At 34.3% G+C, this 57,671-nt stretch carries 63 protein-coding genes and 1 tRNA gene (1 of these 64 running past the window's edge); 12 read left to right on the top strand and 52 right to left on the bottom strand.

What is annotated here, in order from left to right; all coding sequences use genetic code 11:
• Positions 1 to 78: 78 nt before the first annotated feature.
• From KAOT1_RS03780 to KAOT1_RS23305, 21 genes are all read right to left on the bottom strand, one after another.
• On the bottom strand, positions 79 to 603 hold the full coding sequence (locus KAOT1_RS03780; protein ID WP_007093378.1) for a D-Ala-D-Ala carboxypeptidase family metallohydrolase: 525 nt from the start codon (positions 601 to 603) through the stop codon (positions 79 to 81).
• A gap of 150 nt (positions 604 to 753) precedes the next feature.
• Positions 754 to 1,128 carry a hypothetical protein gene (locus KAOT1_RS03775; RefSeq protein WP_007093376.1) on the bottom strand — a complete coding sequence of 125 codons (375 nt, stop codon included), beginning with the start codon at positions 1,126 to 1,128 and terminating at the stop codon, positions 754 to 756.
• A 6-nt stretch (positions 1,129 to 1,134) separates the two neighbouring features.
• A complete protein-coding gene (locus KAOT1_RS22700; protein ID WP_157560027.1) occupies positions 1,135 to 1,278 on the bottom strand; it encodes a hypothetical protein in 144 nt (47 codons plus the stop codon).
• A 181-nt stretch (positions 1,279 to 1,459) separates the two neighbouring features.
• Positions 1,460 to 1,819 carry a hypothetical protein gene (locus KAOT1_RS03765; protein WP_007093374.1) on the bottom strand — a complete coding sequence of 120 codons (360 nt, stop codon included), beginning with the start codon at positions 1,817 to 1,819 and terminating at the stop codon, positions 1,460 to 1,462.
• On the bottom strand, positions 1,809 to 2,150 hold the full coding sequence (locus tag KAOT1_RS03760) for a hypothetical protein (RefSeq protein WP_007093373.1): 342 nt from the start codon (positions 2,148 to 2,150) through the stop codon (positions 1,809 to 1,811). Before KAOT1_RS03760 ends, KAOT1_RS03765 begins: the two co-directional genes overlap by 11 nt.
• Before the next feature lie 5 nt (positions 2,151 to 2,155).
• Positions 2,156 to 2,401 (bottom strand): hypothetical protein, encoded by a 246-nt coding sequence (locus tag KAOT1_RS03755; protein WP_007093372.1) that lies wholly within the window; start codon positions 2,399 to 2,401, stop codon positions 2,156 to 2,158.
• Positions 2,379 to 3,089 carry a hypothetical protein gene (locus KAOT1_RS03750; protein WP_007093371.1) on the bottom strand — a complete coding sequence of 237 codons (711 nt, stop codon included), beginning with the start codon at positions 3,087 to 3,089 and terminating at the stop codon, positions 2,379 to 2,381. Before KAOT1_RS03750 ends, KAOT1_RS03755 begins: the two co-directional genes overlap by 23 nt.
• Positions 3,089 to 3,574 carry a peptidoglycan-binding domain-containing protein gene (locus KAOT1_RS03745; RefSeq protein WP_007093370.1) on the bottom strand — a complete coding sequence of 162 codons (486 nt, stop codon included), beginning with the start codon at positions 3,572 to 3,574 and terminating at the stop codon, positions 3,089 to 3,091. Before KAOT1_RS03745 ends, KAOT1_RS03750 begins: the two co-directional genes overlap by 1 nt.
• Positions 3,575 to 3,588: 14 nt before the next feature.
• Positions 3,589 to 4,113 (bottom strand): hypothetical protein, encoded by a 525-nt coding sequence (locus tag KAOT1_RS03740; RefSeq protein ID WP_238528681.1) that lies wholly within the window; start codon positions 4,111 to 4,113, stop codon positions 3,589 to 3,591.
• Between the two features lie 9 nt (positions 4,114 to 4,122).
• A complete protein-coding gene (locus KAOT1_RS03735) occupies positions 4,123 to 4,614 on the bottom strand; it encodes a hypothetical protein (protein ID WP_007093368.1) in 492 nt (163 codons plus the stop codon).
• The gene (locus KAOT1_RS03730) at positions 4,611 to 5,057 is read right to left on the bottom strand and encodes a hypothetical protein (RefSeq protein WP_007093367.1); all 447 of its coding nucleotides are present in this window, start codon (positions 5,055 to 5,057) and stop codon (positions 4,611 to 4,613) included. The genes KAOT1_RS03735 and KAOT1_RS03730 overlap by 4 nt, the downstream gene beginning before the upstream one ends.
• Before the next feature lie 185 nt (positions 5,058 to 5,242).
• Positions 5,243 to 5,749 carry a hypothetical protein gene (locus tag KAOT1_RS03725; RefSeq protein WP_007093366.1) on the bottom strand — a complete coding sequence of 169 codons (507 nt, stop codon included), beginning with the start codon at positions 5,747 to 5,749 and terminating at the stop codon, positions 5,243 to 5,245.
• A gap of 16 nt (positions 5,750 to 5,765) precedes the next feature.
• Positions 5,766 to 6,197 (bottom strand): TIGR02594 family protein, encoded by a 432-nt coding sequence (locus KAOT1_RS03720; RefSeq protein ID WP_007093365.1) that lies wholly within the window; start codon positions 6,195 to 6,197, stop codon positions 5,766 to 5,768.
• Positions 6,198 to 6,210: 13 nt separating this feature from the next.
• Positions 6,211 to 7,713, bottom strand: a complete 1,503-nt coding sequence (locus KAOT1_RS03715) for a YncE family protein (protein ID WP_007093364.1) — start codon at positions 7,711 to 7,713, stop codon at positions 6,211 to 6,213.
• Positions 7,694 to 8,464, bottom strand: coding sequence for a hypothetical protein (locus KAOT1_RS03710; RefSeq protein WP_040559304.1), 771 nt, complete (start codon positions 8,462 to 8,464; stop codon positions 7,694 to 7,696). The genes KAOT1_RS03715 and KAOT1_RS03710 overlap by 20 nt, the downstream gene beginning before the upstream one ends.
• On the bottom strand, positions 8,461 to 8,949 hold the full coding sequence (locus KAOT1_RS03705; protein ID WP_007093362.1) for a hypothetical protein: 489 nt from the start codon (positions 8,947 to 8,949) through the stop codon (positions 8,461 to 8,463). The genes KAOT1_RS03710 and KAOT1_RS03705 overlap by 4 nt, the downstream gene beginning before the upstream one ends.
• A complete protein-coding gene (locus tag KAOT1_RS03700) occupies positions 8,950 to 9,516 on the bottom strand; it encodes a hypothetical protein (RefSeq protein WP_007093361.1) in 567 nt (188 codons plus the stop codon).
• Between the two features lie 145 nt (positions 9,517 to 9,661).
• Complete coding sequence (locus KAOT1_RS03695) at positions 9,662 to 10,312, bottom strand: hypothetical protein (RefSeq protein ID WP_007093360.1); 651 nt, start codon at positions 10,310 to 10,312, stop codon at positions 9,662 to 9,664.
• On the bottom strand, positions 10,312 to 10,944 hold the full coding sequence (locus KAOT1_RS03690) for a hypothetical protein (protein WP_007093359.1): 633 nt from the start codon (positions 10,942 to 10,944) through the stop codon (positions 10,312 to 10,314). Before KAOT1_RS03690 ends, KAOT1_RS03695 begins: the two co-directional genes overlap by 1 nt.
• A 94-nt stretch (positions 10,945 to 11,038) precedes the next feature.
• Positions 11,039 to 11,932, bottom strand: coding sequence for a hypothetical protein (locus KAOT1_RS03685; protein ID WP_007093358.1), 894 nt, complete (start codon positions 11,930 to 11,932; stop codon positions 11,039 to 11,041).
• Between the two features lie 85 nt (positions 11,933 to 12,017).
• A complete protein-coding gene (locus KAOT1_RS23305) occupies positions 12,018 to 12,179 on the bottom strand; it encodes a hypothetical protein (protein WP_007093357.1) in 162 nt (53 codons plus the stop codon).
• A gap of 461 nt (positions 12,180 to 12,640) precedes the next feature.
• Here KAOT1_RS23305 and KAOT1_RS03680 point away from each other — a divergent pair, with 461 nt between their 5' ends.
• From KAOT1_RS03680 to KAOT1_RS03670, 3 genes are all read left to right on the top strand, one after another.
• Positions 12,641 to 14,434, top strand: coding sequence for a HEPN domain-containing protein (locus KAOT1_RS03680; protein ID WP_007093356.1), 1,794 nt, complete (start codon positions 12,641 to 12,643; stop codon positions 14,432 to 14,434).
• An 8-nt stretch (positions 14,435 to 14,442) separates the two neighbouring features.
• Complete coding sequence (locus KAOT1_RS03675) at positions 14,443 to 15,564, top strand: PIN domain-containing protein (protein WP_007093355.1); 1,122 nt, start codon at positions 14,443 to 14,445, stop codon at positions 15,562 to 15,564.
• 383 nt (positions 15,565 to 15,947) lie between these two features.
• Positions 15,948 to 17,015, top strand: a complete 1,068-nt coding sequence (locus tag KAOT1_RS03670) for a hypothetical protein (RefSeq protein WP_007093354.1) — start codon at positions 15,948 to 15,950, stop codon at positions 17,013 to 17,015.
• Positions 17,016 to 17,099: 84 nt separating this feature from the next.
• Here KAOT1_RS03670 and KAOT1_RS03665 read toward each other — a convergent pair whose 3' ends face one another.
• From KAOT1_RS03665 to KAOT1_RS03580, 19 genes are all read right to left on the bottom strand, one after another.
• Positions 17,100 to 17,630, bottom strand: coding sequence for a hypothetical protein (locus KAOT1_RS03665; protein WP_007093353.1), 531 nt, complete (start codon positions 17,628 to 17,630; stop codon positions 17,100 to 17,102).
• A gap of 291 nt (positions 17,631 to 17,921) precedes the next feature.
• Positions 17,922 to 18,797 carry a zonular occludens toxin domain-containing protein gene (locus KAOT1_RS03660; RefSeq protein ID WP_007093352.1) on the bottom strand — a complete coding sequence of 292 codons (876 nt, stop codon included), beginning with the start codon at positions 18,795 to 18,797 and terminating at the stop codon, positions 17,922 to 17,924.
• Positions 18,798 to 18,810: 13 nt separating this feature from the next.
• Positions 18,811 to 19,746, bottom strand: a complete 936-nt coding sequence (locus tag KAOT1_RS03655; protein ID WP_007093351.1) for a hypothetical protein — start codon at positions 19,744 to 19,746, stop codon at positions 18,811 to 18,813.
• Positions 19,747 to 19,752: 6 nt separating this feature from the next.
• Positions 19,753 to 20,124, bottom strand: a complete 372-nt coding sequence (locus KAOT1_RS03650; protein ID WP_238528727.1) for a hypothetical protein — start codon at positions 20,122 to 20,124, stop codon at positions 19,753 to 19,755.
• A 226-nt stretch (positions 20,125 to 20,350) separates the two neighbouring features.
• The gene (locus KAOT1_RS03645) at positions 20,351 to 20,833 is read right to left on the bottom strand and encodes a hypothetical protein (RefSeq protein ID WP_007093349.1); all 483 of its coding nucleotides are present in this window, start codon (positions 20,831 to 20,833) and stop codon (positions 20,351 to 20,353) included.
• 5 nt (positions 20,834 to 20,838) lie between these two features.
• Entirely contained in the window at positions 20,839 to 21,084 is a 246-nt protein-coding gene (locus tag KAOT1_RS03640) for a hypothetical protein (RefSeq protein ID WP_007093348.1), read from the bottom strand.
• A complete protein-coding gene (locus KAOT1_RS03635) occupies positions 21,077 to 21,691 on the bottom strand; it encodes a hypothetical protein (RefSeq protein WP_007093347.1) in 615 nt (204 codons plus the stop codon). The genes KAOT1_RS03640 and KAOT1_RS03635 overlap by 8 nt, the downstream gene beginning before the upstream one ends.
• Before the next feature lie 5 nt (positions 21,692 to 21,696).
• The gene (locus KAOT1_RS03630; protein ID WP_007093346.1) at positions 21,697 to 22,023 is read right to left on the bottom strand and encodes a hypothetical protein; all 327 of its coding nucleotides are present in this window, start codon (positions 22,021 to 22,023) and stop codon (positions 21,697 to 21,699) included.
• 3 nt (positions 22,024 to 22,026) lie between these two features.
• On the bottom strand, positions 22,027 to 22,311 hold the full coding sequence (locus KAOT1_RS03625; RefSeq protein WP_238528680.1) for a hypothetical protein: 285 nt from the start codon (positions 22,309 to 22,311) through the stop codon (positions 22,027 to 22,029).
• Positions 22,312 to 22,345: 34 nt separating this feature from the next.
• On the bottom strand, positions 22,346 to 23,212 hold the full coding sequence (locus tag KAOT1_RS03620; protein WP_238528679.1) for a DUF7192 family protein: 867 nt from the start codon (positions 23,210 to 23,212) through the stop codon (positions 22,346 to 22,348).
• Positions 23,213 to 23,411: 199 nt separating this feature from the next.
• A complete protein-coding gene (locus tag KAOT1_RS03615) occupies positions 23,412 to 24,359 on the bottom strand; it encodes an AAA family ATPase (RefSeq protein WP_007093343.1) in 948 nt (315 codons plus the stop codon).
• The gene (locus tag KAOT1_RS03610) at positions 24,356 to 28,624 is read right to left on the bottom strand and encodes a strawberry notch C-terminal domain-containing protein (protein ID WP_007093342.1); all 4,269 of its coding nucleotides are present in this window, start codon (positions 28,622 to 28,624) and stop codon (positions 24,356 to 24,358) included. Before KAOT1_RS03610 ends, KAOT1_RS03615 begins: the two co-directional genes overlap by 4 nt.
• Positions 28,614 to 29,015, bottom strand: a complete 402-nt coding sequence (locus tag KAOT1_RS03605; protein ID WP_238528678.1) for a hypothetical protein — start codon at positions 29,013 to 29,015, stop codon at positions 28,614 to 28,616. The genes KAOT1_RS03610 and KAOT1_RS03605 overlap by 11 nt, the downstream gene beginning before the upstream one ends.
• A 20-nt stretch (positions 29,016 to 29,035) precedes the next feature.
• Positions 29,036 to 32,710 carry an Eco57I restriction-modification methylase domain-containing protein gene (locus tag KAOT1_RS03600; protein ID WP_007093340.1) on the bottom strand — a complete coding sequence of 1,225 codons (3,675 nt, stop codon included), beginning with the start codon at positions 32,708 to 32,710 and terminating at the stop codon, positions 29,036 to 29,038.
• Positions 32,711 to 33,381: 671 nt separating this feature from the next.
• The gene (locus KAOT1_RS03595; RefSeq protein ID WP_162014334.1) at positions 33,382 to 33,885 is read right to left on the bottom strand and encodes a hypothetical protein; all 504 of its coding nucleotides are present in this window, start codon (positions 33,883 to 33,885) and stop codon (positions 33,382 to 33,384) included.
• An 11-nt stretch (positions 33,886 to 33,896) separates the two neighbouring features.
• A complete protein-coding gene (locus tag KAOT1_RS03590; RefSeq protein ID WP_007093338.1) occupies positions 33,897 to 34,409 on the bottom strand; it encodes a hypothetical protein in 513 nt (170 codons plus the stop codon).
• 21 nt (positions 34,410 to 34,430) lie between these two features.
• A complete protein-coding gene (locus KAOT1_RS03585) occupies positions 34,431 to 36,632 on the bottom strand; it encodes a prolyl oligopeptidase family serine peptidase (RefSeq protein ID WP_007093337.1) in 2,202 nt (733 codons plus the stop codon).
• 90 nt (positions 36,633 to 36,722) lie between these two features.
• Positions 36,723 to 36,875: a hypothetical protein gene (locus KAOT1_RS22695; RefSeq protein ID WP_007093336.1), complete on the bottom strand. Its 153-nt coding sequence runs from the start codon at positions 36,873 to 36,875 to the stop codon at positions 36,723 to 36,725.
• A gap of 105 nt (positions 36,876 to 36,980) precedes the next feature.
• On the bottom strand, positions 36,981 to 38,621 hold the full coding sequence (locus tag KAOT1_RS03580) for an AraC family transcriptional regulator (RefSeq protein WP_040559303.1): 1,641 nt from the start codon (positions 38,619 to 38,621) through the stop codon (positions 36,981 to 36,983).
• 470 nt (positions 38,622 to 39,091) lie between these two features.
• Between KAOT1_RS03580 and KAOT1_RS03575 the strand changes: the two genes are divergently transcribed.
• The 5 genes from KAOT1_RS03575 (at position 39,092) to KAOT1_RS03565 (ending at position 45,470) form a co-directional block, all read left to right on the top strand.
• A complete protein-coding gene (locus tag KAOT1_RS03575; RefSeq protein WP_157560023.1) occupies positions 39,092 to 40,495 on the top strand; it encodes a hypothetical protein in 1,404 nt (467 codons plus the stop codon).
• A 17-nt stretch (positions 40,496 to 40,512) separates the two neighbouring features.
• Positions 40,513 to 41,010 carry a hypothetical protein gene (locus KAOT1_RS03570; RefSeq protein ID WP_007093333.1) on the top strand — a complete coding sequence of 166 codons (498 nt, stop codon included), beginning with the start codon at positions 40,513 to 40,515 and terminating at the stop codon, positions 41,008 to 41,010.
• 3 nt (positions 41,011 to 41,013) lie between these two features.
• Positions 41,014 to 41,211: a hypothetical protein gene (locus KAOT1_RS22690; RefSeq protein WP_007093332.1), complete on the top strand. Its 198-nt coding sequence runs from the start codon at positions 41,014 to 41,016 to the stop codon at positions 41,209 to 41,211.
• A 181-nt stretch (positions 41,212 to 41,392) separates the two neighbouring features.
• On the top strand, positions 41,393 to 41,569 hold the full coding sequence (locus KAOT1_RS22685; RefSeq protein WP_007093331.1) for a hypothetical protein: 177 nt from the start codon (positions 41,393 to 41,395) through the stop codon (positions 41,567 to 41,569).
• A 994-nt stretch (positions 41,570 to 42,563) separates the two neighbouring features.
• Positions 42,564 to 45,470, top strand: a complete 2,907-nt coding sequence (locus KAOT1_RS03565; RefSeq protein ID WP_007093330.1) for a T9SS type A sorting domain-containing protein — start codon at positions 42,564 to 42,566, stop codon at positions 45,468 to 45,470.
• A 179-nt stretch (positions 45,471 to 45,649) separates the two neighbouring features.
• On the opposite strand, the gene KAOT1_RS03560 is transcribed toward KAOT1_RS03565, so the two are convergent.
• The 5 genes from KAOT1_RS03560 to KAOT1_RS03540 all read right to left on the bottom strand — a co-directional run bounded on the left by KAOT1_RS03560 (position 45,650) and on the right by KAOT1_RS03540 (position 49,305).
• Positions 45,650 to 46,807: a glycosyltransferase gene (locus tag KAOT1_RS03560; RefSeq protein ID WP_007093329.1), complete on the bottom strand. Its 1,158-nt coding sequence runs from the start codon at positions 46,805 to 46,807 to the stop codon at positions 45,650 to 45,652.
• Positions 46,807 to 47,085, bottom strand: coding sequence for a hypothetical protein (locus tag KAOT1_RS03555; RefSeq protein ID WP_007093328.1), 279 nt, complete (start codon positions 47,083 to 47,085; stop codon positions 46,807 to 46,809). The genes KAOT1_RS03560 and KAOT1_RS03555 overlap by 1 nt, the downstream gene beginning before the upstream one ends.
• Positions 47,085 to 47,561, bottom strand: a complete 477-nt coding sequence (locus KAOT1_RS03550; protein WP_007093327.1) for a hypothetical protein — start codon at positions 47,559 to 47,561, stop codon at positions 47,085 to 47,087. Before KAOT1_RS03550 ends, KAOT1_RS03555 begins: the two co-directional genes overlap by 1 nt.
• Positions 47,555 to 48,880 carry a hypothetical protein gene (locus KAOT1_RS03545; protein WP_007093326.1) on the bottom strand — a complete coding sequence of 442 codons (1,326 nt, stop codon included), beginning with the start codon at positions 48,878 to 48,880 and terminating at the stop codon, positions 47,555 to 47,557. Before KAOT1_RS03545 ends, KAOT1_RS03550 begins: the two co-directional genes overlap by 7 nt.
• Before the next feature lie 152 nt (positions 48,881 to 49,032).
• Entirely contained in the window at positions 49,033 to 49,305 is a 273-nt protein-coding gene (locus tag KAOT1_RS03540; protein WP_007093324.1) for a hypothetical protein, read from the bottom strand.
• A 288-nt stretch (positions 49,306 to 49,593) separates the two neighbouring features.
• Between KAOT1_RS03540 and KAOT1_RS03535 the strand changes: the two genes are divergently transcribed.
• From KAOT1_RS03535 to KAOT1_RS03520, 4 genes are all read left to right on the top strand, one after another.
• Positions 49,594 to 50,244: a hypothetical protein gene (locus KAOT1_RS03535; protein WP_007093323.1), complete on the top strand. Its 651-nt coding sequence runs from the start codon at positions 49,594 to 49,596 to the stop codon at positions 50,242 to 50,244.
• Positions 50,245 to 50,380: 136 nt separating this feature from the next.
• Positions 50,381 to 51,145: a MerR family transcriptional regulator gene (locus tag KAOT1_RS03530; protein ID WP_007093322.1), complete on the top strand. Its 765-nt coding sequence runs from the start codon at positions 50,381 to 50,383 to the stop codon at positions 51,143 to 51,145.
• An 87-nt stretch (positions 51,146 to 51,232) separates the two neighbouring features.
• Positions 51,233 to 51,592, top strand: a complete 360-nt coding sequence (locus KAOT1_RS03525; RefSeq protein WP_007093321.1) for a hypothetical protein — start codon at positions 51,233 to 51,235, stop codon at positions 51,590 to 51,592.
• Between the two features lie 3 nt (positions 51,593 to 51,595).
• On the top strand, positions 51,596 to 52,939 hold the full coding sequence (locus KAOT1_RS03520; RefSeq protein ID WP_007093320.1) for a tyrosine-type recombinase/integrase: 1,344 nt from the start codon (positions 51,596 to 51,598) through the stop codon (positions 52,937 to 52,939).
• A 117-nt stretch (positions 52,940 to 53,056) separates the two neighbouring features.
• Here the strand turns inward: KAOT1_RS03520 and KAOT1_RS03515 are convergent.
• From KAOT1_RS03515 to KAOT1_RS03485, 7 genes are all read right to left on the bottom strand, one after another.
• Positions 53,057 to 53,132: transfer RNA gene (locus tag KAOT1_RS03515), tRNA-His, on the bottom strand.
• Between the two features lie 128 nt (positions 53,133 to 53,260).
• Positions 53,261 to 53,467, bottom strand: a complete 207-nt coding sequence (locus KAOT1_RS03510) for a hypothetical protein (protein WP_157560021.1) — start codon at positions 53,465 to 53,467, stop codon at positions 53,261 to 53,263.
• A gap of 12 nt (positions 53,468 to 53,479) precedes the next feature.
• Positions 53,480 to 53,749, bottom strand: coding sequence for a hypothetical protein (locus tag KAOT1_RS03505; RefSeq protein ID WP_007093318.1), 270 nt, complete (start codon positions 53,747 to 53,749; stop codon positions 53,480 to 53,482).
• Between the two features lies 1 nt (position 53,750).
• Entirely contained in the window at positions 53,751 to 54,467 is a 717-nt protein-coding gene (bshB1, locus tag KAOT1_RS03500; RefSeq protein WP_040559864.1) for a bacillithiol biosynthesis deacetylase BshB1, read from the bottom strand.
• Between the two features lie 43 nt (positions 54,468 to 54,510).
• Positions 54,511 to 55,062: an HAD family hydrolase gene (locus KAOT1_RS03495; protein ID WP_007093316.1), complete on the bottom strand. Its 552-nt coding sequence runs from the start codon at positions 55,060 to 55,062 to the stop codon at positions 54,511 to 54,513.
• Positions 55,063 to 55,710, bottom strand: a complete 648-nt coding sequence (locus tag KAOT1_RS03490) for a hypothetical protein (protein ID WP_007093315.1) — start codon at positions 55,708 to 55,710, stop codon at positions 55,063 to 55,065.
• 67 nt (positions 55,711 to 55,777) lie between these two features.
• On the bottom strand, positions 55,778 to 57,671 hold the 3' portion of the coding sequence (locus KAOT1_RS03485) for a S41 family peptidase (RefSeq protein WP_007093314.1). Its footprint extends 323 nt past the window's final position; the window shows 1,894 of its 2,217 coding nt (coding positions 324-2,217); its start codon lies off the right edge, out of view; the stop codon is at positions 55,778 to 55,780.

Genomic DNA, 57,671 nt, shown 5'->3' with positions numbered 1-57,671 from the left:
ATTTTTTATGATAGACTTAATTTTAATATAAAGATTTGAAATTTTTTAATAACAAGATTAAGGTAAAACAATTATTTCTTACACAAACGGATTCACATCTGGAGATGTTCCTGATGGATACCCCCATGCTACATATTGACTTTTATTCTCATCTGTATCAAGATGTACGAAGGTTTTACCAACACCGATCCTTTTAAATCCTATATTACGTGCTTCATATACTAATTGATCTCTAATGTGTGTTGAAGGCACACCAATATCAACTGCTTTACACGTGGGGATCTTGTGAGAAGAACTAGAAACACCACCGACCTTACGATTGTGAGATTCACTTCTTGCCCCTGAATTTATCCAATCAAATATCGGATAGCCTGTTCGCATTTCTAGCTGTTGTAACTTCATCAATAAACCGCTGTCCATACAATTTCCTGAGCCTGGCATGTCAGGACTGTCAAAAGCTGATAGATCGATTGTGCGTGTTGCTATTCGATTCGAATTCTTTGTAGATTTGAATTTTCTATAAACAAAATAGGCACTTAATGCAGTCAGCGCAAAAGTGCCTATTGCTAGATAGATCAATTTATTATTGTTACTTTCCTCCACAACCACAACCTTTTTTTTCTGAAGCCAAAGCTTTGCCTTTTTTGTGACGTATGTATAGATCTGAACCAAGCTTTATGCTACTGATCAATAAGAATGCTCCAAATAGTATGTTTAATGTGCGACCGCCTTTATTTATGTTCATGATCTTTTTTAGTTTTTATATTTTTGAATTTCGTTTTCAAGTTCATTGATCCGTTCACGTTGCAGGGTAATGATTCGATTCATTTCTGCATTTTTGTTCTCCAGCTTCAAAATTGTTTGACTCATTTGCGCATTGTTATTTTCTAGTCTTCCAATACGCTCACGTTGCAAAGAGTTTTTATTTTCAAGTTCTTTGATGCGTCTATCCATATTTTCAGTCCATAGCTTGTAATTTTCAACAACCAAACTATTTGCCTGTGCATTGAGATTGTTGATCTCTGCATTTTTAAAACGCTTGTTCATCCTAAGTTGGAATAACATTTCAACGACTTTCCAAAAACCCGTAGCACCAAATACAATAGCGCAAATTTTTAGTACTGTCATCATCCTTTATTTTAAAATTAGTACTGAAGAAACTATTGCCAAACCAGCAGTTAAGATCCATTTGACAAACTTTCCTTGTCTGATTTGTTTGTTCTTTTTTTTGATCGTTCTATTGAGCGCATCTATGTGAAGCTGGTCATTTGTTTGCATACTATTAAGATTGGTGATCTTGGTTTGTAAACTAAAAATGATTAGATCCTTTTCGTTTAATAAGCGATTGTATCTTGTAATATCAATTTCAAATAAACTGATCAAGGTGTCCTGATAGATACTATATTCAAACTTCTTAGCAATGAACCTTGATTGCTCAATGGTGAAACAAAAATAGGATTCACTCCCTATGGTTTTTCTGATCGGTGCTAATGTTTGAGAAATACAGGTAAAGCTCCATATTAGACATACGATCGATAGCATTGATTTTTTCTTTGATCTCATAATGTAGATTTTGAATGATTTGCTGATTTTCATTGATCTGATCTTGTAAACTATCGTTTGTCCTTTGCCGTTTGAGTATGAGTGAATCTAGCTCTGCATTCTCATGCTCAAGCCTTAGATTTTCTCTCTCAAGTTCAATGATCGTTTGATTGTGATCTTCACTCCCACTCAAATTGAAATAGTGAAGTAAACCGATAGTGACAGCTACAATAGTTACAATAGTTACAATAGAAATAATGAATGTTCTAATTTTCATACTTTGTAGGCTTTGGTTGTTTTATCTGAAAAAAGTAGCGAATCACTTTTTGAATAAGAAGCTTGTGGAATACAAGGGCGAATACAAAGGATTGCAATAAAACTTCAACATCGCCAATTGAATAATCTCTGATAAAGTAGACCGTAATACCATAGAGGACTCCAATGAGTAGCACACGATACCGTGTGGCAATTTTGAACCTGAAAATTTTGTAAAACAATCCTGTTATATATTCAGAATTGCATCCGTAACAGATTAAGATAAACGTAAATATGTATGCCCAATCAAGGCTATTTATATAATCAGATAATTGTGTGATGATCTCTCTCATGTGTTCTATGTTTTTATTTTTAAATGTGATCGGATCGTTTGTATTTCTGCTTTTATAGCGGTTAATTGATGATCAGGAACAACGTTTTTTACTAAGTTGGCTATCACAATTATGGCAATTCCACTAAGTAACAAGGCGATGATCACTTTCAGCAATGTTTGATTTGTTAGTGTAATGGTCACTTCTGTTTTCAAGCCATCCTTGTCAACAAGTCCATCGATCAGATCTTTAATACTTCTTTTTTGTGGCATTTCTTTTCTTTTTTGGTTTGCCTTCCATATTTAATTGTGTGTAGAGCTGCTTTGTAACAGTATCAACTTTTAAATAGCGCTTTACATGTTCTACGGTTAAGGCATCATACTGATCCGTTACAATACCGCTAGCACCATGATTTTTTAGCATGTACACCTTTAAGTTCCATACACGTTTTCCTTTACTTCCTAGTTGTAAGGGAAAGTCATCATTTGCCGCTTTTTCTTGTGTTTTTGTTATTACTTCAATAGGCTGTTCCACCTCAATATCATGGACAGGTGATAGCACTTTCGGTTCTGATTCTACTTTGAGTTCTTTTTTAATTGAATTCTCAATTTTAAGTGGCTTCGAGCAAATGAGCTTTGCATTATCCTCTATTTTAACATCTTGACCCTGTGTTTTTGAAACAGTCTTTTTCATTGGTCTATTTTTTATAACACTAAGGGGTGTAGTAGCTTTTTCCGCTTTAGAATCGGTAGCCTTTTTTAAAGGTGTCCCCTTACTTTGATCTTTTTTAAGATCTTCTACCCTATCATTCTCTACAATGACAATAAAGTCAGCGTCTTGGGTTTCTTCTTGTTGCTTGAGTTCTTCTTCTCTATTTCTTAGTATACAATAGGCGATGTATCCACATACCAAAATTCCGCCTGCCACTAAAAGTCGTTTTCCTAAACTGATCGATTCCATTATTTTCCTAGTGTTTTTAATGCTTTTTTCATTTTTTCGATATCTGTGGTAGTGAAAACCGTTTTACCTAATTTTCTCTTTGCCGCTTTTGCAGTCTTTGGGCCGAATGCTCCATCAACCCCATCACGCTTTGCTCCTGTCTTTCCTAAGTCTTCATGTAACATCTTTAAGTAGCGTTGTAAGATCCTTACTAAACTACCTCGACTACCATATTTGACTACGATTTTACTTGAACTTGCCTGTACAGGGATTGTCGTTTTTGTGCCTGAAGAAGTAAATGGTGGGGTGTATCTCGATGGAGAAACAGCAATGTTTGCTGTTGACTGAGCTATTCCTGATTTTTCTTGGCTTTGCTTTTTCTTCTTTTTGCTCATCACATAGTAGGTAATTCCTATACCTGCAACGACAAAGACGATACTCCCGATAATCAATGGGGTTTTATGCTTTGCCAAGAATGAAGGTGCTATTTGCATTTGTTTTTTCATGTGCTTGTCTGTTTTTACGTTAATTTATAATTAGGTAATCGGTTTATGTATTGCCACACGTACTGTTTCATTTCTGAATGACTTAAAAAACTATTTAGATGTTGCCATAGATCTTTATGGTTATGGTTCTCATAATACGCTTTGGATAGGCTTGCTACATCGGTTTTGCTTTGTAATTTCTTGAATACATCACGCACAGCATATTCATCATCATTGAAAGTTCCCCTAGCATTGTGAAGTGTTTTTACAAGGTGTGTTGCCGTTGATCTATTTAAAACAGCAATCTTTTTGGGATATACCCATTTTTTAACATCTTCCAAATAGTTCATGTTAAAGGGTTTGTTCCAATTCGGTTCTTGTTTTAGCGAAGCTGTGGCAACTGTATTTACTTTAATACCACTTCCTATGTTTGATCGGGTAGGATCGATCGAGTAGCCTAACGCACTCTGTTTTCCTTTATTTTTGAAATAGATGATTCCGCCAATACCTCCTAAAAGAAGTGTCCCACCACCGATCATCCACCATGTTCTTTGTGTCATTTTCATACCTTATGCAGTTCTGTAATTTGGTTTTGTATTCACTATATCTAATACGGTCTTGATCTCCTCTTTCCCAAAACGATCTTTCAGTACATCAATTAAATTTTTTGAATACTCCTCTTGATACGCTTTGACCACTTGTGATACTTGTACTTTGTCTTTGAGTTGCCTAAACACACCATATACTTTCTGCTCATCATCCCCACCCTGATACCAAGCTTTAAAAGAACTTTTTATTTGATTCGCATAATGAGTTGCCGTACTTTCCTTTAAAGCTAGGATACGCCCGCCTACTACTTGACTAACCTTATCCAAATAATGAATGTCAAAAGCATTCTGACCGCCGATACCACTTTTTATTGGTTCGATCCTAGCACTTAGTGCTGAAAGTAATTTGCTAGTGAGTCGTTCTCGTTTTTTAGTGCGTCTACCTATGATCACACTCCCTATAAGTAACACCACCACTCCAGCTCCCGATATGATCAAGATGTTCTTTTTCATTTGCCTAGTAATTTTGCCGCCTGTCCTGCGGGAGTTAACATCGCTAGATCTTTTATAGTGGCATTCTTTGTAGAGTTTCTAAGCATGATGACAATCCCTATCAGCACTACAATTAAGAGTATTGGAATCCCTAGGGATAAGATCTTTGTCATGTTCTTTCCAAATCCTAATATGCTTCCACCAATTCCCGATAGGTCTGCAATGGTTCGTGTTGCCATATTAGATACATTTAAGTCATTTGTTTTAAGCCATTTGTTAAAGGTTGGACTTGTACTGCAAAAAGTTGATCCGTTCGACTTCCATGTCACTAGCCAGATCATTTTGGCATTGTGTTTTCCTAGCTTTTTTTTGAGTTGCCTGTAATAACTTGTCCAAAAATCACAGGTGTCCTCTGCTTCAGGAATAAGAAATACTTGATCTTCTACTTGAATTTGAATTGCCATAAACTATATATTGAAAATTGATCGGGTGTGTGATACTACCTCTGATTCTTTAAAGCCTTGTTTTTTTAAAAAGGTTTCCAAACGACGCTTTTGCCTTGATTGAGTCTTTAGAAATGATCGTCTATGATACTGCGATGATAGTTCTCTAGCGATCCAAAATCCAACAGCAAGCGTCAATAGTGTTCTCATACTTTTGACCTTGGTTTGTTATATATGTTTTTTTCAGGAATTCCAATTGAGTCAAGCCAATCCCCTACACTAAAGGCGGGACTATCCTCTGTAATTTTTGTTGGCACTTCATTAAAGCCTAGAACTAAAATGTTTGGAAAACGCAATACATAGAATTTTACAAGGGTTTCAAGTGTATTTTTTTGCGCATCGGTACGGGTATCTTTTTCCCATGCTTCTTTAAGGGTTCTCCCCCCTACATAAGCAATATGTTTTGCAATGCCTGTCAAGTTTTGAATTCCATTAGAGATCCCCCAAATATCCGTTTGGGTTGGGTTGTCCTCTCCTATGATCACTTGTAAACTTCCGTTAAATGGTATTAGATAGTCAAACCCTGGTCGATTAAGACCTAAACCACCATTGCGCTTTTCTTCGGTGTGCTTTTTTATGATCACATCTTTGCCAAAGTCCAATGCTTCGGAAGTATTTGTACTGTGAATGATCAAATAATCTATTTCTTTCATCTGTTTATTTTTTTATTTAAGCGTTTGCTAATTCTCTAAAACCAAGTAATCTGTATGCGGGATATTGCTGAATATTCACTTGGTTATTTTGATTCCCTCCAAGCACATAGATCTGTTTTTGATCTTCTGAATACCCTATGAATACCCCCACATGACCTTTCCAACTATGCTTTCGCTCTCGCCATAGTACCACCACATCACCTTGTTGTGGGGTGGTTACTTGTCTGCCTACTAAAAGCCATGAACGTGCATTTAATTTTCCGCTTTTTTGTTTTCCTGCCTTGAGTGCTACCCAGTTCATAAAGGCACTACACCAAGCCGTTTCGTCCGTTGTAACCCACCTGTGTCCAATCTCTTTGAAGTAATTGACAATAATAGGATTGTGCAGTTTTCCTTTTTTTTCTCTAACGCCATATTGGCTTAATGCTATTTCTAATACTGTTTTCATACTGCTCTTTGTTTTAATGTTCCTTTTTCCAAGCTTTTGGAATTCCTTTACTTTGCGCTACACCTGTGGAAACGCTCGACTTCTCAGGTAAGAAATTGTACATCTCTAATTGCTTGTAGTAGATCAAAAATGTGACTTGTTGATCGGGATTGATCTTAAAGCGCCAACAAACACGTCCATCCACGATCTGTCCTTCCATTTCAAATACTTCAGATACGTTTCCAAATCCCTGCGGAGAGTGATAGCCCCCTAGTGATATAGGTTCGCATAGCTGCTTGCCTGAGATAGAGGTTTCTATGATCTGTAAGGTATTGATACGCTGATTAGTTGAAGCCACTACTTTCATGTGCGTGATGATCATAGGATTGTATTTGAAATCCTGTCGAATTTGTTCATAATCCTGATTGACCTTTACTAATAATTTTGAAACACGGGTGTAGATAAAGAGCTGTTGTAGGGTTGAATTGTTGAGCGCAATTGCGCCATTTTTGGAACTGATCGCAAAGCTTCGGTCAAAAGCTACGATCGCTAGGGTATCAACCACTTGAAGATCTTCATCAATTCGTGTAAAGTCTTGATCTGTTTGATTAGCCACATAGATATAGGTATCTTGTGGATTGTAGTGAATATCAATAGGGGAACTCCCTGTGTTGAGCGTTGTTTGAACCGCTAGGGTTTGTCCATCTGCCACCAAGACTGAATTAAGGGTATCATAACCAATGTACATGTACTTACTTATAGGGTGGTAATAAAACGAAACATGATTTTCATTAGTGGTGACCCTTTCAAACCACCCTCTTTTATTTCCTGCTGTATTGTAGACTTCCACATCATTATTGACCACGTTATGCACATAGAGATCACCATTATCAGTATTGATACCAATATTTCGCAACCCCTCAATAGTTAAATGCTCAATGATCTGATCATCTAAGGTGGTGATCTTTAGGATCAGATTCCTAAATGGTTCGGATATATAGTAGCAATCTAAAACAGGATCATATCCTAGATCGTATGGCTCATTTACAAGTTGTATGCGACGCAAGACTGTAAAGGTCAGATCCACGACAATGAACTCTTTTCCACTTGTTCCCACAATGGCTACACAACCATATTCAGCACTATTGGGATTGGTATTTACCACCATACTTATAGGGTTGACCGTTAGGATCACATCAGTATGTAAGGCAATGGTTTGTACAACTTGTGCCTGATCATCAACTACTGTAATGGTATCATCCCTATAATTGATCACATAGAATAGGTCATTTACAGGGTTGTAGATCACCTCATAAGAATCCCGATCAACATCTGCTTCCAATTTTACTTGTTCACTACCATATAAAGGATCAGCTATGGGAGCGCATTTGTTTGCTCCCCATAAGGTGATCTCTCGTTGTTGTGCGCTGCAATTGGTAACTGTGATCTGAGCAACCTGATTTTCTTCCAACAATTCCTTGTAGAATGATCGTAAACGCTCATTCCTGTCATACCAATTATATAGTTGCTTGCTCATTTGCTTTATAATTTTCAATGAAATTAATAACCTGTTTTGTTCTACTTATTTGTGACCTACCCACCATTTCAGGGGTATTACCAAATACCTTCGTTACCGCATATACCGCTTCAATAGTTGGAAAACCATAATCCAAGTATTGCTTTATACCGCATAGATCTGCCGTGGTCTGACTTCGTGTATTTAAAAACCAATGGCATCCCTCATGTGCAAGAATGGCAACACGGATCGGTATGGTATATCCAAGAAATAATTTCCGAGATATTTGAACACGTGGCATTTTCCGATGTGTTCTAGCGGGGGTGATCAGTTCATTTCCAAAAGCATCCGTGATCGTGGGTAAGTATTGAAATAAAAATTCACCATCACTACTCTGATAAAACCCTGGAGAAACGTATCCCGCTTTTTCCGAAAAGTTAACCGCAAATTCAAAAAATTGATATTGCTGATCGGTTGCCCACATTTTGATCTCAGGCATTTTTTCTACACGAACCGCTTGAATTTCAAAACTCTTATCATTGGAACTATTCTTGTCATAGATCTCCATTTCTAAACTTTTTGGAGATACAGGCATAGAAACGATAAATTCACGCACTACACCTGATTCTTTAAAGAATGCTTTGCGCCTGAAATAGTACGAGTTGGGGTACAATGGGTTGTACAACCTGATCCCTAAATGAAATGGTCTTTTCGATAGAATGGTCAGGCGAATTCTAAAACGCTCATGATTTGAGGGAATCGTTGTGATCATGGATTAAATGTTTGTACTTGTTTTGCTTTGTTGTTTTGCACGATCAACAGTCCGACCACCCCAACTAAAACGATCCCACCTATGACATAGATAAATGTTGGAATTCCCTTTTTTTGCTCCTGCTTTTCTTGTGCTGCTTGGTCATCAGTACTGCCAACTGAAAACTGATAATCAGAACCTTCCTCATTAGATATGTCCGCAGTTTGTGTATCTTTGGGTAGTACTATGGCGTCAATAACACCACCTATGGCAGTTGCACCACCTATGTCTTTGTAGATCTGTCCTACATCTTTGAAAAATTTACTCCGCTTTTGTTTTCGCTCTTGAACTTTGGCGGAAGAATTTCGTTTTAAACGTCTTGCCAGTCGTTTGGCTTTTCGTTTAGCTTTTCGCTCGGCACGCTTTTTTTTGCTTCCAAAAAAATCGTCGTAATCATCTCGTAGAAGATGATCTTCAACAAGATTTAGTGTTTCCCCTGAGATCATTTATGCTGATTTTTTTAGTCCTATTTTTATTTTTTTGCGGTATTGAACATACTTGTATATTCCAAAACTTGCCAGTCCAATGATCGCTATACCCGTGACAATCTTGACGATCTTTCCAACCCTAGTATCTGATTGTTTCCCTTTATCTAAAGCTTCTTTACTTTGCTTGTTTGTAGCGGGAACTTGTGTTTTATCCGTGGAAACTTGTGGCGATGCTTGTTTTACTGCACCCGTTTGTTTCATAAGTTTCGCAATCCCTATTTTTCTTGTAGGATTTGATGCTTTTTTATTGTTTATAGAAGCATTTCTAACCAATATACTAGGTTTTACAACTCCTGTATTGTTGCTTTTTTTAAAGCCTGTTAGTGGCGGCAATTTAGTAGGACGACCTTTGACAATTTTAGGTTGCCTTTTGCTCGGTATTTTTACTGCAATCGGAAAACCATTAGGATCAGAGCGAACAGGCGGTCTTCTTCTGCCAAATCTTCGTTTTTTTATGCCACGAAATTGCTTTCTGTTATACTCATCATACTCTTCTATCTGTGTGCTTGCTAGTGGATCTATCATAGTGCGTAGCTAAAATTTGATTGTACATTTACCCAATTACTGATTTGAAACCTATATCAACTTTTGTAAAAAGGCGTATCATTCTCGTTATTTTATACTGAATTAAAACCTTGTATGCTCTAATTTCAGTTTAGTGTCGTATCTATTATTGTGGCATTTGCACGCTACTGACCTGTGGCATTGGTGGATACTGCCTGTAAGGAGGTGCTTGCGTTTTAGGTTTAAGTGCAATTACTAGGATCACGCCAATAACGACCACTCCAGCACCGATACCCATGATCATGTTCATCTTCTTTTTCTCGGCTTCAGCTCTTTCTCTAGCTTCTTTGGCTTCCCTGACTCTACGTGCTTCCGCTTCTCTTGCACGCCTTTCTGCTTCTCTACGTTCACGCTCTTGTTGTGCTTGCATTTCTCTAAGGCGACGCTCCATATCTCTTTTTGCAGCATTGGCTTGTGCCGCAGCATTAGCCGAACTAGCTCCTGATGAGCTACGCCTTTTTTTCTTGCCGAGTAATCCACCTACGATTCCAAGCGCACCTTTGGCGATCGCTCCCCAAAATTGATCGTTTTCCTGCTTAGAAAATCGAATCATTAGCTTTTCAAGGGAACTTATAAATTGCTTGTTTCCTAACTTGATCTGCTCTACCACTTCGTTAATAAGTTGCTCTTTTGAGGGATTCCCTTTGAAAAAAACGTGATGATAGGCTAACAACTCCTGAACAGGTTTTGAGTAATTCAATACCAAATAGGTCAAGTTGTCAATGGCTCTATTGTATAAAATCTGCTGTTTATTCATTATTTTGATGTAAAATTTAATCCGTTACCAATGATGATTCCTGCAATAAATACCACCCCTACAATGATTAGATCTTCTTTGGTAGGGGCAAATCGGAGTTCCCCCGACACAGGCGTAGATACAGTTTGTTTTTTGGCAATGGCTTTTCTTGTTCGCAGTTCATTCCAAACAAGTTGCACCTCTTGTGCTAATTTTTTCTCATTTGGATTCTTATTGGACTCCTTTAGGATGCGATCGTAATAATTTTGCAATTCAGCAATGGTGTAATTCTCGAATTGATCTAAGAAATTATACTGATCCTCTGAGTCATTGTTTTTTGAATACCCACAAGATTCGCATGTGTTTTGAGCATCATTATATGCGTCATTTTCACAGGATTCACATACGCTTTTAACGGGTATGCTATTGAGCTTTAAAATTGTTTCCTTATCAGGATGCAATCTGATGAGTTGTTTTATTACTTTGCGACCTCGCTTGCGTACCAGCTCACGTATGGCTTCTGCTAGATGTTTTGGATTTTCAGGAACAACAAAACCATAACTATCCAATAATTCTGAAACCTTATCAATATTGTGATACACAATATAGTCGATACGATTCTGTGCTAATTTTGAAAGTGTTTGTGTGTTCATATTTTTTATGTAAAATGATAGCCAGAGAAAGGCTAACTTATACCTTGACTCTGGCTATCTTTAAAGACTAACTAACAAGGTGCTCTTGTTGTGTTTATCGCTTTTTACGTCTAACCAACTTGGTCGTGGGTTTTCTTGCTGGCTTTGGACGTACATAGCGAACTCTTGGAGGGGCAACACGTGGACGATAGCGTCTTACACGTCTACGTCTAGGACGCATACCGTACGCCGTTGGTCTTTTTCTTCGGATCAAATCCAATTGGGGTAAACCTGTGGTTCTTGGAGCGCTGGACAACTCTGCCACATTGCTTCCTTTTAACAGGTTGCCTAAGTTTGCTCTTGCTTTGATTGTGAAGGTAAAGACAGCCGTTACTCCATCCCCAATAACAACGTTGAGAGAGTCTTGTCCTGTAACGTCCATTTCAAAGTTGTCATCGTCGATAAGTGTTTGGGTAAAGTTCTGCGGAGAAGTCGCATTTCTTGGTTGGTACACACGGGTAGTCTTTGATCCCGAAGCGGTTCTACGATCAATTCGTAAAACATTATCGAATTGTAAGGCATTACTAACCGAGTATTTCATTCCCGCAATTTTAAAAGGATTGCTCTTGCTTTCCTCTCGTACTTCCTTGTGTGAGGATTCCTCGATATCTACCGTAACACCTGCGGGTTGTGCTTTTTCTGCATTACCGCCAAAGATTACGGCTTCTGCCGATGCTCCTGAAGTATTTTTAACAACAACGGTTAAGGTTCTGTCGTTTGGATCAATTTTTCCTAGGCTTGAACGAGAGTAGTCGTCAAATTCTTCCTCATCTTCATAGAGATCAAATTCTTCTTCATACTCATCGTCATAACCAACATAGTCATCGTCCATGCCTTCAAATCCTGTATCGAAGTCATCTTCCTCGTCATAGATCTCATCGCTATCATAATCATCGTACTGATCTTCAGCCGCTTCTTGATAACGCATAAGTTCATCTTCGTAACTCATAATATTTTGTTTTTAAAATGACTGTTTCTACAAAACAGTACGTTAATTGATTTTTTTAAATTGCTAAGGGTAGTATCTCTAAATACTATTTTTTAGCGGGCGTGGGTGTTTTACTTGCTGCTAGCTTTTTTGCTTTTCGCTTTTGAAGCATCGGTGCTACGATTAGCGTTCCTATTAGAATTCCTGCAACGCCTGTTCCCACCATATACATGATTGGCTTCCATGCGATATCTGAATTGTTTGCCATGTCCTTTTTTGTTTTAAATTTTGATTATTGGCGAAGGTTCTCTAAAACCTTTTTACTTTGTTCTCTACGAAGATTACATTTAAAGCTGGAAAAACATTTGTAAAATTTTGTGTACTACACAAAACGCCCAAAACGCCTATAAACACTCATAAGGATAACGTCTAAGTCATCAAAAAATGAGGGTAAGATTTCAAATTCTAATAATTGATCTTTAAACAGAAATAACTCTAGTCATAAGTAAAACAAGTTTTTTACATAGAAATCTTGCTTATATAGAATATCAATTGACCAATAAATAAGGGGAAGAATTTTTCTATGATTGAAAGAAAGTATAAATTTATGTGCGAATTTTATTTCGCATTAAAAAAGTGATTACATGATTAATTACCCATTAGAGAACTTTTATTAATAATCTCCAATTTTACAAAGGAAATTCTTAACGATGATAACTGAATAAAAAAATGAATGAAGTAAAAAAATGGATCAACATTGCTAAAAGTGATATTGAATCTTCAAAAATTTTATTAGAGAATGGTTTTTACAGTCAATCATATTTTCATTTTCAACAAGCTTCTGAAAAAGCAAATAAAGCATACTGGTTATTTGATGGATCTCTACAAGAAAATCAACTAAAAAAAATCAGTCATAATCAATTTAAGCCGCTAAGAAAAAATATAGTTTCGGAAAAAAATAAAATTGATTTTTTAAAAGATTTTGAACACAAGACAAACATGCTATTTAATAGTTCTTTATTAGATAAGAAGAATATTGAGGAATATGAAAATAACTTGAACAAAGCATTAAAATTTATTGATGGATTTAAAAAAACAAATTCCTTTGAATTTGAAGAAGATCAACTTACTCAAATGCTTGAAGTTTTAGAACAATTCAGAGAAATAAAAATTGAAATTCCTCATAACTTTCCTGATCTTGTTAAGCAAAATCTCAAAGATCAAATTGTATTTCTTAAAAAATTTAGAACTGAAAATGCTAATAAACAAGCTGATATTTTGATAGATACCTTAAATGATAAAGATAAGTTTAATGATTATCAAGATTCAGTTACTAATTTGAATAGAAAAGTTATAAAACTGCTATATGTTTCTAGTACTTTTAAGTATTGTTCGATTTTGACAGTTCAACATAGTAATACCACTAGGTATCCTGAAGGCTTGAATGGACAAAGTCCTATTGATGTTTACAATGAAAATTTACCTATTGTAAAAAATCAATTAAGTTTTTTGAAACATCTTAATAATTCATTAGATCGGTTAACCTTGTTGAGTGAAAATTATGAGTCCATAAAAAACGAGGAAATAACTGAGTCAATCGAAAATATTAAGCCTTTTAAAAATCCTGATTCAAGATGGGATTTTTTCGGAGCAAAAAATGAAGCAGATTTTCATAATTTGTTTGTCGTTTTAAAAAATACTCACAAGGACGTTCCAGAAAATATAGAAAATGAACTTATTAATTTTGAAAAACTTCAACAACTTAGCTATTATCACTATCCCGCCTATGGTGATGCTTTTTCAAGATTGACACGCATTTTTGAAATGGCTGTAAAAGCTAAGGCAAGAATTTTAAATATAGATTTAAAAAATTCAAATGATAGGGAAAAAACCTTGAATACACTTATTCAAGAAATTAGTGTTGGTTATAACAACTCATTTAGAGAAAATTTGAATTGGGGAAGAAAAATGAGAAATATGAATGCTCATCCCGATTTTAGTATAGTCTATGGAAATATGATTACAGTTCCACTAATCCGATTAGTAAATATTATTAATGACATTTTTAGAACGAAGGAGTTTTTTGAAGGTGAAATTAGACTTTTACGCAAGATAAATACTGATTATAAGTCGTTTAAGAGTGGACTTTGGAAATTAGAACACTATCTAATTCATTCTGTAGAAATAGCAGCGGTGAGAAATGGTTATTCGCTGTGGGTATTTTATCCTGTTATGCAAAATTACCCTTATTATGAAAATGGTAATTTATATAAACTTGATCCATTATTTTCAATTATAAAAAATCATAATATTATTGATAACTCTCTAATTTTAATCACCTACGATGACTTAAAAATAGAATTAATACCTACCTATAAATCTGAAAATATTGAAAAATTAAAACATTATCAAAATCAAATAGATTCGACCACCGATAATGTTAACAAAAAAATGGAAGCTTATAAAGAAGAAAGTTTGGGATATCAGACTGAACTTTTCAAACACCTAATCTCAATTTACTAATTTATAAAATGAAAGTTGTACTCGACTCAAATATTATTATCGCAGATTTTTGGATGAGATCGCCTAATTTTAAAATGCTTTTTGAAAGCGCAAAAAAAGAAGAAGTTATTATTTACCTTCCTAAAGTTGTAATTGATGAAGTTATCAATAAGTATCAAAAGCAGATCGAGAGTTCATTTGTAAAAGTCAATTCTGAAATAAAAACATTCTGTAAACTAACAAATTTTGAAATTGATAATCCACTTGATAATGAAATTTTAAAAGCATCGATATCTAAATATTCAGAGTATATAAATTACATAATTAAAGAAAATAAAATCTTAATTATTGAATATCCGAAAACAGATCATCAGTTTATAGCAAACAAAGCCATTAAAAAATTAAAACCTTTTAATGAGAATGAAAAAGGATACCGAGATTGTTTGATATGGGAAAATATAAAGACACTTCTTACAGATTATGATAGCGCAGTAAGTGAATTAGAGTTGGTATTTGTCACAGGTAACCATAGAGATTTTGCATCTAAAGATTTAAGATTACATTCCGATTTAAGATTACATTCCGATTTAATATCAGAACTTGAAGACGATCTTTTTGCCCCTAACTCTGTTATTATCTACCAAAGCTTAAACGATTTTAATAAAAAAATGGGAAAATTATTCTTTGAACAATCATTTAGTTTTGAAAAGAAACTTAAAAACAATGAGCCTTTAGAATTTGATATAAATTCTCAGGTAATTGATTTTTTATATGAGAATTATGTCGGTTCTGAATTATTTAAGTATGATGTACTGTTTGACTATGAAAATAGTGAGCCAACTATAAGTGGCATTTACGAAGATTTTGATATTGAAATAATTTCTGTTAAAAAATTAAATGCTTCAGAATATGTAGTAGATATTTCATTTGAAGTAAATTCAGAGATTGATTTCTTTTTAGAAAAAAGCAATTATTGGTATGCACTTGAAGATCGTAACAATGTAACTATTGTTAATGCTGATTGGAATAAATGGGTAATGTTAGCTAGTACTCAATTTTTAGTTCCTTTAACGATGACAATGATTATTAATAGTGAATTAGAGGTAAAAAGTTGTCAGATTAATTCAATTAATGAAAATTACCTTCCTTGATAATGTACTGACAATACTTATCTTATAACTATTACAGCAGCAAAAGAAGGCATCAAAGAACCGAAAATCAAAAATAAACAAGGAGCTTGATATATTTATTAACTTAACTTAGCATAATATCTGTCCTCTAAATGGGGGAATGATCATAGTTTTCATTCCCGATCATTTCTTTTTTTTACAAAAAAAACAGCACACACATGTAGCTTTTTTCATATTTTTATAAAAAAATAAAAAGGCTCTGTTTAGAATAAAAGCTCTTGTTATTCACTGAATTTAGCACAATAACAACAATATCTTTTGTACATACCTTGCCTTGAGGGTCATAAAAAAAGTACAAGCTTCTTACATATCCTAAATCAAATAATAACTTTAAATAGTTTCAAATGTCTAATAATTCAAATTTTATTCAATCCATTAAAAATAAATATGAATCTGTCAAAATTTGGTTTTGGGCATTGCCTGTTTGGAAAAGAGTTATATTATCTTCTCTGATCGGTGCTGTGGCAGGTGGTTCTACCATTAGATTCTTAAACACTTATGCTTTATACTATCATGCCATAAGGCAAGGTTTTAGAGTTCCTATTGAAGGGGTAGAATACATCAATTTGGCGATTGGTTTGGTTTCCTTTGGAATTATAATTGTTTCATTACTCTGTACAGTAATCTTATACTTATTATTCAAGTTACTTGCATATTTGTTTAATAAGTGGTTTAGATCAAATGAAAAGAAAATTTTATGGGTTCAATTGTATCTAGTATCATTATTGATTCTCACATTAATTGTTATATCGGCTAATAGTTATGAGAAGATCAATAAAGAAAAGTATGTAGTTCTAAACACTATCAATGATAGCTTACAGAAGATCAAGTTAGAACACAATGAGAAAATTTCTAAATACCTAAAAAAGCAACATCAAAAAAATCCAAACAGTTTTTTACAGTTTAGTGATACACTCGTGATTGTAAACAAACAAGGAGAAACTTATAAGATCATTGATAGACTACAAATAAACTTAGAAGATAACATAGCATATACTAATTTTACTCAGAAGAAAAAACTAGCTGAGCTTGAAGCTAAAAGAAAAATATCAGACTTGAATGTTAGGATTATTTTATTGATCCTTTTCCTAATTACTTATTTTCTCTTAAATTATGTAATCAATTCTGAGAAAAAAATAAAAGTTTTTACGCTGATCATAACTTTAGTTTTTACCTCTACACTTACTATTTCTTTTTTCAATCAATCCGTATACAAAAATTTTCTAAGGATCATTGGATATGGAGGTGAAATTCCAATAAAAATTGAGTATCGAAAAGCCGATAACAAACAAGCGGTAACCGAAGGCTTACTTCTAATTAGAAGTAAGCAAAGTATAATTTTAAAGAATCTAAAAACTGATTATAAAGAAGAAATACCCAAGGAAAGAATTTCAAAAATAACCTTTCTTTAATTAGAATATGATTTTTAAAATAGGCAATAAAAAAGTGGCTTCAAATAAATTTGAAGCCACTTTTTTATATTCCTATCTACTGCTTTATTGATCTTTGAGTTCTGGTACTTTACTACTAACTCTCATTATACAACCTGAATTACTTCCATCTTCACACCTACAATGGAAATTAAACTGCTTTGTTGCTGGATCATATGTTCCTCCTGGTGCACAACAGCTATTTCCCATACATGAGATAAAGACATCATCATTCTCATTGGTCTTACTAATATCATCTGTGAATTGACCAAATTTTAAGATTGCATCTGTTGGAAATCTAAAATTCTCGATACCACTAGCTAATACAATTTTAAAATCTTGATTATTGATATTGTAGTCTATTATAGCTACAACAGAATTTTTGTCTGTTTCTATATAAGAAACGTCCAATATTTTTCCTTTCCCCTTGGTAATTTTAAGATTTAGATCATTTTCAGATTTAGCGATTCTAACATTGTTAGGAGAAATTAAGGAATACTTTAGATTATCTTCTTCTATGGAAGAAATATCATCATTACAACTTGTTATGCCAACAAATAATAACAACAATAAGATTAATACGTTACTTTTTTTCATGATTTTTGGTTATTTGATGTAGCAATGTAATTATAATTTTTGTAAGTTTTTTACATCATATTGTAAAAATTATTGAAACTTTAAAAAATCGAGGGTTTTCCCGTATTTTTCATAAGTGTAATCCCCCTAATTATTCTAATTTCAATAAATATACTAGGCAGATAACACCACTATTTTTGTTAAAAAATGTAATTCATCGGTAAATTAAGTCTTTTAAACCGAAAAACAAAGCCTTTTGTAAGAAAAGAAATATAAAGATATTAAACAATGAAATGATCTTATTTTAGGTATTTAATTATCATGATAGCGAAGTTTATCAGTTATCAATTTGATGATCGCTTCGTTTTTGGTTTTATAGATCTTGTTGTTTTTAAAATCTTCTTCACCCAACATCATCCGTATTTTTTTGCTTTCCTCTTGGTCAATGAATTTTTTACAAGCGCGAATAAAGGCACTTCTACTGCATCCCTTAATACGTTGCTCACGCATGTTGACATACACAAAAAAGCTTTTTTGTACTTTGTATTGCTGCTCTGTAATCACTCCTCTAGCAAAGGCAGATGAGGACAATTCATACTGCTCATCTACGATAAGCTGTGCAATACGAACCATTTCATATTTGGGAATACGGTCACGATATCGGGTCACATCATCCACCTGATGATGCAACCTAAGCCATGTACAATTTTGCCACTCAGAAGTTGTGATCTTCGCTACGGATTGATGTGTTAAAAGAATATCAATACCCTTATGACGAACCGTACACAATGCGCCGATCATAGCCTGCCCTTTAGCTCCTGACATATAATGGTCAATATCATCCAATACCACCAAGCCATTTTTAAAGGACTTCATAATTTTAGTGATGACCTCTTTTTTATCATTGTTATCCATAGGAGAGCTGTCAGGATTAAACGGACGAATGCGCCGCGGCGATACTTTGGTAAGCTTATGCAAATGATTAGGACTGACCGTAACAAAATTAGGATAATCATCATCATTGGTATCAAAAGCAAGTACTTTACGCCCCTTTTTACCTGCAATGAGATTATCCATCATATAACGTTTTATTTCCTGTTTATTTCGGTAGGTTTTCCCAACGCCTGTTTCTCCGCACACAAGCATGATCATTGGTTGGCGCTCTGATGCTTTTTTGATTGCTTTCATATTCTAAACTAGCCTATTTATCCTCTGTTGGTTCTGCATATTCCATGATACTGTTTTCAGCTACTTTACTCTCTGTAACAATCTTATGCTTGTTATCATCTTTATCTAATTCCTGCTCCGATACTTCCTGTACGATCTCTGATGCTTCAGGTGCATTAAAATCCTCTTGGTAATCATTGGAAGCCTTGTTTTGTTCAGATGCTTGTTTTTGCTCTTTGATAATTGTTAACAAACGATTTTCTAAATTTTTATTCTCACTACGGATCTCCATGATCGTTTGTCCTTTTTTGATCATGATCGAAGCTACTGCGCCCATGAGTTGTTGTTCAGGGGTAAGTTGTTTGGCTTTTTTACGAATTACCTGTGAAAGCAATGGACGTAGTAATTCTTTGTCTTCGCTGTCTAATAGAATTCGCTCAACATTCTTTTCATTTTGAGTGTCGATGACCTCGACAATTTCACCAAATTCATAAAATTCTTCGTGCTTTTTAACTTTTACAAAGAAACTTCCACCCGCCCTTAGCACATTGTTGGTGATTCCAAGCAAGGCATCTGCGGTTTGATTTGCCTGTGAGAGTGGTATTTCAAAAGCGGTATCGTTTGCTTGTTCTTCTTGCTCTGAGCCTAAATATTCTTCATTGATCTCTTGAGTAGGTGCATCTAGTGGCTCGTTTTGTTTTTCCCTTTCGATCTGATCTTCTACCTGCTTTCTGTAATCCACCTGATCATCCAGCTCTGATACTGTTTCCTCTTTCTCAGGCTTCCATATGTTCCAATTATCGCCTGTCGATCGAGCCTCTGCCAAAGACTCTCCTCCTATATCTTTTTCGATCACAGGTGAATTAAGTGGACTGGTATGCTCATCTTGAATGGTTTCAAGCTGAATCTGATCTGTACCTGTGGAAAGAGCTTGTTGTACTTCTTCTTTAATGTGATTGTCTTCTGCCATGAGTTTTTAATTAAGTGTTGAAATGTATTTGATAATATGATCTTCTATTGCTCTGTGTCTTTGTAGGTAAGTAGGGTAAAAACTTGGAATGGAAAGCATTTCTTTGCATTTTTGCTCAAAGTACTCTACCGAACGCCTTTTTACGTTGAAAACTTCTGCGATCTTGCCCAAACTGATCTGCGTGTATTTATTGATGATATAGTAGCATGCCATTCGTGCATCCTTATATTCACTTAAATTGCTCTTGTAAAATGTAGCTTTTTTAAGATTGAAGACTTCAATGCTTTTTGATATGGTAAGCTTAATTAACTGCTTGACACGCTCATCCTCGCTCGATGCGATATCGGTATGGTCTATGATACTACCCAAGAATTTCACCGAATTTTGCAACCCGAACTTACCGATCATCACTTCGATATGATCTTGCAGATCTCGATAATTGAATTCCTCTGGTTTCATCCCTAATAAAGCTATTGTTTTTTGTTTCCACCAAACTACAAAAAGTACCTTTTGGGTACTTTTTGTTCTTTTTTAGATAGTCTTTGGGAAAGATTTCGCTTTTGTTTGGTGCTTTTTTTGGCAAAGTTTGCTGATGTTTTTACGCCTAGGCTACTTCGCCACGGATCAAAATATTGTAACGATATTTAAAAACACTGATCCTTTTGATAAGATATTTTCCAATGATCGTATTCCATTCAAGGGGTGTTTTTAGTCCTAGATCCATAAGCGTGGAACGTCCTATATCTTCTGTCTGACCAAGCTCCACCAATTGATCTATGATGAATTCATCCGAATTGACCTTTGCTTTAGCCACAACTTTTTTTGGCTTTTCGTTTTTTGCTTTGAAGTCTTCGCTTAGTTCATTGTTTGAAATGGCATCGCCATATACATTGTAGATATCCTTCATGATCTCTTCATCGTACTTTTCAAGCTGTCCGATCAAACTCCCCTTCCCGCAAGGTGTAATGCGCTCTAACAAGTCATACATTTTGTCAAAGATCTTTATCTTGTCCTGAATGGCTGTAAGCAGTAACTTCTTGTCAGTTTTGTTTTTCTTTAAAAATGCTCTGTGTTCTATCTGTTCCATACTATTTAACTGATTGCTGGTGTTAATGGCTGATCTTTACCTACCCAACTCTCAATGATGTTTGAAAGTGCCGCAGTAGCAAGAGAGGTGGCAATGATTATTCCTGATGTTTTTAGAAGTTCCATTCCTTGTGGCAATTGGAATTTGAATTCTTCATTTTTCTCATTTTTACCTAAGTTGTAATAAATGATCGCTTCGGCAAAACCTATGAGCAATCCTGCTCCTGTAATAATTAATACTTTTTTATTCATCGTTGTCTTTTTTTATTTTCTGTTCTTTTTGATCGTATTTTTCTTTGATCTCCTCTTGCACCTCTTTGATTTGCAATTCATCCATGCGATAGAGTTTCATGATCTCTCGTCCTGTTTTGGAAAGGATCTTTTCAGATGCTTCCAAAATATCAAGATTGTCTTTTAAATTCTCTGGTACTAGATTTCCAATCGCCATAAGGTGCTTTTCAATTTTTTCATGGCGTTTGGGCGTTGGCTTTTTTGGTTGTCCTTCCCGTTTTTTGGCATTGTATGCCTTTATTGCTGTTCGGCAATGCTTGATCTCTTCTTCAAAAGCATCCAATTCCTTTTTAGTTAGCTTTTTCTTTTTTTTGGGTGTATGACCAGCCTTGTCTTGATCCTTATCCGACGATTCCTGTTCACTTTCATTCCCTGGGATCGCTTCAGGGGAATTTAATTGGATCATTTTGTAGACAGCTTCAATGCTCTCTTTTGCTTGTAGGGCGGCTTCCTCCTTATTTTTATCATCCTCATCGGCATAGTCTTGCAGTATTTCCTGCGCATACTCCTTAATTGTTGGGTAGGCTATTTTTTCTAAGTCTACCGCTTGTAGTGCTTCTATGGTCATAATTTTTACTTTTTTAGAGTGTTTGACATTTCTAATTCTAGTGCTAGAATTTTTATTTTACGAAGCCGTTCTCGCTCTCTGATCCTAATTCTAGCTTGGTCTTTGGTTTCTGTGACCGATGTGCCTTTTTCGGGTTGTACAAGTTCGTATAGGAGTGTATCCGCCTGAATCGCTTCAGTCACTTTTTTTGTGAAATTGTTAGACACCCGTTTTACTTCTTCCCATGCGGTTACTAAACTGAGTTTACTCCCTAAAAGTCGAAGGATCTCTCGTTGATTGTTTATTTTAACCGCCTTTAGGGCATCTAGGGTTATATCTGCTGTTTTATACATAGTTTATAGGGTATGATCTATTGCAAATTTTTGATGATACAACATTTGTAGACTTGTGATAAAGTCATTCGCCTGATCTTGATCGGTGTAATAAACGGAACAAAATTCAGGTGTACCATCCATTTTGAAACATTCGTAATGATAGTATTGGATCGGGTTATCTTCATTGGATATATCAATGGTTCTCCAGCGTAAGATCAACGTGTCTGCTCGCATGGGAGAGGTCATAATTCTAAAATCCCTACAAGACTCTTTACATGATTGATTGATCTCAATAGCACGATCCATAATTTTATGGATCACCTGCCGATCTATTGTTTGACTATTTTTTTTCATCTAATCGTTTTTTATATGTTGTGATAATGGTAGCTACTTCTCTAACGGCTTTGTCCATTGCATAGCTTTGCTCAAAGACAAAACCACGCTGGTTGATCGCACTGACAAAATTGTTTCCCAAACTGCTTGTCAATCTACCTAGTCCTTCAGGCATCTTATATCCGAAATGATCTGCCATTGTAATAAGTGCTTTGAATCCTCTATACCTAAAGTATCTTGGATCGCTTGAGATCAGTAGCAATTGGTTGGTATCTAGTTTATCTTGAAAGCGTTTGACCCTTATTTGACCCAGCGTAGTTTGACCTCTAAAATGACTCCCGATCAGTACATTTACCTCTACCGATATACCACGCTCTTCCATAAAGGTGACAAGCAATGCGCACGAGAGTCCAACAAATAAGAGGTTGTTTCCTTTTACTGTTGAATTTGCTCCCGCCATGATATAGAGCTCAAGCGAGGGATAGGAATTTTGTTTGTCTTTGAAATAAGCATACACGCTTTTTACCGAAGTTTGTATTTGCTTTCTACCTAATTCTATATTGAGCTTGCTGATGTTCTCCTCAATAGGGGTTGATCTATTGATGGTGTGAATCTTAAACATTCCCATAGCAGCTCTGTCAAAAGAGAATACACCCAAACCACGATCATTGTAAGCTATTTTTGGCTTGGGTAATTCCGATTGTGCTAGATACTCCAAGTATGCGGATAATTTATCTTGGATCTTTGGTTGTATTTCTTTTAATAGGTGCATTCCCAAAAAAGAAGTATGTGATTCTAGTTCTGCAAGACTTTTTGGAATCGGCGATCCAAACCAATCTTTTTTCTCTAAGATCCTATTGGATGCGTTATCCATTACATCCTTCCATATGCTTTGATTGTGATCACTCAGGTAGCTTGCCTTATGATCTACAAATTCATTGAAAGTAAATACACTATCAAATTGCAGATAGTTGTACTTCTGCTCATTATGGATAAGAGTATGCTTTTTGGGAATTTTCATGTGTGATCTTTGTAAAAACGGTTTGTATGATATGCTACCTACTATCGCAATATTAGATTCTGCGTTTGTATTCTTCTCTGAAAGCTTGTTTTTTAATGCTCCCCTTGTAAGAGTTTAAAAAGGACTCCAAATTGATCTCCTCTTTGATCGTATGGGCTTTTTCAGCACCCATTGCCAAAAAGTAACTCTCAATGGCATCTTTGAGGGTCTTGCCACCTGCAAGCTTTTTATAGGGTTTTCCACGCAGATCAGACAATCCCAATTCTCGTTTCATCTCCAGCACATAGGCACGCTGAAAGTTGAGCATCGTACGAAGGGTCATGATATCTTCGGTATCATCGTCATTTGCGCCTTTTCCCTCATAGCGCAGTATCTCGGCTCGTATTTTCAAACAGATATCCACAAGGTCGGGGTAGATCAGTTCACGCTCTAGGGTTTCATTAAAACCAATACGATAGATACAACCACTAAATCGATCTAATAGGGAAGCATCCTGTTTGTTGTTGCCTACATAGTTTCCGCTTGCTCCTTTTCCTATGACGTTTCCTGTGGCAATACAACCAAAGTTGGTATGCTTTACAATAGGTTCATTGTTTCCATTGAAAATGATCGCTCCTTCTTTAGCACTCTTGGCAAGGGCATCATTTAAGAGTCCTGCGGTATTGGCATCCAATTTTGGCATTTCATCCAAGATCAAGATTTTCCCATCACGCCAAGCTTCAATCAGTGCGCCCTCTTTGTAGCCTGTGATCGTTTGACCGCCCTTGATATCAATGGGCGATGTCCATTGATTGCAATTGACAATGGTAAAGGGCAATTCTCCTCCATCGTTTTCATTTCGTCCATTGATCGCATAGGCAACCTTCTCCCCTATGGTGGTTTTTCCTGTGCCTGCACTACCTACTAAATACGGATTGTTGCCAACGCTCAAATCATCTAAAATTTTAGCAAATTGTGGAATTTGTTCAACCTCTGGAATGTCATATTTGATTATTCTCATTTCTCTAATGCTATTTGTAATTGACTGATCAATTCTTCGATATCTGATATTTCTGCAATCATATCTTCATAGAAAATACGTCCTAGTTTTGTAATGGTATAGTCCCCTAAAACAAATTCAGGGTTGCCCTGTTCGTGTAAATTCTCGATAATGAAGTTGCCTAAAAGCGTAATGGCTTCATGCAGTTTCTTTTTTCTAGCCTTGTTAACAATGTCATTGAAAAGCTTTTTGGATGCGTTTTGCACAATGAAGTCTTTCCATATCCTGTAAGGCTCATGCAAACTCTTATATATTGGCTTTAATGAATAGTTGTAACGCTCCTTATCAAGCAATGCTCTGTTATAGACCACAACGCCAAAAGGATATGTCGAACTAGGCTCGATGTAGTTTGTAAATCCAACACTAGGATTTGTTCCTTGACCATAGCTACGACCTAAAGCATAGGGGTATTCACCTGTGTCATCTTGACTTCTGGACTCCCAATCTTGTTCATTTTCAATCTCCCAATCCTCTAATTGTTTGGCTTCTCCTAAGAATCGAAGCTTGTAATGATCCAATCGCTTTAAAAATGCTTCTAAATTATCATGGTGCAGTCTTGCGGTCATTTCACCCGCATTTTGAACAAACTCTGGAAGCGAATCACGATCATCGTTAGCTTCTCGATGCAGTAATACCCGCAACTGTTCATCAACCGATGCTTTCCATAATCCTTTTTTTGAGATATAGACCTCAAAGAGGGTATCACTAATGCGCTTAAAGCGGATCAGTACTTTATGATCTTCAAAAATGGATTCTTTTTCTAAACCGCTAAGGATGATATAGGCATGGGAGATCGGATATAAAGCGCCATTTGCTTCTCCTTCTTTTCCAAATTCACGGTTCATTAAGATGCCACTTTTGATCTGATGATCTTTGGTGTTGTACTTTATCAGTTTGTTTTTTGTTCCTATTTGATAGGAAACCTTGACAATGTTCTCGGTCAGGATCTGTCTACGCTCCCGCTTTTTGGATGCTTTTTTTATCAGCTCATTCCATTCTAATTTTACCATTTCTCTCTCTGCATCCGTAATTTTTTGGCTCTCTGTAAAAATTTGACTGATATAGGCTTGTTCTGCGGGTTGCAAGTTATAGGTGACTTGCCTTCTGGAATCGGTCACTAAAAATTGCAAGCTGATATTACTAAGGGTATATGGATTTGATCGGTTACCTCCCATAGAAACTCCTAGATACACTCCCCATGAGGATTCTAAGGAAGATCCCACAAAAGGAACTTTGACTACATCGCCAATATCCCACATCGAAATATAATCAAGTATCTTTTTTTGTGTAGCTTCAAACCCCGCAATATCTAGTGCTAGATCTGATGTTTTGGTAGCAATTAGTTTTTCAATTTTTTCAAGGTCACTTTTTATTTTTTCATTGGCTTGCTCATCAGCACCACTCCCTAATTTTGGAAGCGTATCACGATCTTCTTTTAATTTTGCGATCGTTTTCAATCGTTTTTCTTTTCTACTAGCAACGATCTTAGGGTACGTCGCTAGTAGTTTCTTTTCATAGGTTTTACGAACCTCGATAGGCTTTTCCCCTTCTAATAGCTCATATATACGCTTGTCTAGTTCCTGACGTGTAAAAGGGCGGCGTAAATTATTGATAATGGTTTCATCACGTACACAGTCCCTACCAAAAGGGGTCACACCGCCAGAACCTTTGGCATATAAAAAGCGTTTTTTAACATCTGCATCCAAACGTAAGAACTCTGCTTCCAGATCGTACGTCCCATTTTGCTTTTCTAACTTGATCTGATTTTCATAACGCTCCAATAGGTCTGTATAGAGCTTCTCTTGATCTTCTACTTGCAGAAGTCCTGCGCGTCCTGTAAGTTGACGCATTGCACCCTCTTTGCTATCTTTTCGTTCGCGGACCTTTTCCCCACGAACCCTTACATAGTGATAGGTAGGATAGCCTAGAACTTCCATCTTCTCTGTATGTTCATTGATCCATTGCCAAGCCACTTTATCGCCATATTTATTGAAAAAGTCGGGACTCTCTAAGGTGTCATCATTGGTGTTTTGTGAACCTGTGGTGTTGGCATCCAAGGACTTCATTTTACCTTTGAGCATCGCCATGAGTCGTTTCTCTGTTGGAATATCACTTGTGATGTAGAGGTATTCAGGTAAATTCACCTGTCCTGTTCTATTGATTCGTCCTCGTTTTTGTACCTCTATGTTGATATTGAGTTCTACCTGATGAATGATCATAGCACGTTGACGCTGATCTAAAAAGTCTTTGCTTGAATGTGCCGATGCGCCCGTACTACCACTTTGATTGATCAGTAACACATCTATTTTTCCACTATTGAATTCCCGAAAGGCTTTTTCTGTGTTTTTGCGTTGCGCCGCAATAACGCCATATTCTTCATTGGACAAGTCGATACGCTGTGATCTTCCTGTAACTTCTGCAATGGTAAAATGTGAGTTCTTATGACCCCCTAAGTGTTTTGGCTTTTTCTGTTTTTCTATCATATAAATGAGCTTATCAATAGGCGAAATGGAAAGTCCTGTACTCTCTAAGCGCATTTTTTTACGGATATTCTTGTAGGTTTGAATGCCGTTATAAGGCAGATCTTCTAACTCAATGCGCTCTCTAGTTTTCTCATTTGAAAGCGTGGTATAGTTGTAGTAAAAAACAGAATCCAATCCTTTGACAAGGGTACGGGTAAAATCAAGGGTTTGTAGCGGAAGGATATCACCGCTGACCATTTTAAGGTCTTTTAAAAAACTACCCATAGTGGACTTGAAAGCGATCACCACTTTTTTATCCTCTAGTAATAGATCGAGGGTTTCTTTAGCCACTTGCTCTACTTTCAGGGCAAACAACATTTGATCCACCACGTTAAATACTCTTGAAAAATAAGGAGCTTGTTTTACTCCTAAACCCCGTGGTGGGGATTTGATCGACCCTGCTTCTTCTCTTGCTTTCTCGTGAATTTCTTCCAATATAGGGACGATGTAATCTTGTTCAAATTGCACCACTTCATTCATAAGGGAAATAATGCGGTTGACACTTGCCCTGTTTTTACTTCTTTCTGGCTCTTTGTCTAATACTTTGTAGTCGATCTTAATTCCCTTACTTGAGCGTTGTCGTCGAATCAGTTGACCACTCTCACATAAATTGGAAGCTACTATTTCTTGCAATGCCAAACCGCCACTTTTCATAGCCGTTACAAATTCAGAATCTCTGAGTCCTGTTTCCATAATGGCGGTCTTTTTACCGTAGAAAGGCATCACCTCTGGGTACTTGGCAAAAGTGGCACTTAAATAACAGCATGCCTTTGTCTTGGGAAGCATTTTTCGCATCCATTTACCTATAATCGAATCATATCCGCCTGCCATGTGGGATTCATCCAAAATAAACACCACTTTCTTAAAATTCTTACTGCCTTCAACCCCGTTAGTGATCAGTTCTTCTAACCAAAAGCGCTTGTAGGGATGCGCAGACTGTATTTGAGAATAGGTACAAAAAACCATGTCATACCCAAGTGGCATATGATCTAATGTTTCATAGACCATTGTCAAGGGTATTTCTTCAGGATCGGGCATGCTCTTTCCTATTTTTTTATACCATGCGATCGCTTCAGGACTCTCCGTTGGATATTCCGTTACTTGTGTTAAAAGCGATTCTTGTTCCTTACTGGATAGGGGACTGAACATCACCATACCACTTGCGTCTTTGATCTGTGCATCACTACTATTGTTGATGATAAAAGGATTGATGTTTTCAAAATGGATCGCCTTTAGATCTCGATACATATCGGTAAATAGATTGGGAGATTTGGTAAAGAATACAGGTAAATACCCTTGCATGACCGCATGCCTGATCACTGCGGCGGCTTGCCTTCCTTTTCCAATTCCTGTCTGATCGGCGATGATGATCCCTTGTCCTTTTTCAAACTGATGCAGATACAATCCAAGGGAGTCTATTTGTTCGGCTGATAAAACGCTCCAAAGTGCCGCTGTGGTGCGATATTTTAAACCATCACGTACAAAATGATCGATATTCCCATGTTTTTGAGCGATCAAATCCAATGACATTTGTACTTCAAAAGCCATATTTTTTGGGATAAGGGTATCCATAACATATGATGCCTTTGATTTGGGTTCATATGGAACTAGCGTGGTATGATCTTCAGCTAGTCGTAAAACTTCTTCGCTAGAACGTCTGTGGATCGTTTCTTCTTTTTCTATGGCAAGTGCTTCATTTTTCATCTGTAAAATTGGATAAGGCTTCGAGATACCTTCGAAGGGTTATTTGCGTAAATAGTTCAAGTGCTTTTTCTTTGGATAATCCACCTTCCATATAGGAAGCTTCCGATTCTATATCCGTTTTTTTATGCCAACGGATCTCTAGTGACCAAAGCGCATTTTGTACCCTATCTGTATAGCATAAAAAATAGGCGATCTCCTCTGTACTACGACCTTCTGTATAGGTAATTCCTAAGTAGTCCTCTATCAGTCCGATCGGGTCTTCTCCCGATGCTAAGGATAATTCTACTAGGGTATGAAGTTGGATATAAATACCTGCCTGATGATCTTCAAAGCATCTAAATGGGGTAGCATTAGTGGTCATAAATAAGATCGCACTATGGCTATCGGGCATCAATTCTATGTTGTAATAGATCATTTTCTTTTTGCGATTTTAAGTTGTTTGATAATTGTGTGAATACTCGGTTTTATGTGTGTTTTTACTGCTGACCATAGTTCTTCAAATGTGTCGATGATCTTATCAAGATCGGGGGCGGCTCTTTGTTTGGGTGCAACACCCTGTCCAACTGCTTTACGTCCTCCAATGAGGATCAGCATCGTTTTGGCGACTGCTCCTTGTTTGTTGTATAACTTAAAGCTATTCATATTCAAAATGGCATCAACATGATAATAGTGATAGAGCCAATTGAAAAAGGGACGATATTTGGCAATAAATCCCTGATCGTCAAAATACACATGCCCCATAATGATGATCCCACAACGACCATGATCTTTCATCGTACTAAGTGCCAATCCTGACATGAGATGTTCTAGGCGTAAGTGCTGTTTTAATCCTCGGTTGTTATGAAAGTATTTTTTAACAATACGCTCTTTGTCAAAGCTGTTTTCTTCCCATTTGGCAAACGGGGGATTTGTAACCACCGCATCAAAGGATCTTTCCATATCACTAGCAAAAGGGTGCGCTCCATTATCGGTTGTAATCTTTTTAAATTGTTGAAACGCTAAGGACTTTTTGCGGCTTGTATCGATCTCATTCACGTGGGTTTTCTTAGGAGCTGCTCCTACAAGTAATAAACCGTTTCCCGCACTTGGTTCAAATATTGAAGCGGCATGATCCATCCCTGTATATTGGGCGAGGATCGCTCCAATAGGACACGGGGTTGAGTATTGTTTGTAGAGTTCCTTACTACTATCTGAATAGGCATAGGTCGGCTGAATGGTATTCCAAAAAGTAATCATTTTTGAGAGTCTGGCTTCAAAGGAAATAGGTTCGTTGTAGATCATTTTATACCATAGAAGCCAACTCAGTTCCACCGCTTCCCATAACTCCCCCAAACTCGGTGCGCCTGTTTGATCTTGCAGATCCTCTATCTTTTTTTTGGTGAGTCGCTTGCCCTCTCTGTATGCAAGGTGCATGGTTGCCACCACACGATCTATGTAATCTTCTTTAGGGATAGGTAAAGCTTCTTTAGCATTTTCTACTGCTGGAACTGCTTCTGCAACTGCTTGGGTGTCTAAGTACCCCGTAATAACCTGTCTTGAAAGCCTTAGTCTTTCTATTTTAAAGGATAGATCGCGATACGCTTCTTTGTTCTCTGATCCTGTTTTTGGTCGTTTGGTTTGGGGGTTGATATATTTTTGTCTTTCAATAACTAATTCTGAAATTAAATGGTCGATGATCACAATCCCCTTTGAAGGACTTGCTATTGGTCTTGCATGTTCGATTACTGCCCACCATTTAAGCCTATCTCTCTCAGGTTCAAATGAGTTTTCTAAGGCATTGGCTAGAGTGGTTACCGAGCGATATCCTGTGTGAATATTTACATATGGATAATTCATATCTGTTGGGAAACCAAGCGCATCAAAACCATCTGCACCACGATGTTCCCACTCCTGAAGAAGATCACTTCGATACACTTGCATACCATAGTTTGTTGGATGAGGAAGCTGGGATAACTGAAATAATTCTAGTGCCGATACATCATGTAATTCATCGGTTTTGATCTTGTATAAATGGGGAAAATCTTTCTTTAACCCTTTTATTTGATCTATGAGAACCTTCCCTGATTGAAAAGGTTCTTTTGCATGTATGGGAACTAGAACATTTTCAACCATACCATTGTATTGCTCTATATCTTTAGCGATCACCAGAGAGCTTTTCTCACTTAGGATAGGTATGCTTCTCCCGCCCACATGAGCGATCAAACGATTGAAAAGCCTTGCCGATCGATCACGAATTGAAGGCTCAAGATCCGAAATCCAATTTTTAAATGATTCGATACTATTACCTAACTCATCGGTAAAGACATCTTCATCGGCAATTTCTAAAACAGTTTCTAAGTCATGTATCGTTTTGGCGATGATAACCTCTTGCTGACCAATAAGATCATCTTCCATAGAAATTAACTCATCTATAACCTCTTGTAACTTATAGTGCATCTCCGTTCTTATAGTAGATCGGGGTGATATACTGGTTTGCTCTTCCCTGGTTTGTGTCGTTTTTAAAGTTGTCTGTTCTTTGCTCTTTAGATAGTCCGCTATGACTAATTTTGAACTACGCAAGGCGGTTATCATTCTCTCAATATTATCTATCGAATTTGATGATCTTCCACTTTTACTAGCAGGATCATTTGGTAGCTTCGTGAGTTTTTTGATTCCTTTTTCTAATTTTTCTATGGCTAGTTCAATCACTCTCAGCACTTTTTCAAACTCTGTAATTGGTCGTGTGTGAATCAGTGCAAACCACCATTTGTATTGATCACTATCCGTTTTATAGATAATGGTTTCAAGCGGTAGAATCTTCACAAATCCTTTTTCAAGAGATACGTAAGGATATTTTAGATCCGTTGGGAAACCTAACTGCTCAAATCTTTGTTTGCCTGTCTTTTCCCACTCTTGTTGAATTTTTTTAGATTTTATAGCAATACCATATGATTGTGGTTTTTCAAGCTGTGCCAAGTAGAATAGATCCAACGAAGAAACCTCTGATAGATGGTCTTCTTTGATCTGAAGCAGATGTTTAAAGTTCATTTGTAGCTTGTCGACCTCATAAGAGGAGAGCTGTCCTGTGGCAAATGGTTCTTGAGCATCGATAGGGATTAATACATTTTGTATGACCTTTTTATTGATATAAATGCAACTTTTGATAGATAATGCTCCTTTTTTAACCTCAAGTGCTCTAGTGGTATCATCTAGCAGTAATAACAAACGGTTGAGTATCTCAAGAACATAATTGCGTTCAAATTCCCCCGAATCTTTAAGCCACCCCTTATATTTATTTGTTGACTTTTTAAGCGAACTCTTTATGTCATGATCTAAGCTATAAGCATTCGCTTGTTTTAGATCTGCGGTGATCTCTTGAATTATAGATGCAAAAACATGACGTGTCGTACCTTGTTTTTCCTCTAATTCTGAAATGATCTTTGCGATCTCTATTTGTAAAAAAGAACGTTCTTTTTCTTTGTTCCTTTTTGATTGAACTTCTTCTTCAATTATTGGTGCTGCTTTTACATCGCTTACAGATTCAATTTCTAAGTCGCTTGTTGAACTAACTTCATCATTGGATATAGGAGTAGCTTCCAATTTCGATTGGTTGTCAAGTTTTAGGCGTTCAATAATTGAATTTGACTGTAATAATTTGCGTGCTAAGCGTTTTAACTTGTTAGGAAGGATCTCTGAATCCTTATACTGATCTCCATATTTTTTCTTCCCAAATTCACGAGCTAATGTTAATATTGCGTTTTTATATAATTCAAAAATGATGTAATGCTGTTCTTTAAGCTCTTCATTTTCTTTGTAGTAGATCGTTACGATCCAATATAAGTTTTTATTGATACTATCATGCGTGGACTCAAATATTGGAAAATTCGAAACTTCACTCCAATAGTTCCCTTTATTTATGACCTCCTCAAGCGAATCTATAAATGGACGATATACAGGGAACTTGCTAATGGTATAGATCTGTCCGCCAAATTGCAATTTGGTAAAGCCTAGTTCTCGAAGTGCTTTTCTCAAATTATTAGGTGGCAATTCACTAAAGATCAACTCGTAATTATTGCTTGTCGTATTTTCCTTGACTTCTAATCTCATTTAGTATGATGTGCTTTTACAAACTCTGATAAATGTAGACAAGCCAAGTGGCATATCATTTGTAAAATTTTGTGTACTACACACGATTTGTAGTCCAAAATTGTAGGAAAAGAAAATATTTAAGCCTTTTCGCTCAAAAAACATGTCCTAAACACATGTTTTTTGCTTGGAAGCTGTACTATTTACTATAAATTAGAAAGAAATTGTAGGAAAAGGTTAGATTGATCATTTGTAGTATAAGGTCGACTAGCTTGAAAGCCTACATTACTATCAATCAAGCTATAAATTCAATCAAATAAAGCAATATAAAAAGCCCTCACTTATAGTTTTGAGAGGTGAGGGCTAACCCGAGATATCCTATTTTTAATTATGAAATTAAAATACTCATTACAAATGTAAAAAAATTGTAAGACTTTAGATAATAAAACCTATAAACTATTGATTTTAAGTGTTAAGTTGAAAAAAACGAAAACCTTCGCCCTGATCATTTTCCCATTTGAAGGACAGATCTTATACTAAGTATAATATATCAAGCTACTTGTTTATTTTTTGACTCCTTGATACCTCCTTTTGTTATTGTAAGAGTCAAAATATTTATTGAGTTGTCCGTATGATTGAAGCTTTTTTGGCGAATGAATACTTCTAGTTTTACGATAATTTGGTAATGAGCTTTATTGAGTTATGGTGAATGTTTTCATCATATGAATGGCATCGTTTACAAAAAAGTCAAAGAATTTTGATTTTGCTGAATAGGCAACTTCATATATAATTCCTTGATGAAGGTAAAATTGTCGAATAACTTTGTAGTCGATCCGATTGATCTCAGCGTCATAGACCAAAACAATACTCTTACCATATCTTGTCTGTTCTATGATTTTTTTGAAGTTAGTGACCTTGTATAACGAATTTTGTCGATCTATTTCTTTAGCTACAAAAGATGACAATGTTTCTTCTCCTACTTCCTTTGTTGTTGCTATAATACCGTTATATATATACTCATAGCCAACATTCATCAATTCTTTAGGAGTGTAGTTCAACACCCCGTGAAAACCGTGGAATTCCCAATTGGGTAGCTTTTGAATTATAAAACCTTTGGATAGCTTTGTAAATAGTTCACTTTTGGAAAGGTCGCTATTGTTTTTACTAGCTGAACAACCAACTAATAATATGATCAAGAAATACTTTTTCATTCTGCAACGGTAAACGTTCCTTCAAAATATTTGCTTTCTGTATATATGTTAAAACCTAATAAATTCCAACGTAGCGATCCTGAAACTTGATATGTCACCTCACCATTTTTGTTCTTGTTGATGACCATAGACCCAAACTTCCATTGAAATCCAGTCACAAAACCACTTCTAGTTGCATGACCATGTAGTAATGTTACTTTATCAGCTTCTTCTAAATACCGTGTGTGTAATGATATATGGAAAATGCCATTATCTTCCAGTCGAACATCTCTTGATACGATCTTATCACGATCTTTGTTTTCTATTTTCATATCTGAAACGTACCTATTGTCTTTAATATCTATTTCCTTAAAGCTCAACATTCCAATAACGCCTAGTACGAATATTACAATAATGGCATTGCCATATTTGTTATTAAATAATTGCTTTCCTTTGGAAAATAGCGTTAATACTAATGCCCAAAATAAGATGATCAATGCCGTATTGATGAGTGCCCAAATAAGATACATATAGTTTGTTTTTTTTTATTTTTATTTTAGAGAACTTTTGTCTAGCTGATAATCAGGATGTCCTGTTTGCCAAAATGCAAAGGAAAATATATTTGCCCATTGATCATAAACCTTACCAACAGTAGTCCCATTACCATGTCCTGAATCATAATCAACATGGAACAAAATAGGGTTGTCGGATTTATTGACTTCCTGTAATCTTGCTCCAAATTTACCCGATTGCCAAGGAGCTACTCTAGGGTCATTCATTCCAGCATTAAGTAAAATAGCTGGATACATAACGTTTTCCTTAATGTGAAAATATGCGTCCATTGCTATTACTCCTTTACACTCGATTGAATCTTTCATACTACCATATTCTTTGTGATTACTTCCTCCATAACTTTGTTCCCTTCTGATAGGATTTAAAACACCCGCATCTATAATTACAGCTTTAAATAAGTCTGGTCGATCAGTAACTGCTCTCCCTGCCATTATACCACCTGCACTACTACTCCATAGAGCAATGTGTTCTGGCGAAGAATATTTTTTTTCAACAAGATATTCAGTACAGGTTATCAAATCTCCCCATGAGTTCGGCTTATTTAATTTCATTCCACCTAAGTGCCAAGCTTCTCCTTTTTCTCCACCACCTCTAACATGAGCGATACACAATACCCCTCCATTAGCAACCCATGTTAAAAAAATAGGAGAAAAAGCAGGTTTCTCAATATCTCCGTAAGCACCATAACCATAAATAAAAACGGGATTCTTACCATTTAACTCTGTATCTTTATGATGGATAATTGACAATGGAATATTTACCCCATCTTGATTTATAACTTCAATTTCCTTTGCAATGAAATCTTTAAATTCAGGATAATTTATTATTGGCGAAAGTGGTAAGTAAGTAAATTTATTATCATTAGAAGAATATAAGTATCGTTCACTTTTGTTCAACCAACCTCTAATTGTCACAAATAAATCAATATTATTATATGATCTTAGTGAAATACTACCTGATTCTTTAGGTAATTTAATCTCCTTAATTTCATTTTTATCTAGTTGGTAAAATTTAGCCTGTACTCCGTTTTTCGTCGTAGTAAAAAATAAGCTATTGGGCATTTCTTTAAATTCACCAATTATTTCATCTAAATTCTCAGGCACAATTATAGTTGGAGATTTGAAATCAGGAGAAGATAGCCTTGTTTGAGCTATTTGGTAATTTGATGCTCCATAAGCTGATTTAAAGGTTATTGTGTCATTTTTAATTTCGCATGCTGTCTTGTATACCTTATCTTTTTTTGTGAACAATGGTTTCCAGTTAACCTTTTTTTTATCTAAATTTTCGATTTCTGTATAATATGCATCAAAATAATTACTAACATTAACCATGTAACCTATTGCATATTTTTGGTTAGGGTTATCAATTTCAACTATCGGGTAGCTTGTTATATCAAGATTTAATTCAGGGTTATTTTGAGGACTAAATATTGGTGTTATATTTTTTGGGTTTTGCCCAATTTTGTATAATACAGCTTGTGTATTAGTCTTTGCCCTTTTATTATTCTTGCTCAAGTTAGGAAAGTGTAAATAAGTAAAACCACTATTATCAGGAAGCCAGTCTACACCGTAAAATGAAGCTGCCCACGAAGAACCGATTATTTCAGCTAGAGGTTTTTTAGTTTTCATGTCAATGATAATCATTTCAGCAACCTCTCTTCCTTCATATGTGAGTGCCACAACCACGTATTGTCCATTCCAACTTGGACGAATATAATTTATAACGTAATCATGTTTTGTTTCAGGCTTAAATGTATTAGGGTCATATAAAAATTCGTCTTTTCCATCATACCCACTTTTATAAAAAAGTTTGAATTTTTTCTCATTAGGCATCTTTTTTAAGAAAAAATACTGATCGTCAGCTACTATATTTGTTCTTCTTACTCTATAACTTTTTCTATTACTAAGGTCTTGCATAGATTTAGCTAGACCATCTTTGCCGCTAATTTTTGATAAAATATTACTTGCGTAATCTCCCTGTTGTTTATACCAATTATTTACTAAACTATCCTCGGCGTTTTCTAAATTTCTATAATAATCATTAACAGTAGTATCACAAATATTTTCTGTTACTAATTTTTTGTTTATAGTTGGATAAGGAGGTAAATTTATTTTGTTAGTTTTAGAATCGCATGAGAATAGCCAAATGCAAATGATAAAAATTTTTATGTATATTTTCATATTGAGAGATTTCTAAATAAATGTAGGTTAAGATAAAAAATGAAAAACAACAAAAAGTATTTTTAATAATGCTTTTTGTTGTTTTTATTATCAATCATTTGTAATATCGTCGTCAACCGTTGGAGGTCTAGTTTTGTCTTTATCAACAGGATCGTCATCGTCATCACCCCCTACAATTGAAAATAATAATTTTTTATTGGTTATCGATTTTCCGATTAACATTGTTAATTTTTTTTTCTTCATCTTTATTAGTTTTTAATTATAAACATTTCAAATCTATATAAAAATCAAGTAAATACTAATATAAGTGGGAAGTTACAGCCCATTATTTACAAATTATAGGTGATATTATTCCTTATTTTCTTGCTTTTCCAACTGCTTTATAAAATATGAAGGTTGTATTCCTGTTATTTTGTAAAAAGCCTTAGAAAAATAATCTACGTTGTTAAAACCTATTTCGTAAGCAATAGCCTTGACTGAATATTTCCGAAATTGAGAATTATTTTGTAATTGTTCAATAGCATAATTAACTCTTAATTCTTTCAAGTATGAACTAAAATTTTTTCCCCTATTCACATTGATTATTTTAGATAAATATGTCGTATTTGTGTTAAAATCTTTTGCTAAACTTGCAACTGTGATGTCTGATTTTAAAAAAATATTATTAGCTTCAAATTCATTTAATTTTTGTAAAATTTCATTAATAATTTCTTTGCTTATACCTAAATCTTTCTTATCAACTTCGGACTTTTCTTTCCTTTCCTTTTCTTCGTTCTCCTTTTTTGATTTATTAATCGTTTCAATGAATTTACGCTTATATTTTTTCTGTTGCTCATAATAATAAATAAGAAAAATGGCAATGATTGAAATAAAAACTAAGGAAATACCTAATCCAAAATTTGAACGCATATTTTGTTTGTTTAAAGACTCAACTTCATTCTTTAATCTTTCCTGCTCATTCAATAATAATGGAGTGTCATATTTTTTTACAATTTCTGAACTTAAATAGTTGTACTGCTTATCAAGGATACTATCTATTGAAATAAGTTTTTCTAAGTAATACAATTGCTGTTTAGTTTTTTTCTTTTCTTTGTAGTGATCAATAAAAAACTCATAAATATTTCTTAACTCAGGAAATAAGTCTTTATTCAATTGATAAATACTATCTGCTTTTTTAAATTGATGAAGCATTTTTTCTTTACTGCCTAATTTTTGATAACATTTACCTTTATAATAATAACTGACTCCTAGGCTATATCCTTTCAAATGTGGCGCAGTAAGATTTAGAATTCTCAAAGCTTCGGTAAAATCATTACTATAATATTTTTCATACCCAGAAGCAGTAACAAAATCGTAATACATTACAGTATCTTTAAGTGTAAGACTCTCTGATATACCTTTTTCAAGATACATTTTAGCTGAATCAAGATTTTTAGTTTTTAGAAATATATTGCTAATGTTAAATATTGCACTTAAATAATCTTTCTTATACTTTACCTTATAGTTTGTTAATGTTTGTATGAAGTTCAGATCTTCTTTGTATATTCTTAAAGCTTCATTGTAGTTTCCAAACCTACTTTTTAGTGTACCTATACCTTGTCTAATTCTAAATAACTGTTTGGTATTCTTTCTCTCTTTAGCTAAAGGCAGTGCTTTTATGTAATTATCTAACGCATCTTTATAACTACCTTTTTGATATAAATAATATGCTTTTAATAAGTAACCTTCTGCTGGATAACTTTTATATGGTTTTCCTTTTGATATTTTAATAATAGAGTCAGAGTATTTTATTGCTATATCAGATGTAACTATAAACGTAATCAATTTATATCCTTTTGCAATACGTAAAGTATCTCTTGAATTTTTAGCTTTTGATAAATAGTATTTTGCATATAATTCCTTTGAATCTTTAGATGAAGAAAATTTCTTAACTAATTCTCTATAAGTATATTCATTCAACGAATCGATTTTATTAATCTGTGCATTCATTGAAATTATACTTGTAAAGATCAATATAGAAACAAGATACTTTTTCATTTCAAAACTTACCAACATAAATACTTATATGATTTTATTTTATTGACTTCCAATCTAGTTTAAGGTGTTTTAATAATAAAATTACTGAAGAATTTATAAATAACACCTGTTAATTTGTAAATAATGGTTTACATTTTTTGTACTTAAGCTATATCTTACATTACATTTACATCATCAAAAAAATCTGACAGCTAAAGTATAAGATTATTTTTAAAAGAAAGAAAAGTTGTAATAAAAAAGCTTTCACATGAATGAAAGCTTTTAAAAACAAATAAGCATTTTGCCTACTTGACATCGAAAATCAAATATAGGTATTTTTTTAATACCCACGGCAAATGTTTATTCAAAGTGTAGCTATTCACTTAAACAAAAGCCGTGGAAACCGAAAAACGTACGAGTAGGTGTATTTAAAATTATAACCAATGATGAAAACAGTAAGAAATCTATGTCAAATTTTATGTATCTTGGTAGCAATGCTAGCCTTTACCAATTGTCAAACCGATACCGATACGGTACTTGCAGAAGAACAAGCCATGCAAAAAGCGTTTCCGTATACCAAAAGTGTATTGACCCAACAAGAGGTAGCAGCCAACACCAAGCTCAGTAATCAGCTAAGAGGTTTAGCCACCATGCAACAGCAATTCACCGAAAATAACATGTATGATTTTACCGTACATACGGAGCGTGTACACTATATAGAAAGTACCGAAAACAACACGCACTCCTATACCTTTCCTGTAAGCCGTACCAATAACTCAGGTACTGCATTGGAGAACATGGTGTTTTCCTATAATGCTAGTACAGAGGATTACACCGCTACGTTGGTAACCTATCATTTCAATGCTTTGCAACAACAAGAATTCTTTACCACACAACATGTAGGGACTCCGTATGAGATCAGCTCAGAAACTATTGCTATGAATATAGCAGATGTATTGGGAGAAAGTAATACAATAACCCCGTGTACAACGACCTATACGGTATATCACATTACGCCAGATACGGGTGATACATTTTTATACTCCATTGATGGAGCTGTGCAAAACACGTGCGAGCATGAACAAGATGACGACCCGTGTGATACCTATACGGTAATTGAGGTGAACTGTCCAGATGGAGGGAGTAGTGGAAGTACCACAGACGATCCACAAAACCCAAGTAGTCCAACATCAGGTTCAACTTCGGGAGGTAGTGGTACAACCAATGATGGAAATACGACACCTGATGAACCTAATGATGAAACCCCTAATGTAGTGACTTCGCCAATTTCAAAAGAAGATCGTCAAAGAATTACAGAAGAACTTAATGAAGTGCTAGGAGAAGGGAATTGGGAGTTTGGAAATAATGCAAATCATGAGGATGCGCCAAGCTTTGATAATCAAGAAGATTTACAAGATTATATTGATTCATTACCAACAAGTGCAAATGCAACAGAAACTTCTTCAGAGGAATTGCAGAGTGGTAATATGATGACTAGGTTTTCTTTTCCAACTGCTGAATTTTTGAATACAGCAGATATAAAGGTAGAAGTTGTTTCTAATTTAGAAAACCCCGTAACCGAACAAGATTTTGAAGTGGTTGGGATTAATTCACAATTGGCAGGTTTTTCTTTAATGATGGCGTGGGAAGCAAATTCAAATTTTGCTGTTGTTGAAAGTCCAATAAGTAGTGATTTTAAGCGTATTAATATGACAGGCACTATAAAAAGAGGTATATTTTATGAAGGAATAGATATATCTGTTGATACACAATGTCTTATAACTATGGAGATTAATAAATATGATGGGGCTGACGGTTATTCAAAAATATTTTATATTAATAATTAAACTAGAAAAATAATTACATGAAAAAGAGAATCTTTAAGCTAATGATGTTAGTAATAGCAATTGTTTTTACCTACAATTGTAGTGTTACCAAAGAAACTAAGCAAGAAATAGCTTTGCCTGTTGTTGCAAGTAAATCAGATCTACTAAAATCTAAGCTAGGTCTAACGGACAAAGAACTTGAAAAAGTGGTAAAAAATGACTCTGTTACAAACCAAGTGTTACTATCACTTAAAGATTCTCTTTCTTCTAAAAAGATAAGAAAGCATTTAGATCCATTTATAGCTGGAACATATAATACAAAACAAACCTGTGTATTACTAAAATTACAAACACGTTTCAAAAATAAATCTCTTAGTCTTCTCAAAAATAAAGATTCTGTTAAACTTCCTCGTTTTAATTCAATGGAAGGTATAGATAATTATTTAAAAATGACTGACTCACTAATTGCTAAGTCATTTAATAGAAAAGCTGATTCTATCAAAAAGGATTCGACAAAACAACAAAAGAAACAATAACGGATGAACACTAGCACAAGTTTTGAAGCAATGAATATTTTCATGCTATTGTATGTAATCATTATGGTATTAATTGGTATTACCCTAGTGATACTAGGCATTAAGTTGGTTCTAAAACTTATAAAGTTGATAGACGCACAAACCGCACTCAACAAAGAACGGCTAAAAGCGTTGCAAATAGAAAACTTTGATAAAAGATGACCTTGCTAGGTATGACCCGTAAGAAAAAATAATTTCACACTTTTTTTCATGAGTACCCTTAAAAGCCATGCTTTGATTAGCATAGCCTGAGATTCGCATGGTTTTTTTTAACAGGTTGTTACCTAGTCCAAACACCTATTTTATTGTGTTAATAGCCATTAATACTAATAAAAAGAATCGTATGGATCATAACACAAAATTTCTATTAGGTATTTGTGGTATAGAAGTTTTGATCATCAGTATCATCATCATTTTATATCTAAGAAATACACCCAACAAGTACCAAAAAAGCGCAAAGCCAACAAATGAAGTAGATGATGAACTTGAAAAGGAATTACAAAACAAGTCAAAGCAATAAATATACGCACAGGTTGAGATTATAAAAAGTTAATAGTTTGTGGTTAAGTTTCCTAAGTATTTAGTTTAGGTTGGTTTGTAAAGCGGCAGTTGGTTGCTGTCGCTTTATTTTAAATAAACTTAGTCATCAAAAGAGATCATAGTAATGCGCCAAAGGTTGTATCATTTTTTTCACTAAATACTTCCTTTTTACAAGCACTCTTTTTCTTCATAAAAGTGTGTCCTATGGCGCAGAAGAAGTTTCCTAAAAAAAAGGAAACATGCTGTTTAGTGCAAGGCGATCGTTACAAACGCAATGCTATCATCGCCTTGCCAACTAAACCTTTTGCAATACATTAAATATTTGCAGTTAAAATGAATATAAACAAGAGTGAAGAATACAAAAAAGGATTTGTACATGGGTTCATGGCATCAGCTTTGATCCTTGCGCTAATAATTTTTACAGGAATTATTATAATAACCTAAATAACTCTAATTCCCCCATTATATGTAAGGAATTCTCAATGGATCATTGAGAACCCTTACATTTTAAGTTCAGTTTTTAGTTCTTTTTTCAGTATTTACCACTAAAGTATCGTAAAACTAAAATTACGCTGAACAGAGAAGCCTTGCCCTAACAAGGCTTTTATTTTAAAGAGTAACAAATAGTTTGATTTCTTTGTTATAAAAACAATTAAGAGGTTGTTTAAGGGAAAAATATATAGGAATCATTCAAAAAAGTCCTCTAAAAGTGATTGGGCAAGTAACTATTCAGAGAAAGTTGCTCATACTAATTATGTACTCTGAAAAAACAATACTAAATATATTGAAGATTATACAATAAAAAGTAATAGTAAAATGGCAATTACGACCAATTAAATAATAAAGATATTATTATTTGGAATTTAGTATTTCATCGGAAATAAATGTAATACATCGAGTTTTGCTTACATATTAATTTATTTAACATAATAAAAATAAATTTTGATATTATTTTATAGTAAAACTTATCCATGATGAAAAATATACTACCATTTTTCTTTTTTATCATTAGCTTTTATTCTTTTAATAGTCATGCTCAAACTGGACCAGGAGGGGTGGGAACAAATGATGGGAGTTCTCCATTGCAACTATGGCTTAGAGCAGACGATTTAGATGCTGATGAATTAACAAATGATAATCCTTCAAATGGAGCTTCAGTAAGTACATGGAATGACTTCAGCGGAAACGGAAACAACTTTATATCTACAGGTTCAAATCCTCCTACATACAATACAGGAACTTTTAATTCAGTAGATTTTCTAGCGACTAGCAATAATGTAATGACTCCAAATTCTTTTCAAACATTTGCTGGAGGTACCATATTTTTTACTCTTAATGGAAGTGATGGAGGAAAGTTTTCCAACACCTTATTCAATGATTCTTCTCGATCACTACGTTTAGAACAATATTTTAATACTGGAAGAATAGGATATACACGTTACGGGATACAGGATCATACATCTTCTCTAAGTTCTATATTTAATTCAGATGGGATTCTCTCTTATGATAAACAAACTGGTTCTAATAATATTACTATCGGAAGAAATAATACTTCGACTAGTTTAAATATTTCAGGAAGTCCATTATTCATTGGAACATTAGGAAGAAATGGAGTAGATGAAGCTAATTATGATATGTATGAGGTAATAGTATATAATTCTAGATTGAATACAGCACAAAGAATAATTGTAGAAAATTATTTGTCTGCTAAGTATGGAAGTATAAATATTTTAAATGACCTTTATTCCCAAGATAATTCAGGAAATGGGAATTTTGATCATGATGTAGCTGGTATAGGTCAGGCAACTGATGGTACCAATCATACTGATTCAAGAGGAACGGGAATTGTACGAATTAATACACCTTCAGCTCTTTCTAATGGTGATTTTCTATTTTGGGGAGAAGAAACCAAAGATCCTACCTATGTTTTTTCAAATGACCCTGTAAATTACACAGAGCAACTAAGCTCAAAATGGCGTGTGAGTAAGGTAAATGACTTAGGAACAGTTACAGTTGCTTTTGATATAACGGGAATGGATCTATCAGGAAAACAAAGTTGTCAGCCTTTACAATTAGTTGTTGATAATCATAGTGACTTTAGTTCTCCTACTGTATATGACTTGACTGTCGTAGGAACAACTGCAACAGCAACAGGAGTTTCGTTTACAGACGGAGATTACTTTACCCTTCGCTATTTAGATCAGATCGTATGGAATGGAACCTCTTTTTTTCATGGTTCAGGAACAGCAAATGCACCTGATGATACAGATGAATGTTTGAAATTTACAGTAAAATCAGGAGCCACAGGAACACTAACATTCGATGCGCACGTAAGAGAAATAGAAGTTGAAAGCGGCGGAACTATCACCGTTTCTGATGGAATACTATTAGAAGTGGAAGACCAAGTAAATATAAATGGAGTTGTTGATTTATTAGGAGAAGCACAATTAATTCAAAATCATACAAGTGCCACATCTAATTCTGGAATGGGAGAACTCAGGATACGTCAGCAAGGAACGGTAAACCTACATAATTATAACTATTGGAGTGCTCCTGTAAATAGAAGTGGCAGCTGGCAAATAGGATATTTAGAAGATGCTAATGGAGTTATAAATTACACAACAGCATTTGATGCCAATCCAGCAACCTCTCCAATTACACTAAGTAATCATTGGCTATATGATTTTAATGCTGTTTCAGGAGAATACGCAGGTTGGAACTCTTTATCAACAACAGATAACATAACACCAGGAAGAGGGTACACCATGAAAGGTTCAGGAGTAACAGCAACCGAACAAGAATATATCTTTAAAGGAATTCCTAATGATGGAAACTATTCCTATACAGTTGTTGCTAACAATGATTTCTTAATTGGAAACCCGTACCCATCTGCTTTAGATGCAGATCAATTCATCAATGATAATCTGTCAATTATAGATGGAACATTACACTTTTGGGAACACTTCTCTTCTAACAATAGTCATAACTTAGCTGACTACCAAGGCGGATATGCTACCTATAACTTAATGATGGGACTTCCTGCTATTGCAGATGACTCAGGACTGACGAGTGGAAGTGGAACATCTTCAAAAGGAACTCCGACAGGAAATATAGCAGTAGGGCAAGGTTTTTTTGTAACCATAGATACCGCAGGATCGTTAGTATTTAATAACGGACAACGAACTTTTGCAAAAGAATCCTTAAATGAAACAGTATACTATAGGAATGGTCAGCCTGAAAATACAGCAACAGCAATTGATGATCGTACCAAAATTTGGTTTTCATTTAAAGAACCTGCAGACCATGTAAGAGTAATAGGGTTGGGATACGATACAAATGCTACACTAGATTATGACAAAGGATATGACGCCAAGACGTATGATGATCAAAGAAATGAATTGTACTGGATATTAAACGATGAAGAGCTATCTATTTTAGCTTTGCCACAATTTGATACTACACAAGAACTTCCGTTAGGTATAAAAATAGCAGATGCAGGACTATATAATTTTAGTATAGACGAGATGGAAAATGTTCCAAGTGATGCAACTGTTTATCTAAAAGATATTCGCAACGATACATATTACAATCTATCAACTTCAGATGCTACTATTTGGTTAGATACAGGAGTAGACCACATGAGATTTAGTATAGTTTTTCAAGAGTCAAGTACGTTAGCAGTAGATGAAGAATTTTTAGGTGATGTTTTTTTAGTATATGATGAAGTTTTGAATTTACTAACTATCAAAAACCTTCAAAAAAATGAAATAAAACAACTATCAATCTACAATACTATTGGGCAACTTATTTTAGATAAAAACAAGAAAAATAATTCTCTACAGATTGATATTGGAGAATTTCAAAACGGAGTTTATTTTTAAGATTAAAACTAACAAAGGGATAAAGAACATAAATTCATTAAATATAAGTAAGTCATTTAAGGCAATGACTTTTCTTTAAAAGAGAGGTTATAAGTAGGTTTCCTCTCTTTTTCTTTTAATAAAAAACAAATGTTTTTTTACTTAATTTGTTTGGATTTTATAACAGTACCTTTTCGCTTTTAGAAGAATATTTCTTCAGTAATCGTTTTAATTTGCTTTGTTGAAAAACTGTGATTCTTCCATACATTCTTTATCACCATGCTTCCTATTTCTTCTTTTATTCCTTCTACATTTACAAGCAAGTCAAGTGCCTTGATCCACTCAGGTTCTATTGATGCGATCAGTCCATCGACTCCATCAGTTATACTCCTACTTGCTGAATGATAGATCGATGTGATCGTTGGAATTCCAAAAGCTGATAGTTCCAAAAATAAATAACTGCTATGATGTTTATGATACGTAGAGTCTTTTGCTAAAAGCAAAACCGAATCAAGTTTTAGATCATTTAACTTTGAAAAGAAGCTTTTAAAATTAACCGTTTTGTGAAATTCAACATCACTTTGTAGATCAAACTCTTCGATGGTCTGATACGTAGCGGAACTCCCCATAATGACTAGCTGAATTTTATCTTTCAATGAAGGGGGCATTATTTTGAATAATTCTGTAATGAAATCCAAATCTTCCAAAGTTGGTTTAACAAGTCCAACACGAAACAGCTCTGATTCATTTTTACTGATCTTTGGCATAGATTCATACCCGATCTTTGAGATCAAGTTGGGTATATATTGAGTGACCACATCTGCATTTGGGTGACGCATATTTATAAATCGATGCAAAAAGTTTTTGAATTTTAAATTCGCAACTAACAAAAGATCTGCACACGCTAAGTTGTGTTCCAAGTTTAATAGATCCATTTTTGAAATTTTTCTTTTCCCAATACTCATATCACTTAATCCAAAATAATTTTGATCTATGTTGAATGTTATTTGAATCATTGGATTAAATGATTGGATCGCCTTTAAAAGATATGTGATATCACTAAAGATCGGCGGAAATATAATATAGTCCGCCCATACGATTAGACGCTCATCCAAAACCGTGGTAAGATCATTTAATGAATTATTAAAGTCATTACTATCTATATTTGTAATGATACTTTTATGGGTTTTGGTGCTGTTCAATTCAAGTGCTTGGGAGATCAAACGATAATATCCCGTAGCATTTAATTTTGGAGAAACATACAATAAATGAATTTTGTCATCTTCACTTAGATCGTACTTACTATGAAATCTTGAACTTGATGCTAATTTTTGTTTTAATTGAATGATTTTTTTCATTAATATTCGTTTTGATTGATTGCTACTTCCTCTCCCCTGCGAAATTTTGCGATCCGCATTCCTGAACTCATATCATAGATCTCTGCCGTTATTGCCTTTTCACCATAATCTTCGATCTTCTTGTAAAATCGTGCCAGTCCGATCTCTCGTTTCTTTGTCTTTGAAAACTTGTAATTCCAATCAATAGAATACAGCGTTCGAATGTTCCCATCAGCAAACCAAACGATCAATTTAGTTTCTGAATCATGCTTTAATTTCCAACCTTGTGATGCGCCCATTATCTGAAGAATTTTATTAATGACCCCATTGTTATCTCTTTTACAAATTGATCGTTATGGAAAGCATTAATGATCACCTTTTCATTCTTTACATGAATCCATATGGCAAGTTTTTCAATGTCTAATGCGTTTATCCTTGCAAGATCACTCAGGTATTTTTTTATGCTGAATGCAATTTTATTTTGAATCCTTGACAGCTCTGCGGTTTGTCGATCGATAAAAAAATAGGCAAGCTCTTTGGTAGGAATCTCTTGGATCGCCTTTGATCGGTGGAATAGAAAAGCTTTGATCGTATGATCCTTTTGATAGATCTTTAAAAAAAGACCCTCTTTTGGAATCCTGAGTTGATCTGAGATCAACCTAGTGTTTTGAATGATATTTGTTGTCACTAACTTTTGATACCCAAAAATGTCAACCGATAGATCGGTCACGGCATCTTTTAATTTTTTTCTTAATGAATTTGATTTTTTTAACATCGTAAGTGTGTATTAGATTGTAAAAAATTAAAGGTGGTCTTATCTAAAATGCAAGCATAGAACTGATCTAGCAGTTCCTGGTCTTTTAATTCACCTATACGAGCTTCGCATTGCCTAAATAATTGCAAACGTGATACTTGCTTAGAGGTGTCTTTCTTTTCATTATTGAGAAATCGACGAATTTGTGCGTGAAGAATTAATTTTAAGCGTGTTTTTCGTTTGCTTCTAATTTGTTTTTCATACCAAACTTTTGTTCCTGCAAACCCATGTTTGTTATTCACATCAAAATACCTGTGCGGTAATTGTACATACCTATTTTCGGGGTCTTTGGCTATATATCTTTGTACCAATGCAATACGTTGTGTATACACATGGTGAACTTTTGCCAAATTCGGTTCTGCCACAGGTGCATACCAATCCCGCAACAATTCTTTTGCCCTTACTTGCTGATCTTTAGTTAGAAAGGTATCTTTATAAATGGTGTCTTTTGAGAGTTCCCACAAAGAATCTACGTAAGGATTGAAGGAAGCTAAGCGGGAAGTTTCAAGCCTTGAAGCTGTGTCTTTAGCTTGTTTTTTAACTTCACCGCTATTTTCTTCCTCCTCTGCATCATCACAAAAGTTATCGTTGGGTGCTTTTTTTTGACCTAAAAATTTCGCGCCTAGTTTGCCTTGCGTGGGTAGCTCATTACTTTTTTTTGCGCCTTCCTCCTCTGCGTATCTTGAAAAATTGTTACTAGAAGCGTTGCTTGTTAAATTTTGTGGCGTGAGCGAGAGCGAACTCCTATTTAATTTTTTATCAACTACTATTAGTATATTATGTATGTAACTATTGTTACTAGGGTTAGGTTGTGGACATCTTGTCCGCATAGAATTTTTAAAAAACTGATAATCAGTCTTTTTACTTTTTTGATCTTCGTTGAACTTTTTTCCCCTTTTAACAGCTTTTACACCGTTTATCAACAGGATATCTAAGTTGAATCGAAGCTCGTAGTTGGCTTTTCTTCCTTTGAACACTTTTTCTGTAAGTACATTAGCATCTAAAAGACGTCTGATATGTCTTCTAATGGTTCTTGGACTCACATTGGTCATAGTAGCCAACTGAACACTATTGGTTTCCAAAGGTGGAATGTTATCCAAATCCAAAGGAGAGATCTTATGCGCCTTTAGAAGCGATAAAGAATAAATTTTTATAATTTCTTTCGCAGTAGCGACAATAGGTTGTCGCAAATGTGTAGAAAGAATAGGACTATTGGAGTTATGAAGCTTTACAAAATGATCTAATCGCCTAAAAACCGTTGAAAAATGAATGATGTTCATCCTTAGAACAATTTCGACACATCAGTTTCTCCTGTCTGCGTCGTAGGTTTGGAATAGCGTGTTTTTTTAACATCTCAACTTCATACTTGATACTAGCGATATGAGTTTTTAAAAACTCCATATCTTTTTGAACAATGGATCTTTTCATACAGCTATTGTTCTTTACTGTGAACTGAATCCTCCTTCTTGATCAGTTTACTTGATTTTTCATAAAGCTGCTTTAGTCTAGTTTCTTGTTCTTCTACAAGTTCAATACAAGCTTCATATATAGACAACCATGAGGAATGCCTAATGGAAACTTGCTTAAAGAATTTGGTAACAGTTGGTTGAGAACGACCTGAGCGATCTGCAACTACTGTTGTAGGATTGTCGAATAGTTCTAACATCCGTTTTTTTAACGACTTATAGTCTTCTGAATGATACATATATATAGTGGTTTTAATGTCAATTTTCAATGATTGAAAGTCAAATGTATTAGAAAACTTCACCAAAAGTTTACTAAACTTTATATAAAACTTTAACAAACTTTTGTATAAAAAAGACTAAAATTACACCAAATTTTATCATAAATTTTAATATATTTGACCTCATTTGCGACCAAATATAAACAAAAACAAAATAAAATTTATTACAATTCATATAAAAAAGAGTTAAATAAAACTACCCTAAACCCTAATTTTTTCAGTAAATAATTGAAAATAAATACCTTAAAGATGAAAAGTACCCACGCTAAAAAAAATGAAATAAATAAGATCGATAGGCTCTTTGTCAAAGCAGTAGATCAAATAATTATGGACTCAAAAAAAGCGGGAATAAAACCCGATAGTTATCGTGGAATCAATTTAGTGATCTACCCAGCTAGTCAAGGATTGATCTCAAGAGTTAACAAAGGTAAAAGCCATATCACACATACTGCACTGATCAATTTTGCCAAACACTACAATGTGAACATGAATTATTTTTACCATGATGATGTTGATTTTGAGTATGACCTAAATAATTTTTTACCTGCTCATAAACAGGTAAAAAAGACTGAAGCTACTCCTGAAAAAATCAAGCTGGAAGATATTGATTTCAGCGAAGTTGATATTGAAAAAGAGATTAGTTTTGAACATGAAGAGCTTGCCAAAAAATTCAAACTTGATACCCAAATTAGAATTTTTGCAAACCTACTTCCTAAAGATGCTTCACAATTCTTTTATAATATTTTACATATCATTCAATTTGATTACGAAACCAAATTGATCGAGCTAAAGGATAAAATTGGTTCTTTAGATGAAAAATTGAAAAAAACGTATGAAAAAATTCAAATAGTACAGGAAAACGAGAATAATTTATTAAAAAAACTAATTAACGAAAAATGAAATTGAAAAAAACTACTATTAATTAACTGATATACAATCTGTTAATGTTTTAAAAGTAAAATATATTTGACTTTTAACACTTAAAGTAAAAATAGTTTTACTTTTTTATTTATATTTGAAAAACAATTAATTTATCGTGAAAAAAACTAAAAAATCAAATTTTAAAAGCTTAAGTGAGAAATTGAATGAACAAATTTATTCAATTAAATACATTGTTGGGATTTCAAAACAACTATTAAACATTTGGAAAAAGGAATCACTAATTCCGCTTCATCAGTCAAATGAAAAAGGATGGCTAAAATTTAGTTTGGTAGATATTTTATGGATTGGAATAATTGAAGAACTTAAAAAGTTTGGATTTACAAATGAAATAATTTTAAGTATCAAAAATCAACTATTACAAATCGAAGAGATCATCGAAAATGAAAATGATCAAGGGGAAGAAATTGAGATCTTAAATTTAGCTATTATTGAAATTTTCATGAGCGCAAATCCTCTTTATATATTAGTGGATGAAAATGGAAAAATAAATATTCTAAATGCCTATGCTATTATTGATAAGATGCAAAATAATGAATTGACCAATCATGTGATATTGAATCTTAATCAACTTATAAAGCTCAATATTGAACTACTTTACCAAGAACCATCATTAGATATTTTTAAAGGATTAAGTAAAGATGAAATTCAAGTGCTGTTGATCCTACGTTCAGAAAATTTTGAATCAGTAAAGATCACAAAAAAAGGAGGAGAAATTGACACTATCGAAAGTACCGAGATCGTTTCTAATGGAGAAAGGATCTTAAATATCCTAAAAGGTCACGATTACCAACATATTGAAATAAAACAGGCTCGTGGTAAAATTGTTCAAATTAAACGAACAATTAAAGAGCGCCCATAAGAATTATATTTAAAAAGGAGAAAAACTCCCATAGAATCCAAACTAATATGCTGACCGCAGAAACGGAAGCGTATTAATTTAATTAAAATGCAAATTGAAAAAACAGATGAAAAATTAATTGATTTAAAAAAATTATGTGAATTATTATTAGTCAAGGGTATAGCAAGTGCCAAAAAATGGTGTGAACAAGCAAACATCAAAATCATAGAAGTTGGGAACAAAATGGTTGTTTCTAAATTCTTGGTTGATATTGAACTAGATAGGCACTTAGTAAAAAACCTTAAAAAAAGATATCCTACAAAATGGATAGAATTATATAAGTGTTACAAAGACAAAGATCATATAGGGTATCTTTCTTTGCTTGAGGATGGAGATATAGACTCTACACAAATATCTCATAGAGTTACGCCAATTTCTGAAAGAGCCAAAAGGCTAGCAAACTCTTAGTCTATGGCAAAAAGAAAACATCTACCCTCAAATAAGCACAAAGGACTTTTAATATATTGTTACAAGTGTAAAAAGAACTTTTCGTGGACTAAAAGATATATTAAACAAGAAAATGGTATTCATACAAAGGAAGAAAACACCTGTGGACTAACAAAAAAGAACTTTTCTAAATGTAAAGAACATGAAATTCATAAGTATAAATCAAGAATCCATATACCAGGCACAAGAGATAAGAAAGCAGTAAAAACCCATGATGCCGAAACCTATGATCAGGCTGTTTCACAAGCAATTGAATTTGAAAATGAATTCAAAGGGATAAGAGAGATCGACTTTAATCCTGAAGTTTCTCCTAGACGTCATTACCTTATCGATGCACAAGTATTATATATGGATTTTCTTGAAAATATTGGCGTCCCTGAACATAAGAAAAAAGATCGATCAAAAAAACATATTGATGAGATTGAAAAAACAATTGAGTTTTTCAATAATGCTTTGAAAAAAAATAAAGTAAATCCAAAAATCATTATAATTTCCAAAATCAATGACAAGCATGTAGGGTATTTTCATAAGTATTTGCTTGAAGATTTGCATCATGCGAATCGGACTTACAATAAAAAAATGGGAATAATCAAATCATTCTTTATATGGTCGATAGAAAAGTTTGAATTAAAAATGACAAATCCATTTAAAGGATTTCAAAAAAGACCTGAAACAAGTGATAATGAAACCATAACTGCTGATGAATTCAAAAAGCTTTTAGAAATTATCTCTCCCTTAAACGGGTACGTTATGGAAGGCAAAAGTAAAAAAAATAGGTATAGAGATTATCTCAAAGATGCTTTTGAGCTAGGATTACATACAGGAGGAAGACGTGAAGAAGTTGTAGAACTAAAATGGAATATGATTAAAGAAACCAATAATGAACCTTCATATATAGTTGTTTCGAATTTAAAGGTAGAAAGACAAAAGGGTAAAGCTTTTGCAGATAATGTAAAACCTAAAATAATTCCAATTACTCAGAGCCTTATGAAACTGCTCTTACGGCTAGGATACAATGAAAATATAGGTAGTCACGAATATATTCTAGCACCGAATAGAAAAGCAAAAACTCAATCAATGATGGATGCTATTTCTAAAGGATTTTCGCACTATTATGATCTTTTAGGAACTGAGAGAAAGTTACAATTTAAAAACCTACGTAAAACGTACTTAACTTATCTTGTTTCGGCTCTTGGTGGAGAAGCAAAATCTTTATCTTCACACTCTACTGACGAAGTACTTCAAAAGCATTATATTGATAAGAAAGTAGTTGACAAAGCTGTAAAAAAATTGGACATTTTTGGCTAAAAAATGCATCGAAACGGTGCTCCTATACGGTGCTCCTAGCTAAAAAAGAAACAAATCATACTATTAAAAAAGTTACAAAAACGACATAACCCCTTCTTTATGAAGGGGTTATGTTATGGGTGAAAGATGGGGTTCGAACCCACGACCTCTGGAACCACAATCCAGCGCTCTAACCAACTGAGCTACAATCACCATTTGTTTTGCGGATGCAAATATAAGCTATTTCATTTTCCATACAAAGTATTTTTTTAGTTTATTTAATAACATTTTTTATCTATATGATTTTTAAAAGATTAGCACTTCAAAAAATCATATATAAATTTAAAAAATGCTACCAAAAGGGAAACAACCTCCATAAGCAATTTCAATTGCATTAAATCGAAAAGTCTCTGGACTTATCTCATATAAAGGAGTAAAAACAAAGATCAATACCAAAAGTACTGCTACTATTCTTGTTTGTAGTGAAAATGTACGTGTGTTCGATTCATATTGAAATCGTAACGGATCATGTAAATGTTCTTGTTCCATAAGCATAATTCGTTATTGTTTATTTTTCTCTTTTCCTTGACGAAATTCAGTTGTAAAACTTATGTTTGGATGCGCTTCAAAATAAGAAGTCGCACAGCTATAACTAGGTTCAGGTTTATACACATAATTCGCTTTAAAAGCATCCGAACTGATCTCGTATAACGGAATGGTCATAAAACTGAAAACCAATACAATTGCCATGAGTTTTTCAGGTAATGAGAATTGTTGTGCTGTTGGCACGTTTTGAAATTGAAACGGATCGTATGTATTTTCTTTTTCCATGCTAAATTAAATCGTGTAATGAGTCTACAGCAGCATAACGCTCAACAGTAAAACCTTCCGCAAATTCTACACCAATTAAACGTCCTAAATCTCTTGCTCGATAATGAATACTATCTATAAAATTTTTACTTGTAATTGGCGTTTCAGCTTCATTACTTTTCGGGTCATAGAATTGTGAACTGTACGCCATCACTGCTTCATGCTTTGTTTCTATAAAACCTGAAACATCTACGACGAAATCTGGTTCAATGTTTTTCCACTGAATGTAATGATACACGTGCTTTGGTCGCCATTTTTCTTGCGATTTTCCGTCTAAAGTAGTTTCAATCTTCAGTAATCCGCTTAAAAAACAAGCATCACTCGCAAGTTTACTACCTTTTCCATGATCTATATGGCGATCGTCAATAGCATTACATAATACAATTTCTGGCTGATATTTGCGAAGTATTTTTATGATTTCTAACTGATGTTCTTTATCATTCACAAAGAAACCATCTGCGAAAGCTAGATTTTCACGAACTTCCACGCCTAATATTTTAGCTGCATTTGCTGCTTCAATATCTCGTAAATTGGCAGAACCGCGTGTTCCGAGTTCGCCACGTGTCAAATCGAGAATCCCTACTTTTTTTCCTTTAGAAATTTCTTTAGCAATCGTAGCGCCACAACCTAATTCTACATCGTCAGGATGCGCGCCAATGGCTAATATGTCTAGTTTCATCTGTTTTATGCTGTTTTCTGTTTCAGCAAAGTTACGTTTTTTATTAAAGTGTATTTTTATGTAACCAACCTCTTTTTTCAATAGTGCGCACATTTTCGGCATCTTTTATAGAAATCAGATAGTTAGCTAGTTTTTTCAAAGTTACATCTTCTCTATTTCCTTCAAATGGAGTGATGTAAACCGCATTTCCGTAATTGTCTTTTGTTTTTTCTGGAGAATCGTCAATGATGAGAATTTTTTCCAGAGAAAACCCTTTCTTTTTCAGTTTCTTCAAATGTTTGGCGAAAACATAATTTCCGAATTCGTAGTTTCTCCTTGGTGTACAGCGCGATTTTCCCCAAATAAATTCAAAATTTACTGTTTTAGGTGTAATTTTAGCTACCAAATCGTTTACGTAGGTATCATCAGCAGAAGACCAAATTGCCAAACTAAAATGGAGGTTCATTTCCTCTAAAAACCATTGTAAATGCGGTCGGAAATATACATAATATTCAGCGTACTGAAAGTCTTCAGAAAGTGCTAGTTTTTTTTCAGAAGAATGCAATAGCGTTTCATCTAAATCTAACACAAGAAGTATGTTCTCTGCTGGTTTCAATTAGGAATTCATTAAGTTTTTATTTGATTGATTTTCATCAGAAACAATCCTGTTGATTTGCGGTTGAAGTATCCAAACTCCAACAATATAAAACCAAAATAAGATGACTTCTTTTAAGCATTCACCAATTTTAGCTTCACGTTGCAACTCAACCGTTTTTAGTGTTTTAGACACATAATATAGGTTATAAAACATGCAAGCCATTGAAAAAAAATGCAATGGTATGATTAGAAATACTAAAGGACTTATGGATTGCGGAAAACTATTAGGATCTGCAGCTATTCCACTAAACATCCAACTTATTCCAATCGCTATAAACGTGATATAAATTAATGGAAAGATAAGTGTGAATTTAAATCTGTTTACTTTTAAATTTACATCAGATGGAACATATTTTTGCAGTCCGACACCAATTGACCAAAACCAGCCAAAATAGAAAATCATATTAAAAATCATGATGATTGGCAACATGTAGCCAAAACTCTCAAATATCTGAAAAAAGCTATCTGGCTTCATATACTCGTTTTCGATGCCTGACATCATTGTTGACATCATCCGCATCATCAAAATCATTTGAAGTAGAAACGGAATGGCAAACATGAGTATAAATAATTGCCAATGTTTTGCTTTTAGGAATTTTTGTATCATTGAATCAATTGTTAGATTGTTAGATTGTTAGAAATTTACAATATATGTGTGTCGCATACTATTTTTGTTACTCTTTCAAAATAATTTCAATCGCTTTTTCTAAAACCTCATCTTTTCCTTCCTTAATTCCTTTGATGGTTGGTTTTACCTCAACATCTGGCACAATACCAATTCGTTGCGTTTCTCCACCATCTGGATAATACACGCCAATTCCTGATATTGATGTTCTTAAACCGCCTGGCAACATTATGGTTGATACGTTTCCGTCTGCACCCGCAGTTGTACTTCCTACGATAGTCGTGTTTTCTCCTGCGCGAAATGCCATCGCCGTAAATTCTGCATGACTTTGAGAAGCTTCATTCACCAAAACAACCAATTTCCCTTTGTACATTGATCTGGATTTTGAAATTTCATATGCTTCTGTCATTACAAATTCACCTGGATTTTTTTCATTCATTCTACTAAACTTCACAAATTCTGTAGGTTCTGAAACAAAGTAAGAACCTAAGTAGTATAAAATAGATTCCGCTGGATAATTGCGAATGTCAATGATGATTCCTTTTGTTTTTTTGAATTGCTTTTTGATTTTAGAAATATCGTCAACTGAAATGGTTTCCAACGTTACATACCCAATATTGTTGTCTAATAATTTGTACGATGCTTTATTACTTTTTGCATATATATTTAAGTCTCTAAAGCCATACAACGGAAGCGTATGTTGTTGTGTTTTCCCGTCTGAAACATACGTAATTGCTATTTCTTTGTTTGGCGAACGCAACATACTTTTTGCCATATTCCTATCTTTTGTAGGTTCGTTGGAAGCTGGATGATAGTCGTGACGTTCTTTTTTAATTTCTTCAACTGTTTTGCCATTAATATGTGTAATGACATCGCCAATTTTTACTTTAGAAACTTCTTTATACTCTGGATTGTAATATTTTGTAACCACCAATTTATTTTCAACAAATGCAACTTTAAATGGTGCCGTATTACTTCCTAATATTGCTTGAAATTTATCATTTCCACCCCACAAACCTGCATGCGTATCTTGTATGTCGCCAATAAGACGAAGTGCCGCAATTTCATATTCCAATTCGGTTGATGCGTTGATAAATGTTGGAATGTATTCTTTTAAAACGGTACTCCAATCTTTATCTGTTAAATATTTGTAAGGAAAATAATAGTGAATCATATTCCAATAACGATACAGCGTTAATAAACGGAAACCTGCATCTGGGTAATTCATCTTTGCATAGGGTTTTTCATTGATGAAGTTCGGATTATTTACTTGCCGAACAGATTTTATATAATAGTGATCTCCCTGATATCGATTGTTATAAATATAGCGAAGTTTTGCTTTTAAGCTTGAACCAATATTCAGTTCATCCATCCAAGCCATATCTGGTTTTAGAATGGCTTTTTCATCAGTTTTAGCACAATCTGAACATTTTTCTACAGCTCCAAGTCTTGCAATCCAACTGAGTAAAATTTTATCTCTTTCACCTTTGACTTCTGCATTTAAAAAAGTTGGCAATATTCTAAATAATTCGTAATCCCAATTATATTCACCTTTTCCAATTGCAGGATGATGATATTTTAAAAATCCCCATACTTTTCCCAACACTTCCAAATCGGCAATTTTAGTTTTTGTCAACTCAGAAAATGTTACTTTAGAACCTTCATCAAAAGCAGTATCTAAGCTAGCTTTATATACTTTCTTTTCCTTTTTTTTAATCTTTTGGATATCTTTTCCATCAATTTTTAAGACAAAATCATCAAACCAAGCTGTTCCTTTTCCTGATAAAATTCCTGCTATATAAATATTTTCTGCGTCATCAGGATACGGTAAAGTAATGGTATACTTTTTCCAACCAAGCGTTCCTTCTATTTTTTTGTTTTGCATGTTATCAAAGACTAATGTATTGCCGTTTCCATCAATCCGCAACATCAAACCTGCAAAG

The organism is Kordia algicida OT-1 (assembly GCF_000154725.1).
GTDB classification, from domain to species: domain Bacteria; phylum Bacteroidota; class Bacteroidia; order Flavobacteriales; family Flavobacteriaceae; genus Kordia; species Kordia algicida.
This window is presented reverse-complemented; position numbering and strand designations above follow the sequence as displayed.

Excerpts from the sequence above, each read along its gene's own strand:
- KAOT1_RS03775 (WP_007093376.1), bottom strand. The coding sequence starts at position 1,128 with ATGACAGTACTAAAAATTTGCGCTATTGTATTTGGTGCTACGGGTTTT.
- KAOT1_RS22700 (WP_157560027.1), bottom strand. The coding sequence starts at position 1,278 with ATGCAAACAAATGACCAGCTTCACATAGATGCGCTCAATAGAACGATC.
- KAOT1_RS03765 (WP_007093374.1), bottom strand. The coding sequence starts at position 1,819 with ATGAAAATTAGAACATTCATTATTTCTATTGTAACTATTGTAACTATT.
- KAOT1_RS03760 (WP_007093373.1), bottom strand. The coding sequence starts at position 2,150 with ATGAGAGAGATCATCACACAATTATCTGATTATATAAATAGCCTTGAT.
- KAOT1_RS03755 (WP_007093372.1), bottom strand. The coding sequence starts at position 2,401 with ATGCCACAAAAAAGAAGTATTAAAGATCTGATCGATGGACTTGTTGAC.
- KAOT1_RS03750 (WP_007093371.1), bottom strand. The coding sequence starts at position 3,089 with ATGGAATCGATCAGTTTAGGAAAACGACTTTTAGTGGCAGGCGGAATT.
- KAOT1_RS03745 (WP_007093370.1), bottom strand. The coding sequence starts at position 3,574 with ATGAAAAAACAAATGCAAATAGCACCTTCATTCTTGGCAAAGCATAAA.
- KAOT1_RS03740 (WP_238528681.1), bottom strand. The coding sequence starts at position 4,113 with ATGACACAAAGAACATGGTGGATGATCGGTGGTGGGACACTTCTTTTA.
- KAOT1_RS03735 (WP_007093368.1), bottom strand. The coding sequence starts at position 4,614 with ATGAAAAAGAACATCTTGATCATATCGGGAGCTGGAGTGGTGGTGTTA.
- KAOT1_RS03730 (WP_007093367.1), bottom strand. The coding sequence starts at position 5,057 with ATGGCAATTCAAATTCAAGTAGAAGATCAAGTATTTCTTATTCCTGAA.
- KAOT1_RS03725 (WP_007093366.1), bottom strand. The coding sequence starts at position 5,749 with ATGAAAGAAATAGATTATTTGATCATTCACAGTACAAATACTTCCGAA.
- KAOT1_RS03720 (WP_007093365.1), bottom strand. The coding sequence starts at position 6,197 with ATGAAAACAGTATTAGAAATAGCATTAAGCCAATATGGCGTTAGAGAA.
- KAOT1_RS03715 (WP_007093364.1), bottom strand. The coding sequence starts at position 7,713 with ATGAGCAAGCAACTATATAATTGGTATGACAGGAATGAGCGTTTACGA.
- KAOT1_RS03710 (WP_040559304.1), bottom strand. The coding sequence starts at position 8,464 with ATGATCACAACGATTCCCTCAAATCATGAGCGTTTTAGAATTCGCCTG.
- KAOT1_RS03705 (WP_007093362.1), bottom strand. The coding sequence starts at position 8,949 with ATGATCTCAGGGGAAACACTAAATCTTGTTGAAGATCATCTTCTACGA.
- KAOT1_RS03700 (WP_007093361.1), bottom strand. The coding sequence starts at position 9,516 with ATGATAGATCCACTAGCAAGCACACAGATAGAAGAGTATGATGAGTAT.
- KAOT1_RS03695 (WP_007093360.1), bottom strand. The coding sequence starts at position 10,312 with ATGAATAAACAGCAGATTTTATACAATAGAGCCATTGACAACTTGACC.
- KAOT1_RS03690 (WP_007093359.1), bottom strand. The coding sequence starts at position 10,944 with ATGAACACACAAACACTTTCAAAATTAGCACAGAATCGTATCGACTAT.
- KAOT1_RS03685 (WP_007093358.1), bottom strand. The coding sequence starts at position 11,932 with ATGAGTTACGAAGATGAACTTATGCGTTATCAAGAAGCGGCTGAAGAT.
- KAOT1_RS23305 (WP_007093357.1), bottom strand. The coding sequence starts at position 12,179 with ATGGCAAACAATTCAGATATCGCATGGAAGCCAATCATGTATATGGTG.
- KAOT1_RS03680 (WP_007093356.1), top strand. The coding sequence starts at position 12,641 with ATGAATGAAGTAAAAAAATGGATCAACATTGCTAAAAGTGATATTGAA.
- KAOT1_RS03675 (WP_007093355.1), top strand. The coding sequence starts at position 14,443 with ATGAAAGTTGTACTCGACTCAAATATTATTATCGCAGATTTTTGGATG.
- KAOT1_RS03670 (WP_007093354.1), top strand. The coding sequence starts at position 15,948 with ATGTCTAATAATTCAAATTTTATTCAATCCATTAAAAATAAATATGAA.
- KAOT1_RS03665 (WP_007093353.1), bottom strand. The coding sequence starts at position 17,630 with ATGAAAAAAAGTAACGTATTAATCTTATTGTTGTTATTATTTGTTGGC.
- KAOT1_RS03660 (WP_007093352.1), bottom strand. The coding sequence starts at position 18,797 with ATGAAAGCAATCAAAAAAGCATCAGAGCGCCAACCAATGATCATGCTT.
- KAOT1_RS03655 (WP_007093351.1), bottom strand. The coding sequence starts at position 19,746 with ATGGCAGAAGACAATCACATTAAAGAAGAAGTACAACAAGCTCTTTCC.
- KAOT1_RS03645 (WP_007093349.1), bottom strand. The coding sequence starts at position 20,833 with ATGGAACAGATAGAACACAGAGCATTTTTAAAGAAAAACAAAACTGAC.
- KAOT1_RS03640 (WP_007093348.1), bottom strand. The coding sequence starts at position 21,084 with ATGAATAAAAAAGTATTAATTATTACAGGAGCAGGATTGCTCATAGGT.
- KAOT1_RS03635 (WP_007093347.1), bottom strand. The coding sequence starts at position 21,691 with ATGACCATAGAAGCACTACAAGCGGTAGACTTAGAAAAAATAGCCTAC.
- KAOT1_RS03630 (WP_007093346.1), bottom strand. The coding sequence starts at position 22,023 with ATGTATAAAACAGCAGATATAACCCTAGATGCCCTAAAGGCGGTTAAA.
- KAOT1_RS03625 (WP_238528680.1), bottom strand. The coding sequence starts at position 22,311 with ATGGATCGTGCTATTGAGATCAATCAATCATGTAAAGAGTCTTGTAGG.
- KAOT1_RS03620 (WP_238528679.1), bottom strand. The coding sequence starts at position 23,212 with ATGGATAACGCATCCAATAGGATCTTAGAGAAAAAAGATTGGTTTGGA.
- KAOT1_RS03615 (WP_007093343.1), bottom strand. The coding sequence starts at position 24,359 with ATGAGAATAATCAAATATGACATTCCAGAGGTTGAACAAATTCCACAA.
- KAOT1_RS03610 (WP_007093342.1), bottom strand. The coding sequence starts at position 28,624 with ATGAAAAATGAAGCACTTGCCATAGAAAAAGAAGAAACGATCCACAGA.
- KAOT1_RS03605 (WP_238528678.1), bottom strand. The coding sequence starts at position 29,015 with ATGCCCGATAGCCATAGTGCGATCTTATTTATGACCACTAATGCTACC.
- KAOT1_RS03600 (WP_007093340.1), bottom strand. The coding sequence starts at position 32,710 with ATGAGATTAGAAGTCAAGGAAAATACGACAAGCAATAATTACGAGTTG.
- KAOT1_RS03590 (WP_007093338.1), bottom strand. The coding sequence starts at position 34,409 with ATGTATCTTATTTGGGCACTCATCAATACGGCATTGATCATCTTATTT.
- KAOT1_RS03585 (WP_007093337.1), bottom strand. The coding sequence starts at position 36,632 with ATGAAAATATACATAAAAATTTTTATCATTTGCATTTGGCTATTCTCA.
- KAOT1_RS22695 (WP_007093336.1), bottom strand. The coding sequence starts at position 36,875 with ATGAAGAAAAAAAAATTAACAATGTTAATCGGAAAATCGATAACCAAT.
- KAOT1_RS03580 (WP_040559303.1), bottom strand. The coding sequence starts at position 38,621 with ATGAATGCACAGATTAATAAAATCGATTCGTTGAATGAATATACTTAT.
- KAOT1_RS03575 (WP_157560023.1), top strand. The coding sequence starts at position 39,092 with ATGATGAAAACAGTAAGAAATCTATGTCAAATTTTATGTATCTTGGTA.
- KAOT1_RS03570 (WP_007093333.1), top strand. The coding sequence starts at position 40,513 with ATGAAAAAGAGAATCTTTAAGCTAATGATGTTAGTAATAGCAATTGTT.
- KAOT1_RS22690 (WP_007093332.1), top strand. The coding sequence starts at position 41,014 with ATGAACACTAGCACAAGTTTTGAAGCAATGAATATTTTCATGCTATTG.
- KAOT1_RS22685 (WP_007093331.1), top strand. The coding sequence starts at position 41,393 with ATGGATCATAACACAAAATTTCTATTAGGTATTTGTGGTATAGAAGTT.
- KAOT1_RS03565 (WP_007093330.1), top strand. The coding sequence starts at position 42,564 with ATGAAAAATATACTACCATTTTTCTTTTTTATCATTAGCTTTTATTCT.
- KAOT1_RS03560 (WP_007093329.1), bottom strand. The coding sequence starts at position 46,807 with ATGAAAAAAATCATTCAATTAAAACAAAAATTAGCATCAAGTTCAAGA.
- KAOT1_RS03555 (WP_007093328.1), bottom strand. The coding sequence starts at position 47,085 with ATGGGCGCATCACAAGGTTGGAAATTAAAGCATGATTCAGAAACTAAA.
- KAOT1_RS03550 (WP_007093327.1), bottom strand. The coding sequence starts at position 47,561 with ATGTTAAAAAAATCAAATTCATTAAGAAAAAAATTAAAAGATGCCGTG.
- KAOT1_RS03545 (WP_007093326.1), bottom strand. The coding sequence starts at position 48,880 with ATGAACATCATTCATTTTTCAACGGTTTTTAGGCGATTAGATCATTTT.
- KAOT1_RS03540 (WP_007093324.1), bottom strand. The coding sequence starts at position 49,305 with ATGTATCATTCAGAAGACTATAAGTCGTTAAAAAAACGGATGTTAGAA.
- KAOT1_RS03535 (WP_007093323.1), top strand. The coding sequence starts at position 49,594 with ATGAAAAGTACCCACGCTAAAAAAAATGAAATAAATAAGATCGATAGG.
- KAOT1_RS03525 (WP_007093321.1), top strand. The coding sequence starts at position 51,233 with ATGCAAATTGAAAAAACAGATGAAAAATTAATTGATTTAAAAAAATTA.
- KAOT1_RS03520 (WP_007093320.1), top strand. The coding sequence starts at position 51,596 with ATGGCAAAAAGAAAACATCTACCCTCAAATAAGCACAAAGGACTTTTA.
- KAOT1_RS03510 (WP_157560021.1), bottom strand. The coding sequence starts at position 53,467 with ATGGAACAAGAACATTTACATGATCCGTTACGATTTCAATATGAATCG.
- KAOT1_RS03505 (WP_007093318.1), bottom strand. The coding sequence starts at position 53,749 with ATGGAAAAAGAAAATACATACGATCCGTTTCAATTTCAAAACGTGCCA.
- bshB1 (WP_040559864.1), bottom strand. The coding sequence starts at position 54,467 with ATGAAACTAGACATATTAGCCATTGGCGCGCATCCTGACGATGTAGAA.
- KAOT1_RS03490 (WP_007093315.1), bottom strand. The coding sequence starts at position 55,710 with ATGATACAAAAATTCCTAAAAGCAAAACATTGGCAATTATTTATACTC.